This window comes from Providencia sp. UF-224 (assembly GCF_058245955.1).
Genome location: NZ_JBSICC010000014.1, coordinates 1 through 56,699, shown reverse-complemented (window position 1 = coordinate 56,699; position 56,699 = coordinate 1). Strand labels below are relative to the sequence as shown.

General features: G+C 42.3%; 58 protein-coding genes and 1 pseudogene. 36 read left to right on the top strand and 23 right to left on the bottom strand.

The window, feature by feature from the left end; all coding sequences use genetic code 11:
• Positions 1-197 precede the first annotated feature (197 nt).
• The 7 genes from dppA (at position 198) to AC4IFO_RS14290 (ending at position 8,447) form a co-directional block, all read left to right on the top strand.
• A complete protein-coding gene (gene dppA / locus AC4IFO_RS14320; protein ID WP_219245412.1) occupies positions 198-1,805 on the top strand; it encodes a dipeptide ABC transporter periplasmic-binding protein DppA in 1,608 nt (535 codons plus the stop codon).
• A 167-nt stretch (positions 1,806-1,972) separates the two neighbouring features.
• Complete coding sequence (gene dppB / locus AC4IFO_RS14315) at positions 1,973-2,992, top strand: dipeptide ABC transporter permease DppB (protein WP_219245413.1); 1,020 nt, start codon at positions 1,973-1,975, stop codon at positions 2,990-2,992.
• Between the two features lie 10 nt (positions 2,993-3,002).
• Positions 3,003-3,905: a dipeptide ABC transporter permease DppC gene (dppC, locus tag AC4IFO_RS14310; RefSeq protein ID WP_219245414.1), complete on the top strand. Its 903-nt coding sequence runs from the start codon at positions 3,003-3,005 to the stop codon at positions 3,903-3,905.
• Between the two features lie 12 nt (positions 3,906-3,917).
• On the top strand, positions 3,918-4,898 hold the full coding sequence (gene dppD / locus AC4IFO_RS14305; protein ID WP_490735312.1) for a dipeptide ABC transporter ATP-binding protein: 981 nt from the start codon (positions 3,918-3,920) through the stop codon (positions 4,896-4,898).
• The gene (gene dppF / locus AC4IFO_RS14300) at positions 4,895-5,899 is read left to right on the top strand and encodes a dipeptide ABC transporter ATP-binding subunit DppF (protein WP_490735310.1); all 1,005 of its coding nucleotides are present in this window, start codon (positions 4,895-4,897) and stop codon (positions 5,897-5,899) included. Before dppD ends, dppF begins: the two co-directional genes overlap by 4 nt.
• Positions 5,900-6,094: 195 nt before the next feature.
• Positions 6,095-6,793, top strand: coding sequence for a HAMP domain-containing protein (locus AC4IFO_RS14295; RefSeq protein WP_490735307.1), 699 nt, complete (start codon positions 6,095-6,097; stop codon positions 6,791-6,793).
• Positions 6,794-6,962: 169 nt separating this feature from the next.
• Entirely contained in the window at positions 6,963-8,447 is a 1,485-nt protein-coding gene (locus tag AC4IFO_RS14290; RefSeq protein ID WP_490735305.1) for a M16 family metallopeptidase, read from the top strand.
• Between the two features lie 52 nt (positions 8,448-8,499).
• Here the strand turns inward: AC4IFO_RS14290 and AC4IFO_RS14285 are convergent, their stop codons facing one another.
• Positions 8,500-9,501, bottom strand: a complete 1,002-nt coding sequence (locus AC4IFO_RS14285; RefSeq protein WP_490735303.1) for a serine hydrolase domain-containing protein — start codon at positions 9,499-9,501, stop codon at positions 8,500-8,502.
• A gap of 40 nt (positions 9,502-9,541) precedes the next feature.
• Complete coding sequence (locus tag AC4IFO_RS14280) at positions 9,542-10,423, bottom strand: LysR family transcriptional regulator (protein ID WP_490735301.1); 882 nt, start codon at positions 10,421-10,423, stop codon at positions 9,542-9,544.
• Between the two features lie 85 nt (positions 10,424-10,508).
• On the opposite strand from AC4IFO_RS14280, the gene AC4IFO_RS14275 reads away from it, so the two are divergent.
• A complete protein-coding gene (locus AC4IFO_RS14275; protein ID WP_490735299.1) occupies positions 10,509-11,570 on the top strand; it encodes an NAD(P)H-dependent flavin oxidoreductase in 1,062 nt (353 codons plus the stop codon).
• Between the two features lie 43 nt (positions 11,571-11,613).
• Here the strand turns inward: AC4IFO_RS14275 and yhjD are convergent, their stop codons facing one another.
• Positions 11,614-12,603, bottom strand: coding sequence for an inner membrane protein YhjD (gene yhjD, locus AC4IFO_RS14270; RefSeq protein WP_490735297.1), 990 nt, complete (start codon positions 12,601-12,603; stop codon positions 11,614-11,616).
• Between the two features lie 172 nt (positions 12,604-12,775).
• On the bottom strand, positions 12,776-13,180 hold the full coding sequence (locus AC4IFO_RS14265; protein WP_490735295.1) for a DUF1090 family protein: 405 nt from the start codon (positions 13,178-13,180) through the stop codon (positions 12,776-12,778).
• A gap of 234 nt (positions 13,181-13,414) precedes the next feature.
• On the opposite strand from AC4IFO_RS14265, the gene AC4IFO_RS14260 reads away from it, so the two are divergent.
• Complete coding sequence (locus tag AC4IFO_RS14260; RefSeq protein ID WP_206084834.1) at positions 13,415-14,257, top strand: 23S rRNA (adenine(2030)-N(6))-methyltransferase RlmJ; 843 nt, start codon at positions 13,415-13,417, stop codon at positions 14,255-14,257.
• A 138-nt stretch (positions 14,258-14,395) separates the two neighbouring features.
• Positions 14,396-15,748, top strand: coding sequence for a glutathione-disulfide reductase (gene gorA, locus AC4IFO_RS14255; RefSeq protein WP_490735292.1), 1,353 nt, complete (start codon positions 14,396-14,398; stop codon positions 15,746-15,748).
• A 55-nt stretch (positions 15,749-15,803) separates the two neighbouring features.
• Here the strand turns inward: gorA and AC4IFO_RS14250 are convergent, their stop codons facing one another.
• The 4 genes from AC4IFO_RS14250 to mobA form a co-directional block, all read right to left on the bottom strand.
• A complete protein-coding gene (locus tag AC4IFO_RS14250; RefSeq protein ID WP_490735290.1) occupies positions 15,804-16,403 on the bottom strand; it encodes a glutathione S-transferase family protein in 600 nt (199 codons plus the stop codon).
• A gap of 49 nt (positions 16,404-16,452) precedes the next feature.
• Complete coding sequence (locus AC4IFO_RS14245; protein WP_490735288.1) at positions 16,453-17,151, bottom strand: helix-turn-helix transcriptional regulator; 699 nt, start codon at positions 17,149-17,151, stop codon at positions 16,453-16,455.
• A 65-nt stretch (positions 17,152-17,216) separates the two neighbouring features.
• Positions 17,217-17,735, bottom strand: coding sequence for a molybdopterin-guanine dinucleotide biosynthesis protein MobB (mobB, locus tag AC4IFO_RS14240; RefSeq protein ID WP_490735286.1), 519 nt, complete (start codon positions 17,733-17,735; stop codon positions 17,217-17,219).
• A 2-nt stretch (positions 17,736-17,737) separates the two neighbouring features.
• Positions 17,738-18,325, bottom strand: coding sequence for a molybdenum cofactor guanylyltransferase MobA (mobA, locus tag AC4IFO_RS14235; RefSeq protein ID WP_490735284.1), 588 nt, complete (start codon positions 18,323-18,325; stop codon positions 17,738-17,740).
• Positions 18,326-18,540: 215 nt separating this feature from the next.
• Between mobA and AC4IFO_RS14230 the strand changes: the two genes are divergently transcribed.
• The 5 genes from AC4IFO_RS14230 (at position 18,541) to spfP (ending at position 24,055) form a co-directional block, all read left to right on the top strand.
• Positions 18,541-18,810 (top strand): YihD family protein, encoded by a 270-nt coding sequence (locus tag AC4IFO_RS14230; RefSeq protein WP_353244004.1) that lies wholly within the window; start codon positions 18,541-18,543, stop codon positions 18,808-18,810.
• Between the two features lie 3 nt (positions 18,811-18,813).
• Entirely contained in the window at positions 18,814-19,809 is a 996-nt protein-coding gene (locus tag AC4IFO_RS14225) for a serine/threonine protein kinase (RefSeq protein WP_490735281.1), read from the top strand.
• Positions 19,810-19,842: 33 nt separating this feature from the next.
• Positions 19,843-20,463 carry a thiol:disulfide interchange protein DsbA gene (gene dsbA / locus AC4IFO_RS14220; protein ID WP_206084827.1) on the top strand — a complete coding sequence of 207 codons (621 nt, stop codon included), beginning with the start codon at positions 19,843-19,845 and terminating at the stop codon, positions 20,461-20,463.
• Between the two features lie 418 nt (positions 20,464-20,881).
• Positions 20,882-23,674 carry a DNA polymerase I gene (polA, locus tag AC4IFO_RS14215; RefSeq protein ID WP_490735278.1) on the top strand — a complete coding sequence of 931 codons (2,793 nt, stop codon included), beginning with the start codon at positions 20,882-20,884 and terminating at the stop codon, positions 23,672-23,674.
• A 333-nt stretch (positions 23,675-24,007) separates the two neighbouring features.
• On the top strand, positions 24,008-24,055 hold the full coding sequence (gene spfP, locus AC4IFO_RS14210) for a small protein SpfP (protein WP_438361642.1): 48 nt from the start codon (positions 24,008-24,010) through the stop codon (positions 24,053-24,055).
• A gap of 112 nt (positions 24,056-24,167) precedes the next feature.
• Here spfP and yihA read toward each other — a convergent pair whose 3' ends face one another.
• Entirely contained in the window at positions 24,168-24,779 is a 612-nt protein-coding gene (yihA, locus tag AC4IFO_RS14205; RefSeq protein ID WP_219245435.1) for a ribosome biogenesis GTP-binding protein YihA/YsxC, read from the bottom strand.
• Between the two features lie 312 nt (positions 24,780-25,091).
• Between yihA and ppiA the strand changes: the two genes are divergently transcribed.
• Positions 25,092-25,664: a peptidylprolyl isomerase A gene (gene ppiA, locus AC4IFO_RS14200; RefSeq protein ID WP_490735275.1), complete on the top strand. Its 573-nt coding sequence runs from the start codon at positions 25,092-25,094 to the stop codon at positions 25,662-25,664.
• A 40-nt stretch (positions 25,665-25,704) separates the two neighbouring features.
• On the opposite strand, the gene AC4IFO_RS14195 is transcribed toward ppiA, so the two are convergent.
• Together AC4IFO_RS14195 and AC4IFO_RS14190 are read right to left on the bottom strand one after the other, a co-directional pair.
• Positions 25,705-26,022 (bottom strand): type II toxin-antitoxin system RelE family toxin, encoded by a 318-nt coding sequence (locus AC4IFO_RS14195; protein WP_490735273.1) that lies wholly within the window; start codon positions 26,020-26,022, stop codon positions 25,705-25,707.
• A 2-nt stretch (positions 26,023-26,024) separates the two neighbouring features.
• Positions 26,025-26,276, bottom strand: coding sequence for a type II toxin-antitoxin system Phd/YefM family antitoxin (locus AC4IFO_RS14190; RefSeq protein ID WP_490735271.1), 252 nt, complete (start codon positions 26,274-26,276; stop codon positions 26,025-26,027).
• Positions 26,277-26,655: 379 nt separating this feature from the next.
• Between AC4IFO_RS14190 and AC4IFO_RS14185 the strand changes: the two genes are divergently transcribed.
• Both AC4IFO_RS14185 and AC4IFO_RS14180 read left to right on the top strand, forming a co-directional pair.
• Entirely contained in the window at positions 26,656-27,231 is a 576-nt protein-coding gene (locus tag AC4IFO_RS14185; RefSeq protein WP_004265957.1) for an aminodeoxychorismate synthase component II, read from the top strand.
• Positions 27,232-27,360: 129 nt separating this feature from the next.
• Positions 27,361-28,575 (top strand): aspartate aminotransferase family protein, encoded by a 1,215-nt coding sequence (locus AC4IFO_RS14180; RefSeq protein WP_490735268.1) that lies wholly within the window; start codon positions 27,361-27,363, stop codon positions 28,573-28,575.
• 60 nt (positions 28,576-28,635) lie between these two features.
• Here AC4IFO_RS14180 and AC4IFO_RS14175 read toward each other — a convergent pair whose 3' ends face one another.
• From AC4IFO_RS14175 to crp, 3 genes are all read right to left on the bottom strand, one after another.
• Positions 28,636-29,997, bottom strand: coding sequence for a hypothetical protein (locus AC4IFO_RS14175; protein WP_490735266.1), 1,362 nt, complete (start codon positions 29,995-29,997; stop codon positions 28,636-28,638).
• A 184-nt stretch (positions 29,998-30,181) separates the two neighbouring features.
• Positions 30,182-31,156 (bottom strand): hypothetical protein, encoded by a 975-nt coding sequence (locus AC4IFO_RS14170; RefSeq protein WP_490735264.1) that lies wholly within the window; start codon positions 31,154-31,156, stop codon positions 30,182-30,184.
• Between the two features lie 187 nt (positions 31,157-31,343).
• Positions 31,344-31,976 (bottom strand): cAMP-activated global transcriptional regulator CRP, encoded by a 633-nt coding sequence (crp, locus tag AC4IFO_RS14165; RefSeq protein ID WP_004262556.1) that lies wholly within the window; start codon positions 31,974-31,976, stop codon positions 31,344-31,346.
• Between the two features lie 354 nt (positions 31,977-32,330).
• Between crp and AC4IFO_RS14160 the strand changes: the two genes are divergently transcribed.
• Positions 32,331-32,732 (top strand): OsmC family protein, encoded by a 402-nt coding sequence (locus AC4IFO_RS14160; protein ID WP_206084820.1) that lies wholly within the window; start codon positions 32,331-32,333, stop codon positions 32,730-32,732.
• A gap of 90 nt (positions 32,733-32,822) precedes the next feature.
• Here AC4IFO_RS14160 and AC4IFO_RS14155 read toward each other — a convergent pair whose 3' ends face one another.
• The 3 genes from AC4IFO_RS14155 to AC4IFO_RS14145 are packed head-to-tail and all read right to left on the bottom strand — an operon-like array spanning position 32,823 to position 34,937.
• On the bottom strand, positions 32,823-33,689 hold the full coding sequence (locus AC4IFO_RS14155) for a phosphoribulokinase (protein WP_219245441.1): 867 nt from the start codon (positions 33,687-33,689) through the stop codon (positions 32,823-32,825).
• 58 nt (positions 33,690-33,747) lie between these two features.
• Positions 33,748-33,957 (bottom strand): YheU family protein, encoded by a 210-nt coding sequence (locus tag AC4IFO_RS14150; RefSeq protein WP_490735262.1) that lies wholly within the window; start codon positions 33,955-33,957, stop codon positions 33,748-33,750.
• Positions 33,954-34,937, bottom strand: coding sequence for a hydrolase (locus AC4IFO_RS14145; protein WP_490735260.1), 984 nt, complete (start codon positions 34,935-34,937; stop codon positions 33,954-33,956). Before AC4IFO_RS14145 ends, AC4IFO_RS14150 begins: the two co-directional genes overlap by 4 nt.
• Positions 34,938-35,038: 101 nt before the next feature.
• Between AC4IFO_RS14145 and AC4IFO_RS14140 the strand changes: the two genes are divergently transcribed.
• Both AC4IFO_RS14140 and AC4IFO_RS14135 read left to right on the top strand, forming a co-directional pair.
• Positions 35,039-35,644 (top strand): LysE family translocator, encoded by a 606-nt coding sequence (locus tag AC4IFO_RS14140; protein ID WP_490735258.1) that lies wholly within the window; start codon positions 35,039-35,041, stop codon positions 35,642-35,644.
• 74 nt (positions 35,645-35,718) lie between these two features.
• Positions 35,719-36,723 (top strand): type II toxin-antitoxin system PemK/MazF family toxin, encoded by a 1,005-nt coding sequence (locus AC4IFO_RS14135; RefSeq protein WP_490735256.1) that lies wholly within the window; start codon positions 35,719-35,721, stop codon positions 36,721-36,723.
• 137 nt (positions 36,724-36,860) lie between these two features.
• Here the strand turns inward: AC4IFO_RS14135 and murP are convergent, their stop codons facing one another.
• Together murP and murQ are read right to left on the bottom strand one after the other, a co-directional pair.
• Positions 36,861-38,330 carry a PTS N-acetylmuramic acid transporter subunit IIBC gene (gene murP, locus AC4IFO_RS14130; RefSeq protein WP_490735254.1) on the bottom strand — a complete coding sequence of 490 codons (1,470 nt, stop codon included), beginning with the start codon at positions 38,328-38,330 and terminating at the stop codon, positions 36,861-36,863.
• A 27-nt stretch (positions 38,331-38,357) separates the two neighbouring features.
• Complete coding sequence (gene murQ / locus AC4IFO_RS14125; RefSeq protein WP_490735252.1) at positions 38,358-39,269, bottom strand: N-acetylmuramic acid 6-phosphate etherase; 912 nt, start codon at positions 39,267-39,269, stop codon at positions 38,358-38,360.
• A 254-nt stretch (positions 39,270-39,523) separates the two neighbouring features.
• Between murQ and AC4IFO_RS14120 the strand changes: the two genes are divergently transcribed.
• On the top strand, positions 39,524-40,384 hold the full coding sequence (locus tag AC4IFO_RS14120; RefSeq protein ID WP_490735250.1) for a MurR/RpiR family transcriptional regulator: 861 nt from the start codon (positions 39,524-39,526) through the stop codon (positions 40,382-40,384).
• Positions 40,385-40,488: 104 nt separating this feature from the next.
• Positions 40,489-42,756 (top strand): arginine decarboxylase, encoded by a 2,268-nt coding sequence (adiA, locus tag AC4IFO_RS14115; protein ID WP_353244021.1) that lies wholly within the window; start codon positions 40,489-40,491, stop codon positions 42,754-42,756.
• A 39-nt stretch (positions 42,757-42,795) separates the two neighbouring features.
• Here the strand turns inward: adiA and AC4IFO_RS14110 are convergent, their stop codons facing one another.
• The 3 genes from AC4IFO_RS14110 to AC4IFO_RS14100 form a co-directional block, all read right to left on the bottom strand.
• On the bottom strand, positions 42,796-43,125 hold the full coding sequence (locus AC4IFO_RS14110; protein ID WP_490735247.1) for a HigA family addiction module antitoxin: 330 nt from the start codon (positions 43,123-43,125) through the stop codon (positions 42,796-42,798).
• Positions 43,126-43,223: 98 nt separating this feature from the next.
• Positions 43,224-43,532, bottom strand: a complete 309-nt coding sequence (locus AC4IFO_RS14105; RefSeq protein WP_353244023.1) for a type II toxin-antitoxin system RelE/ParE family toxin — start codon at positions 43,530-43,532, stop codon at positions 43,224-43,226.
• A gap of 178 nt (positions 43,533-43,710) precedes the next feature.
• Positions 43,711-45,645, bottom strand: coding sequence for an ABC transporter ATP-binding protein (locus AC4IFO_RS14100; protein ID WP_490735245.1), 1,935 nt, complete (start codon positions 45,643-45,645; stop codon positions 43,711-43,713).
• Positions 45,646-45,796: 151 nt separating this feature from the next.
• Here AC4IFO_RS14100 and kefG point away from each other — a divergent pair, with 151 nt between their 5' ends.
• The 4 genes from kefG (at position 45,797) to slyD (ending at position 49,065) form a co-directional block, all read left to right on the top strand.
• Complete coding sequence (gene kefG / locus AC4IFO_RS14095; RefSeq protein WP_219245452.1) at positions 45,797-46,351, top strand: glutathione-regulated potassium-efflux system ancillary protein KefG; 555 nt, start codon at positions 45,797-45,799, stop codon at positions 46,349-46,351.
• On the top strand, positions 46,351-48,159 hold the full coding sequence (kefB, locus tag AC4IFO_RS14090; protein ID WP_490735243.1) for a glutathione-regulated potassium-efflux system protein KefB: 1,809 nt from the start codon (positions 46,351-46,353) through the stop codon (positions 48,157-48,159). Before kefG ends, kefB begins: the two co-directional genes overlap by 1 nt.
• 9 nt (positions 48,160-48,168) lie before the next feature.
• Positions 48,169-48,372, top strand: coding sequence for a YheV family putative zinc ribbon protein (locus AC4IFO_RS14085; protein WP_206084808.1), 204 nt, complete (start codon positions 48,169-48,171; stop codon positions 48,370-48,372).
• Between the two features lie 87 nt (positions 48,373-48,459).
• Positions 48,460-49,065 carry a peptidylprolyl isomerase gene (gene slyD / locus AC4IFO_RS14080; protein WP_206084807.1) on the top strand — a complete coding sequence of 202 codons (606 nt, stop codon included), beginning with the start codon at positions 48,460-48,462 and terminating at the stop codon, positions 49,063-49,065.
• Between the two features lie 64 nt (positions 49,066-49,129).
• Here slyD and AC4IFO_RS14075 read toward each other — a convergent pair whose 3' ends face one another.
• Complete coding sequence (locus AC4IFO_RS14075; protein WP_206084806.1) at positions 49,130-49,351, bottom strand: SlyX family protein; 222 nt, start codon at positions 49,349-49,351, stop codon at positions 49,130-49,132.
• A 257-nt stretch (positions 49,352-49,608) separates the two neighbouring features.
• Between AC4IFO_RS14075 and fkpA the strand changes: the two genes are divergently transcribed.
• From fkpA to AC4IFO_RS14030, 9 genes and pseudogenes are all read left to right on the top strand, one after another.
• Positions 49,609-50,352 carry an FKBP-type peptidyl-prolyl cis-trans isomerase gene (gene fkpA / locus AC4IFO_RS14070; protein ID WP_219245455.1) on the top strand — a complete coding sequence of 248 codons (744 nt, stop codon included), beginning with the start codon at positions 49,609-49,611 and terminating at the stop codon, positions 50,350-50,352.
• A gap of 1,073 nt (positions 50,353-51,425) precedes the next feature.
• Positions 51,426-52,130 (top strand): helix-turn-helix transcriptional regulator, encoded by a 705-nt coding sequence (locus AC4IFO_RS14065; protein ID WP_206084803.1) that lies wholly within the window; start codon positions 51,426-51,428, stop codon positions 52,128-52,130.
• Complete coding sequence (gene tusD, locus AC4IFO_RS14060) at positions 52,127-52,531, top strand: sulfurtransferase complex subunit TusD (protein ID WP_490735240.1); 405 nt, start codon at positions 52,127-52,129, stop codon at positions 52,529-52,531. Before AC4IFO_RS14065 ends, tusD begins: the two co-directional genes overlap by 4 nt.
• 16 nt (positions 52,532-52,547) lie before the next feature.
• Entirely contained in the window at positions 52,548-52,907 is a 360-nt protein-coding gene (tusC, locus tag AC4IFO_RS14055; RefSeq protein ID WP_490735238.1) for a sulfurtransferase complex subunit TusC, read from the top strand.
• A 57-nt stretch (positions 52,908-52,964) separates the two neighbouring features.
• A complete protein-coding gene (gene tusB, locus AC4IFO_RS14050) occupies positions 52,965-53,252 on the top strand; it encodes a sulfurtransferase complex subunit TusB (protein WP_490735236.1) in 288 nt (95 codons plus the stop codon).
• Between the two features lie 136 nt (positions 53,253-53,388).
• Positions 53,389-53,763: a 30S ribosomal protein S12 gene (gene rpsL, locus AC4IFO_RS14045; RefSeq protein WP_004265905.1), complete on the top strand. Its 375-nt coding sequence runs from the start codon at positions 53,389-53,391 to the stop codon at positions 53,761-53,763.
• Positions 53,764-53,860: 97 nt separating this feature from the next.
• Positions 53,861-54,331: a 30S ribosomal protein S7 gene (rpsG, locus tag AC4IFO_RS14040; RefSeq protein ID WP_219245461.1), complete on the top strand. Its 471-nt coding sequence runs from the start codon at positions 53,861-53,863 to the stop codon at positions 54,329-54,331.
• Between the two features lie 85 nt (positions 54,332-54,416).
• A complete protein-coding gene (gene fusA / locus AC4IFO_RS14035) occupies positions 54,417-56,543 on the top strand; it encodes an elongation factor G (RefSeq protein WP_490735233.1) in 2,127 nt (708 codons plus the stop codon).
• Positions 56,544-56,621: 78 nt separating this feature from the next.
• A pseudogene (locus tag AC4IFO_RS14030) lies at positions 56,622-56,699 on the top strand (GTP-binding protein); the annotation flags it as partial.

Below are 56,699 nucleotides of genomic sequence, written 5' to 3'. Positions count from 1 at the left end.
AGCCTAAGTTAGCATGCTAATTGTTTCTAATATGTTACGAGATTTGTATGTTCTACGTCAATGTGACTATTGACGAAGTGGGTGACAGTTGATTAATTGCTCAATGAATAACAAAAAATACAGATACTACTTCTGTCATTTTAATGACGGGGTTAGTCATCGAGCAAAAACAACATGAACACCACAGGAGCATACAGATGCGCTCTATTAAAAAAACAGGTCTACTTTCCGTAGGATTAACGCTCGCAGCATTAGCGGTGTCGGCATCAGTACAAGCTAAAACATTAGTATACTGTTCAGAAGGTTCGCCAGAAGGCTTTAACCCTCAATTATTTACGTCGGGCACAACATACGATGCAAGCTCAATTCCACTGTATAACCGTTTAGTCGAGTTTAAATTAGGCACTACTGAGATTGAGCCAGGCTTAGCTGAAAGCTGGGAAGTGAGTGATGACGGTAAAGTGTATACCTTCCATCTGCGCAAAGGCGTGAAATGGCACTCAAACAAAGAATTTAAACCAACCCGCGACCTTAATGCGGATGACGTAATTTACACTTTCATGCGTCAAAAAGATGCAAACCACCCATACCATAAAGTGTCTGGCGGTAGCTATGAATACTTCATGGGGATGGACATGGATAAAATTATCGACAAAGTTGAGAAAGTCGATGATAACACTGTGAAAATTACACTGACTCGCCCAGAATCACCATTCTTAGCGGATATGGCAATGGACTTCGCTTCCATCCTGTCTGCGGAATATGCTGACCAAATGTTGAAAGCGGGTACACCAGAAAAAGTTGACTTAAACCCTATCGGTACAGGTCCTTTTGTTCTGCAACAGTACCAAAAAGACTCCCGTATTCTGTACAAAGCTAATGACCAATATTGGGGAACTAAGCCAAAACTTGAGCGTTTAGTGTTCTCAATCACGCCTGATGCGTCTGTGCGTTATGCGAAGCTGCAAAAAAATGAATGCCAAGTTATGCCGTATCCAAACCCAGCTGACTTAGAGCGCATGAAACAAGATAAAGACATTACCTTGTTAGAGCAGCCTGGTCTGAACGTGGGTTACCTCTCTTATAACGTAGAGAAAAAACCACTGGATAACCAAAAAGTTCGCCAAGCACTGTCAATGGCAGTGAATAAAGATGCAATCATCGAAGCGGTTTACCAAGGCGCAGGCCAAAAAGCGAAAAACCTGATCCCACCAACCATGTGGGGCTACAACGATGCAGTGAAGGATTACGAATATAATCCTGAAAAAGCCAAAGCATTGTTAGCAGAAGCAGGCTTCCCGAATGGTTTTGAAATTGACCTGTGGGCGATGCCAGTTCAACGCCCATATAACCCAAATGCACGTCGCATGGCAGAAATGATCCAAGCAGACTGGTCAAAAATTGGTGTGAAATCAAAAGTTGTTAGCTATGAGTGGGGTGAATACCTCAAGCGTGCTAAAGACGGTGAGCCACAAACGGTCATGATGGGTTGGACGGGTGATAATGGGGACCCAGACAACTTCTTTGCCACATTATTTAGCTGCGCTGCGAAAAAACAAGGCTCTAACTACTCCAAGTGGTGTAACGAAAGCTTTGAAAACCTGATCCAGCCTGCTCGTATGACGGCAGATCATAACAAACGTGTTGAACTGTACAAACAAGCACAAGTCGTCATGCATGATCAAGCGCCAGCGCTGATCATTGCTCACTCAACCGTGTTTGAACCAGTGCGTAAAGAAGTGAAAGGCTATGTGGTTGATCCACTAGGTAAACACCACTTCGAAAACGTCGACATCGAGAAGTAATCGCATCTAATCTGTCTATGCCCTTCGTTGCTGGTTTGGAACGAAGGGCGTTTTCTTCTTTAAAGAAGCAGAGAAGTTCAGTTGTTTGTGAGCACCCGGAAAAGAAATTTTCTGAGTAGCCAAACGGACTAAGAGCCGTCAACGGCATTATTAAAGAGATTCAGGATATGCTGCAATTTATCCTCCGACGATTGGGGCTTGTGATCCCCACGTTTATCGGTATTACATTACTCACATTTGCTTTTGTTCACATGATCCCGGGCGATCCCGTTATGATCATGGCGGGCGAAAGAGGGTTATCCCCTGAGAGACACGCCTATTTAATGGCTGAATTAGGGCTCGATCAGCCACTTTGGAAACAATATCTACATTATATCAACGGCATATTTCATGGCGATTTAGGGATTTCCCTGAAAAGTCGTATTGGTGTTTGGGAAGAATTTGTCCCACGCTTTTTAGCGACCGTTGAATTAGCCACCTGCGCCATGATTTTTGCGATTTCGGTGGGGATCCCTGTCGGGGTATTAGCCGCAGTTAAGCGCGGGTCGATTTTTGATCACACCGCCATTGGCCTTTCCTTAACGGGTTACTCAATGCCAATCTTCTGGTGGGGGATCATGCTCATCATGTTAGTGTCGGTACAGCTTGACCTAACGCCTGTTGCAGGGCGGGTGAGTGACACGGTATTCCTTGATGATTCTCAGCCACTCACGGGTTTTATGCTTATTGATACCCTAATTTGGGGTGAGAGCGGCGATTTTATCGATGCGTTAGAACACCTTATCTTGCCATCCATTGTACTGGGGACGATCCCATTAGCGGTGATTGTGCGAATGACGCGTTCGTCAATGCTGGAAGTATTAGGTGAAGACTACATCCGTACTGCGAGAGCAAAAGGTTTAGGTCGTGCGCGCGTTATCTTGATTCACGCACTGCGTAACGCCTTGTTGCCGGTCGTCACGGTCATTGGCTTACAGGTTGGGGTTATGTTAGCGGGTGCAATTTTGACCGAAACTATATTCTCATGGCCAGGTCTGGGACGTTGGTTAATCGAAGGGCTGCAACGCCGTGATTACCCTGTAGTTCAAGGTGGTGTGTTGCTTGTCGCCACATTGATTATCTTCGTTAACTTAGTGGTCGACGTGCTGTACGGCATTGTAAACCCAAGAATTCGTCATAAGAAATAAGGAGCGCTAAATGTCTCAATCTACTGAGCCAACCGTTGTCAGCGCCCCGCAGCCGATGACGCCGTTACAAGAATTTTGGCACTATTTTAAACGCAACAAAGGGGCCGTTGCTGGGATGTTTTATATCGTCCTGATGGTGCTAATCGCAATTTTTGCAGGAGTTCTTGCTCCTCACGCCCCAGATGAACAATTCCGCGACTTTTTACTTGCGCCACCAGTTTGGCAAGAGGGCGGAACGTGGCAATTTATTTTAGGCACCGATGACGTTGGGCGTGATTTATTATCCCGCTTGATGTATGGCGCACGTTTATCCCTGTTAGTAGGCTGTCTTGTGGTCGTGCTTTCGCTGATCATGGGGGTAACAATTGGTGTAATTGCAGGTTATTTCGGTGGTGTCGTTGATGCGCTGATCATGCGTGTTGTCGATATCATGTTGGCGTTGCCAAGCCTGCTATTAGCCTTAGTGCTGGTGGCCATTTTTGGCCCATCCATTGTGAATGCATCTATTGCACTGACATTCGTGGCATTGCCTCACTATATCCGTTTGACGCGAGCGGCGGTGTTGGTTGAAGTGAACCGCGATTACGTGACGGCTTCGCGTGTTGCGGGTGCAGGGGCTATTCGCCAGATGTTTGTCAATATTTTACCTAACTGCTTAGCGCCTCTGATTGTTCAGGCATCGTTAGGGTTTTCGAATGCTATTTTAGATATGGCTGCTTTGGGTTTCCTCGGCATGGGGGCTCAGCCTCCAACGCCAGAGTGGGGAACAATGCTGTCTGATGTGTTGCAGTTTGCACAGAGCGCATGGTGGGTTGTGACGTTCCCGGGATTAGCAATTTTATTAACTGTATTAGCGTTTAACCTGATGGGCGATGGTTTACGTGATGCATTTGATCCAAAACTCAAGCAGTGATGAGGTAATCTAATGGCACTGTTAAATGTAGAACAACTTTCGGTACATTTCGGCGACGAAAAAGCACCGTTTCGCGCTGTTGACCGCATCAGCTATAGTGTTGAAAAAGGCCAAGTCGTCGGTATCGTCGGTGAATCAGGTTCAGGAAAATCGGTGAGTTCCTTAGCTATTATGGGGTTAATTGACTATCCCGGAAAAGTGATGGCGGACTCATTAAAGTTCGATGGTCGCGATTTATTGTCTATCCCTGAAAAAGAGCGTCGGCAAATTGTCGGTGCCGATGTCGCGATGATTTTCCAAGACCCGATGACCAGTTTGAACCCGTGCTTTACGGTGGGTTATCAAATTATGGAAGCGCTTAAGGTCCACCAAGGTGGCAACAGAGGTACCCGTAAGCAGCGTGCGATTGACCTCCTTGATATGGTGGGCATTCCTGATCCCGAGTCGCGTTTGGATGTATACCCGCACCAGCTATCAGGTGGGATGAGCCAACGGGTAATGATTGCGATGGCGATTGCATGCCGCCCTAAATTGTTGATTGCGGATGAGCCGACAACTGCGCTGGATGTGACTATTCAGGCACAAATTATTGAATTATTGTTGGAATTACAGCAACAAGAAAATATGGCTCTCGTACTTATCACCCATGACCTCGCGTTAGTTGCGGAAGCGGCTCACCACATTATCGTGATGTATGCAGGGCAAGTGGTTGAATCAGCAAAAGCGAGTGATATTTTTAAACACCCTCGTCACCCTTATACGCAAGCGCTATTACGTGCGCTCCCTGAATTTGCGATGAATAAATCACGTTTAGCTTCACTCCCCGGCGTGGTTCCCGGCAAATATGACAGGCCAACAGGTTGCTTGCTCAATCCCCGTTGCCCGTACGCTACAGAGAAATGCCGCCAAGAAGAGCCAATGTTACAGACCGTTGGTGATCGCCAAGTTAAATGCCATATGCCGCTGGATGATATGGGGAGGCCAACACTATGAGTGACAAACATGCAGCGCCACTGCTAAAAGCCGTGGACTTGAAAAAGTACTATTCCGTTAAAAAAGGTGTGTTTGGTGCAGAAAAAACACTAAAAGCACTGGATGGTGTTTCATTTGAACTTGAAAGGGGCAAAACATTAGCCGTTGTGGGTGAGTCGGGTTGTGGCAAATCCACATTAGGTCGCTTGCTGACGATGATTGAGCAACCTTCAGATGGCGAGTTGTATTACCAAGACCAAAACCTGTTAGTTAAAGATAAAGCAGCTGAAAAGCTACGCCGCCAAAAAATTCAAATTGTTTTCCAAAACCCGTATGGGTCTTTGAATCCACGTAAAAAAGTGGGACAAATTTTGGAAGAGCCATTAGTGATTAATACATCGCTTTCGAAAGAAGAGCGGAAAGAAAAAGTATTATCGATGATGGCTAAAGTCGGTTTGAAAACAGAACATTATAGCCGTTATCCACATATGTTCTCCGGCGGTCAGCGCCAACGTATAGCAATCGCACGTGGCTTGATGCTTGACCCTGATATTGTGGTCGCTGATGAACCTGTCTCTGCGCTGGATGTTTCTGTGCGTGCGCAAGTATTAAACCTAATGATGGACTTGCAACAGGACTTAGGTTTGTCTTATGTGTTTATTTCCCATGACTTATCGGTGGTAGAGCACATTGCGGATGAGGTCATGGTGATGTATTTGGGGCGTTGCGTTGAAAAAGGGACGAAAGAGCAGATTTTTAACAATCCCCTGCATCCTTATACACAAGCGTTACTTTCCGCAACGCCAAGGTTGAACCCTGATTCACGCCGTGAACGCATTAAATTAACGGGGGAATTACCAAGCCCGTTGAACCCGCCGCCAGGCTGTGCTTTTGCTGCACGCTGCCATCGTGCATTTGGTCAATGTACACAATTTCAGCCTACACTGAAAGAGTATGATCAACAGCTTGTCGCGTGTTTTGCTGTTGATGAGGACGAAAAACAAACAGTTGTTGTAAGTTAACCTTTTGAATGGCAGAAAGTCTTTCTTTCTGCCATTTTATTTGTGGAGTTAGTGTTTAATTCTCTTCAGACTATCGCTTATCCTAAATATCCAATCTTTCTTTTTAAATTGCTCTTTTGCAGATAAAATCAAGTATACTGACAGATGTTTTTCGTTCTTATTAAAAAGCGGCTTGATTAGGAAGGTTGTGGCCAAATGAACACGCGAGTCCAACGCTCACTAACATTAAAAAGTATGGTTGCATTTTTTGCGATTACATTACTCTCACTTGCGCTTTTTTTAGCTATTCAATTCAGCTACTTACTAGAACAGCGTAAGCAGGATTACTTAGGTCAGCTCAGTAATGCTGTTGTACAAATTCAAAAACCATTAACAGATTCTCTGCTAAGCTCAGATCTTAACGAAGCGAAAAGGTTGCTTGTGAGCTTAAAAACCTCCGGCATTATGGGTAAAGCGATTGTCACGGTTGATAACGCAACTGTTATGAATTTAAGTTTTGCGACGCCGAAGCCGATACCTGAATGGGCAGAGTATATTGTGGGTATTCCTGTGGAAATGACAGTGCCATTATATGCCTATGGTAATGTTGCGCTACAGGCTAAGCCTCAAGGCTATTTAACGTTACAGGTTGATTCAAACCGTGTTTATCGGTTTGCATTAAATACCCTTGCTCTTATGACGACCACCTATTTGTTGTTGGTGCTCATTATTGCAATTGGGATGACATGGTGCGTCAGCAGGATGATTGTGAGGCCATTGCGTAAAATAGCCATTGAATTACAGACGAACGAATCCGTTAATCAGGTGGCGGTATCTCACTACCATCACGATGATGAGCTCGGTTTATTGGCAAAAGGTTATAATCGTCAAAGAAAACAACAAAATTCAGACTAAGCCATGAACATGCTCTCAGCTTTATGGTCTAATATCGTTAGAGTGGTGACAATGACAGATTGGATAAAGCCATACGGTATCGTTTAACCCAGTAAGTTCACGTTTTTCGTTAATTTATTCGTCGTAATTTGCGGTTAAATATAAAGATATAAAACACATAGGGGTTTACATGCAGGGCTTGAAAGTTCGGTATATTATCAGTGTTGTATTACTGTCAGTGGCGCAATTCGCGCAAGCTGAACCGTTGCAACCCGATCCAGCATGGCAGCAAGGAAAGCTAGAAAATGGCTTTAGCTGGCAATTATTACAAACACCACAGCGTCCGAATGACCGTATTCAGCTCAGGTTAGCCATCAAAACAGGTTCATTATCCGAAAAAGCGAGCGAAAAAGGCTATAGCTATTTAATCCCTAAAATGGCGTTGTTTCACCAAACAGAAGCATTTCCAGCCGCTACTTTACAAGAATTTTGGCGTCAGGCAACTGACCCTGATATGCCTATTCCCCCTGCCGTGGTCTCTTATGACTACACGATTTACAGCTTAAGTTTACCAAACAACCGCCCTGATTTAATTAAACAGGCGCTGAGTTGGCTGTCGACGTCAGTGGCAGGTGCAACATACACTGAAACTGCGTTGCACAATGGGCTAGAAGCACAAAATGTGCCTGTTGCAACGCTGCCATTAAATGCAAATGATCCAGTTTGGCGTGCGCGTTTGAAAGGATCTGCTATGATGGGCTATGACCCAGGCCAGAAGCCAAATGGAAATGTTGATCTTGCCGGTGTGAATGATTTTTACCAAAAATGGTATACCCCAGATGTGATGACGCTATATGTAGCAGGGCACGTGGATTCACGGATGCTATCCGATACAATCTCACAAACGTTCTCAGGGCTGCAAGGCAGACGTTCAGAACCGGTTTCTGTCGCGGTGTTATCTACCGTTAAACCGCAGTCTATTGATATCCTGCAAGACCAACCTGCGCAAGATACGCTGTCCTTAATTTGGGATATCGATTGGTTACCAATTAATGATTCAAACGTTTTATTACGTTACTGGGCAAGTGATTTAGCGCGTGAAGCGGTTTACCGTACATTGCAAAAATCATTTAACCAAAAATTCAATCAAGATGAGGTCGTTCCGGGTTTAGATTGCCGAGTGCAATACCAAAAGGCCACGTGTACGCTGACAGTAACGGCAGCACCAGAAAAGATGGCAGCAGTTACAGACCTTGTGGCTAGCGAGCTTGCTGCGATTAATCAAAATGGAATCGCCCCTGAATTGTTTGATGAGATGATCAAAGAAAAACAGGTGCAGTTGTCCCAGTTATTTGCCGCGTATGCACGCACCAGTACTGACGTGTTGATTAGCCAACGTTTGATTTCCCAGCAAAATGGCGTTGTGGATATCGCACCAGAGCAATATCAACGCTTAAGACAGGCTTTCTTAGCAGCACAAAGCCTTGACCAAGTGAATATGGAAGCGCGACGTTTGTTGTCCCAAGAGGCCGCTTTTGTTCTCGCACAGCCTAAAGATAAGCAAACCATGGATGCAGAGCAAATTCGCCAGAAATTCAATAAAGTCCTTTGGCCGCAAATCCCTGCAACGCCAGAGTCAACTGAGGTTGCACCTGCAACACCAGCAGCTCAATAATCGACAAAAAGATAGCCTGTGTAAATGCATAGGCTATCTTGTTTCCCGCCAATTATTGTTCAGTGAATAGCGTTTCGATCACGCTAGTCAATGTGGCTCTTGAGTCTTTATCATCCACAAAGCCAGCAGCGCTGGTTTTAGTTGCTGGTGAATAGTAGGCGACAGATCCCCAAAAACCTAAATGTGAATAAAGGGTGATACCGTTAACTTCACTTACCATAATGCCCAAGCGATAGCTCTCGGCACCTTCATGGGAGCCTACGCTTAGCATGGTTTCAAGTGTTTTAGGTGATGCAAAAATTTTTCCTTCAAATAAGGCCTCTAAAAATTGAGCCATTTGTTTTGAGGACATAATCAACCCGCCACCACCATAAACATCCATAGAGGCGTGAATATGTGTCCCTTCGAACTTACCGAGGTATTGTTTTGCCCGTGGCGCTGCACTTTGCGGTGGTTGTTCTAAATATTCCCAGTAAGCACTTTCTAGGCCGATTTTATCAAATTTGAGCAACTCCCTAACAGCTTGCCCAAGGGATTGACCCGTTATTCGCTCAATAATATCGCCGAGTAAAATGTACCCAGTATCTGAATAAATAAAGGACTCAGAAGGGGGGATGAAAGGGAATTGTTTGCGCGCATACATCTCAACCTGCTCAAGGCGGCTCCATTGGTAATCTGGGCGCTTAATCACCTCTTTGAGGTAATCCGCATCCGCGTGGTCAAGTAACCCACTACTGTGGTTGAGCAAATGGCGAACGGTAATTTGCTGGGTATCATATTTTGTGCTCAGCAATACGTTATATTGTGGGTCAATCAGATTGGAGATTGCCTCATCAATATTAATTTTGCCCATTTCAGCTAAACGCAAAATTGCCGCAGCGGTAAAGGTTTTGCTGTTACTGGCAATGCGTAATGGCGTATCGACAGTAAGCGGGGCGTTATCCAGTGATGCACCTCTGGCGCAAAACGTACCAACACTATTTTTCAGTTGATTATGGTAATAGAGAACCACCCCGCAGGATAAGCTTTCCAGTTGTTGGGCTACGTTTGTCATCAAAAGTCCTCATCAGACGGTCAATTGGGAATTTCCCATCTTACCCATTATGCAAAGATGTGATGCACGCTTTAAATGCGCTAAATGCGGGGACATGGTAATTTTCACGATAAATCAACAGTGTGTCACACGTCGTGATTGGAATACGGCCTAATTGTAATGATGAAATTGGCATTGATTCGATGAGCTGTTTCGGTAACAGCGCGACACAACTTCCTGCCGTGACACAAGCAATCATGGCATGGTATGAATTCATTTCTTGAATATTCCAATCCAAGTTTGCGGGGATCCCCAGCCACTGCTCGGCAATGTTGCGATAGCTGCATCCTTGGGTAAATGCGGCGAGTGAACGTGTCTTAATATCCGCATTATTGCTCGCACTTTGGTCATGTTCAGGAAGCAGTAATTGCAGTTCTTCCTGCCAAATAACCTCTGTTTTGATACCCATTTGTGAAAACTGGCTAGGCTCATAGAGCGAAGCTGGTAGGGCAACAAAAGCGCAATCCAGTTTCCCTGTATGCACTTGGTCAAGGAGTGATAGAGAAGACCCTGTACGTAATAATAATCGTGTGTTTGGATTTTGTTGATGGAATTGTGCTAGCGGTAAAGGCAACCGACAAGCGGCTGTGCTTTCCATACTCCCAATACGCAATTGCCCCCCATCTTGGCCGCCACTGATCACATGGCGAGCCTCTTCTTCTAAAGCCAGCAACCGCTGCGCATAATCGAGAAATTGCCTACCTGGTTCAGAAAGTTCCAAGCGCTTATTTTGGCGAATAAAAAGAGACTCACCCAAATCCGCTTCTAACTGTTGGATGCGAGTGGTGATATTTGATGGGACGCGCCCTAAGCGAGTTGCCGCACGGGTAATACTGAGTTCGGCGGCAACAGTGCAAAATATTTTTAGCGATTCAGAGTTCATTTTCTTTTTATGTGAATGTTGTGCTATGTTTCTTCTTTAAATAAGAATATAAAGTGTACCCTGACATTGAGATAAAGGAAAGATAATGAATAACTCAAATGCATTTCTACAGCGATTAGGTTTACGCTATCCAATCATTCAAGCACCGATGGCGGTTGTCTCAACTCCCGCATTGGCTGCTGCGGTTTCAGAGGCGGGTGGTTTAGGTTCACTGGCGCTAGGGGCAAGTTCTGTTGAGCAAGCTCGCCAACTTATTGCACAAACCCAAGCATTAACGGATAACGCTTTCAATGTGAATGTATTTTGCCATCTAACGCCAAAGCGCAGTCAGACGAATGAGCAAGCGTGGGTGGATTATCTATCGCCACAATTCTCCCAATTTAATGCTCAGCCACCTGAACAATTGGGGGAAATCTACCTCTCTTTCCTTGATAACCCCGAGATGTTGGCATTGTTTCTTGAGATGAAACCCCCTGTAGTCAGCTTTCACTTTAATGTGCCATCGGTTGAGGTAATTAATCAGCTAAAAGCGCAGGGGATTTACACCATGGCGGCGGCAACGAATCTGCAAGAAGCTCAGGCGATTGAAAAGGCAGGGATTGATGCGATAGTTGCACAGGGGATTGAAGCGGGCGGGCACCGTGGGATGTTTGATGTACAGGCAGATGATGATGAACTGACGACGCAAGCGTTGGTGAAATTATTGGTACAACATACCCATCTACCTATTATCGCCACGGGCGGTATTATGAATGGCCAAGATGTCAAAGCCGCATTAGACAATGGCGCAGCAGCCGCACAGCTTGGCACCGCATTTTTGTTATGCCCTGAATCTGCAACCAATGCGGGGTATCGTGCCAATTTAAAACAGCAAACCGCAGATAACACGACATTGACGGCGGCAATTTCAGGGCGTCCCGCTCGGGGAATTGTTAACTCGTTTATTAAAACAGGGGCACAGTATGACCTGAGCAAATTGCCAGATTATCCAATCGCCTATGATGTGGGTAAGCAGCTTAATGCCGCCGCAACAAAAGCAGGGAGTGACGAATATGCGGCTCATTGGGCAGGGCAAAATGTCGCGAAGATACGTGAAATGCCAGCCGCTGAACTTGTCGAGACACTGGCTAAAGAATTAGAAGAATAATTTGGTTCAGGGAAATCAGGGGGAAATCCCCCTGAATAAATGGTTAAAGTGTGGCTTCTTGCTGTGAACCTTTAGGTTCGTCTGTCGCAATCCACGCCGCGCAAAATAAGGTTAAGCGAGCAAAGAAGTAGAAGAATGCCATCAGACCCAGTACTGATCCAAATGCAGCGCCGGACGGTGATGACGCCAAATTAGGTAAAATCCATGTCATTACCGATTTAATAATTTCAAAGCCAATTGCGGCTAATAGTGTACCTTTGAATAAGGAACGGCGGCGGTGTTGCATGCGCGGTAGGATCCAAAATATCCATAAAAACAACAGGAAGTTCGCTGTGATGGAAATGCCTAAACCAATTAGCGTCCACGCCGGTTTTAGCCACTCAATGCCATCTAAACCCAGCGTGCTGACGATGGTGGCTTGGGCTGAACCAGCAACGGATGTCAGCGTAATGGTGACAATCAACGCAATTAAGAGGCCAATTAAAGCAAAAAAATCGCGAATGTAGCGGAAAACGATATTTTCTTGCTCATCTTCATTTCGTTCCCAAACAGGCCTTGATTGCGCCAAAATGGCTAATCGCAAGTTATTAACCCAGTTCACTCCAGAATACACGGCTAATGCTAAACCGGTTAAACCGACGGTTGTCCGCTGGCGAATTGCGGTATCAATGGTTCTTTCCAACGTATTGGCAAGGGTAGGGTCGGTAATATTGGCTGAAATGCCCCGTACCAATTTCTCAAGGAGCTCGGGATTGCTGGCTAACACGAAACCCGCAGCCGCAAAGGAGAACATCAATACAGGAATTAATGAGAGAAAAGAGAAGTAAGTAATAGCGGCGCCAAACTGGTTCCCCATGCGGTCAGTAAAGCGCTGCGCGGTACGAATTAAGTGCGCAATAAAAGGGATCGCGGTAATAAAATTCACCACACGCATTGAGAAAGTGAGGGCTTTTTTACTGCCATCGAGGCTTTTTGTCAGTGTCGCTTTCAGTTTGTTGGTTTCTTTTTGTTCGTCTTCCTGCATATCTGACATTGATGTCCCTCTTATTTTTACTGCTAAATTGGTGCAGTATTTCGAGCAATTTGCTGTTTATTAACGATAACCTGCCATTACTATAGCGTAAATTTGGGGATAACTTTACTCCAACGCCTATTTTTCAATGAAAACAGGCATTGAAGTGCGGTTAATAATGAAATGAGAAAGACTAAAGAGCGTCTTTGTAGGTTTGTAATTCTGCTTGTGCTTGTTTCAGTTCTTCTTGCGCTTCGGCTAATTTACGCTCACGTTTTTCGATTTTACTGCGGTCGTTGCCTTTGATTTTTTCTTCTTGTAATTCCGCTTCGCGTTCTTGGACTTTTTCAGTTTTCTCAGCAACCTCTTTTTGGCTATCACGGTATAAAGACTCCGGTGTGCAATAACGATTTACGTTATTTAACGCCTGTTCTAAACCATTAACACGATATTGGTTGCCATGTTGTTTGGCGTATTTAATTTGTTCTTCGATATTTTGTTTTTTTATTTCGCAGCCATTTTGGCTTTTAGCCGCCATTGCTGAAGTGCTAGTAAAAAAAACAGTAGAAATTGCGGTGATGATGAGTAACTTTTTCATTTTTTTTCCCTTAAATGTGTCAAAATTTGTGTTTAGGATAGCGTTTTATCGCAATTAGGTCATGTGGAATTTACTGATTTCATGACTGTGACAATTATGAGCAAATTTCGCTATAATGGCGCACAAGAATCAATACGGCCTATTTTTTATTCAAAAAGGCGCTCTTTTACGCATTTATTTAATAGTAACCACAATGGTGGTTAGTGTTGAATTTCCTCAGGAAATAAACGTTACATGTTAAGTTATCGTCATAGCTTTCACGCAGGCAACCATGCTGATGTGTTAAAACACACAGTACAGAGCTTGATCATCGAATCTCTGAAAGAGAAAGAAAAACCGTTTTTATATTTAGATACGCACTCAGGAGCGGGTCGTTATCAATTAACGGGTGAACATGCAGAAAAAACTGGTGAATACCTCGACGGAATTGCACGTATTTGGGAGCAGCCGGATTTACCTGAAGAATTACTGCCGTATATGAATATCGTGCGTCGCCTTAATGACGGCGGGCGTTTACGTTATTATCCGGGTTCGCCGTTATTAGCCAAATTTTTATTACGCGAACACGATAAACTGGTATTAACCGAATTACACACCAGCGACTATCCTTTATTACGTGGTGAGTTTTTGAAAGATAGGCGTGCGCAAGTTTCACGGGAAGATGGCTATCAACAGTTGAAATCCAAATTACCTCCGCACAGCCGTCGTGGTTTTGCTTTGATGGATCCGCCCTATGAGATGAAATCAGATTATGAAGCGGTCGTGAAAGCGGTTGCGGAAGGGTATAAACGCTTCGCAACGGGTACTTATGCGATTTGGTACCCAGTGGTATTGCGCCAGCAAATTAAGCGCATGGTCAACCAATTAGAAGCGACAGGCATTCGTAAAATTCTACAAATTGAGTTAGCGGTGCGTCCTGACAGTGACCAACGTGGTATGACGGCATCAGGAATGATTGTGATCAATCCGCCTTGGAAACTCGAGCAGCAAATGAAAAATGTGCTGCCATGGTTGCACAAAACACTGGTTCCAGAAGGAACAGGGCATACCTTAGTTGAGTGGATTGTGCCTGAGTAATTCACCTAATTAATAGGTCATACCAATTGAAATAACTGGTATGGCCTATCGTAAATCGCTATTTATCTCATGACAATGGATAGCGATCTGCGAGAAAATGAACAAATAAGTCATTCAATAAATGGGAATAACCAAATTATGAGCAAACATTACGACTATATTGCAATTGGTGGCGGAAGCGGTGGTATTGCATCGATGAACCGTGCGGCGATGTATGGACAAAAATGTGCCTTAATTGAGGCGAAAGCATTAGGCGGAACATGCGTTAACGTCGGCTGTGTACCGAAAAAAGTGATGTGGCATGCGGCGCAGATTTCAGAAGCCATTCGCAACTATGGCCCTGATTATGGTTTCGACACAACCATCAACCGTTTTGATTGGAAAACCTTAATTGAGAGTCGTACTGCTTATATTGATCGTATTCACCAATCCTATGACCGCGTATTAGGGAATAATAAAGTGGATGTGATCAGCGGTTTTGCTCGTTTTGTCGATGCGCATACTGTTGAAGTGAATGGCGAAACTTATACTGCTGATCATATTTTGATTGCAACAGGTGGCCGCCCTGTGATCCCAGAGATTCCAGGGGCAGAGCATGGCATGACGTCTGATGGCTTCTTCGAGTTGGCGGATTTACCAAAACGCGTGGCGGTGGTTGGCGCAGGTTATATTGCGGTTGAGCTGGCGGGTGTGTTAAACGGTTTAGGGGCTGAGGCACATTTATTTGTTCGCAAGCATGCACCACTGCGTTCATTCGACCCACTGATTGTCGAAACGCTGGTGGAAGTGATGAACACCGAAGGGCCAAAACTGCACACTGAGTCGGTGCCAAAAGAAGTGGTGAAAAATGCGGATGGTTCATTAACGTTGAAATTAGAAAATGGCCATGAACAAATTGTTGATGCCTTAATCTGGGCTATTGGTCGTGAGCCAATGACAGATAACCTGAATCTTGAAGTAACGGGTGTTGCATTAAACGAGAAAGGCTACATCAAGGTTGATAAATACCAAAACACCAACGTTGCAGGTGTTTACGCAGTGGGTGATAACACAGGTGCTGTGGAATTAACGCCAGTTGCAGTCGCTGCTGGTCGTCGTTTATCTGAGCGCTTATTTAATAACAAGCCAGATGAGCACTTAGATTACAGCAACATCCCAACCGTTGTATTCTCTCATCCACCCATTGGCACTGTCGGTTTAACCGAGCCAGAAGCGGTTGAAAAATACGGTGCGAATAACGTGAAAAGCTATAAATCATCGTTTACAGCGATGTATACCGCGGTCACCTCTCATCGCCAGCCTTGCCGCATGAAGCTTGTTTGTGTCGGTGAAGATGAAAAAATTGTCGGGATTCATGGTATTGGTTTCGGTATGGATGAAATTCTTCAAGGTTTTGCGGTCGCATTAAAAATGGGCGCAACCAAGAAAGACTTCGATAATACTGTAGCAATCCACCCAACAGCAGCGGAAGAGTTTGTGACGATGCGTTAAGTTTGGGTATCGAGAATTGAAGGCTAAGCTCTGATGAGCTTAGCTTTTTTTGACATTATTTTTCCAGCAGCTCTGCAATTGCAGGAATAGTGGATAAACTTTTCATGTAAGTTTTCATTGCTGGAGTGGCTTCCATAATTTGGTATCTGACTAAAAACATCACAAATGCACCGACATACACATCCACAGCCGTAAATTGCTCACCACAAATAAACGGTTTAGCGCTGTTTAAACCGACTTCTAAGCAAGCCATTGTGCGTTCAACAGAACCAAAACCAGATGATTTTTGCTGTTCTTCGTTTAATTGAATGTCTAAATTACTGATGGTAAAGGCAGATTCAATTGGGCCCGCCGTAAAAAAGAACCAGCGATAATAATCACCACGCTTTGGGTCATTCAATGCAGGTGCTAAGCCTTTTTCAATAAACTTGTCTGCTAAATAAGTACAAATCGCCGCAGTTTCTGTCACAACGGTATCACCATCAACTAGCGCAGGTACTTTTGCCATTGGGTTAATTGCGAGGTATTCAGCAGTATGCATGTCTGCACCATAACCTAACTCAATGCGTTTGTAAGGCACATCTAAGATTTTTAATAATAAATCGACAGTATTGCCGCGTGACATTGAATTAGTAAACAGGACGAGTTCGCTCATGGTTATTCCCTTATATGAAGTTGAGTGCTTACTATAAGAGAGGGCAGTGTCAGAAATTGTCAGGAGACACACATAGCACTTCTTTTTGCCAGCGTGTTAATAAATATTCCTTTGGATACGGTAGTTTATCAGAAAGTGCAAAGTACGATTGAATCCGATCCAAGCGAAAATGACGGTAGCTTTCTCGTAATTCACACCACGCCGCTAAGACTTGGGAGTCCTTCATATAGCCAATCGCAATCGGCCAAATGATTCGTTCGGTTGGTTGGTTTTGCGCATCAAGGTAAGTCATTTTGGCTTTACACTCTTTTCGCAAACTTGAGCGTAAATCCTTAGCAACCTTATCATTGATATCATAATAATGTGTTGTAGGCGCAAATAAGGTATTTTGATTGAGGATTTTCTGGGCATTCCCGGCTACTACAGCATTGATTTTGCTGATCGCCCGTATTGCAGAGTTTTTTAGCTCACTATCCGCATTACTTTTTACCCAACGTAACCCTAAAATTAAGGCTTCCAATTCATTTTCGTCAAAGGCAAGCGGCGGTAATAACAACCCTGTTTTTAATTGGTAACCGATGCCCGCTTCCCCAACAATTTCAGCCCCTTGGTCGCGCAAAGACTCAATATCCCGATAGATGGAACGGACACTCACCTCAAGTTGTGAAGCCAGCGTTTCTGCCTTAATCGGATAACGGTTTTCTTTGAGAATTTGTAATAAGGTTAGTAAGCGTTGGGTACGAGTCATAAATTTTTGCTTATTTTTTAATTTAGCAGCGCCTATTTGAGTCGCAAATAGGCGCTGTGTAGGGGTTATTTACTTTTTTGCCACCAAGAGACAATGTAATCTGCCACTTGTTCTGGGTTATTGATATCGAGCTGCGGGACTTGCGTATCAATAATTTCATTGCTGGCGACAGCGACCACATAGTTATCGATCAGGCCATTCAGTGGCTTTCCAACCTCGGAGCGAAATAAAGCAATTTTATCGATCGTCTCATGTTTAAACCCTTCAACGAGGATCAGATCTAAAGACGCGGGATCAAAACGGCTCGCTAAATAATATAGGTCCATCTCTTTGACTTCGGGTGTTTCTGTCATTAGCGCCCAGCGTTTTTCACTGGCGACTAGTGTTTGGTCAGCGCCTGCTTTGCGTAATTCAAAGCTGTCCTTGCCTGGTTTATCCACTTCCATATCATGGTGAGTGTGTTTGATTAAACCGACTCTTACGTTACGTTGTCTAAGTAACGGTATGACTTTTTTTAATAAGGTGGTTTTACCGGTACCACTGTAGGCGGTAATTCCGAGTAGGGGTAGAGTATTTTGCTTCATGGCTATTTTTGTTGTAACTCCCAGTTACGGCTATCTTCTGGTGTATTCAAATTAGCGAATGACCCAGTTTCTGACGAGAATATGATGCCTTTTGCATTGATTTCCTGCATAAAGAGCATCAGTTTGCGATCACCTCTGGCGAGATAATCATCAAGTTGTGACCGAAGGCTGCGGTGTAATAGGGCGAAAGTTGGGTGCTCGCGTTCTGCATCTTGCGCATAACAGGCTAAATGCTGCCCCTTTTCCATGAACATTTTTTCCGCTAAATTCAAGGGGAACGAAGGCACATCACAAGGCACGAATAACAGCCAATCGCTTTTTGCATGGTGAAGTGCGGCCTGCATCCCCGCTAAAGGGCCTGAAAAATCCGTATTTAAATCTGTAATAACTGTCAATTGGCTTTGACAATATTCATCTTGATTGCGGTTGGCATTAATCATCACTTGGTTAACTTGGGGGGATAAGCGCGCAAGGATATATTGGTATAAAGGTTTACCTAACAAAGGAACTAAGCCTTTATCTTGCCCACCCATACGTGTTCCCCGGCCACCTGCTAGTATGACCCCTGTAATTGACTGTCGAAATGACATATTCAATATCCTTGAATATCTTCAAGAAAATGTTTCAACTTACCTGTAAACACTTTCGCGTATAGTAATTGCTAAAATTTATTCTATTTTGCTATAAAATCAATGAATATTCGTACGTATTGGCGCTAAACTTTACGTAGATTGACAACAGTTCGCTTTTTCTCTTGTATGATTATTGATAACTTGTATCGAATATTCGTGATAAAGGAATAAACATGAAATGCCATCGCTTAAATGAAGTCATTGAGCTTCTGCACCCTGTTTGGAAAGATAACTCAGATTTAAACCTTGTTGAATTATTGCAGAAACTTGCTGATGAAGCGGGCTTTAAAGGCAGCTTATCTGAATTAACGGATGATGTATTGATTTATCATCTGAAAATGCGTGGCACAGACAGTAACGATGCAATCCCCGGCCTGAAAAAAGATTATGAAGATGATTTTAAAACAGCGATTTTGCGTGCTCGTGGGATCATAAAAGACTAAATCATGGATGAAATAGAACATTCGAATTTCCATTTTAGTGGAATTTCACCGGATTTGATTTTAGACGCGCTCATGGAAGCGGGGATTTACCTAGAATCAGGGCTGACAGAACTCAATAGTTACGAAAACCGTGTTTTCCAGTTCCAAGACGAAAATCGCCAACGTTATGTGGTGAAGTTTTATCGGCCTGAGCGTTGGAATCGCTCGCAAATTCAAGAAGAACATGATTTTACATTAGAGTTACATGATGAAGGGTTGCCCGTTGCTGCCCCTCTTGAGTTTGCTGGGCAAACGGTATTGGAGTTTGGTGGCTTTATGTTTGCTGTTTTTCCGAGTATCGGTGGGCGGCAATATGAAACAGATAACTTATTTCAGCTTGAAAGTGTCGGGCATTTATTAGGGCGCATTCACCAAATTGGGCAACGCAAAAACTTTGCATTTCGTCCGACAATGGGTGTGGATGAATATCTTGATAAGCCGCGCGATATTATTGTATCAAGCTCGTTGTTGAAAGAACGCGACAAAGAGCCATTTATTGAATCGTTAGATAAGCTGATTGCGCAGGTCAAACTGCAATGGCCAACAACGTTATCCACCTTGCGACTGCAGGGGGATTGCCATCCGGGCAATATCTTGTGGCGTGATGAGGCGTGGATGGTGGATTTCGATGATGCGCGAAATGGCCCTGCGATTCAGGATTTATGGATGCTGCTTAATGGTTCACGCCAAGAGCAAGTCATTCAATTAGATACGCTATTAGAAACTTATAATGAGTTTTCTGATTTTGATGTAAAACAGCTAAAGCTGATTGAACCGCTTAGGGCGATGCGCATGGTTCACTATCTCGGGTGGATTATTCGTCGTTGGCAAGACCCCGCGTTTCCTCGGGCGTTTTCGTGGCTACAAGCTGATGATTTTTGGCAAAAGCAATCCATTGAGTTTGCGCAGCAAATTGAACGGTTGCAGGATGCTCCTTTGCAATTAACCCCGCAGTTTTAACATTTAAGTCTTTGTTTTTGGAGAATGTAGTCTATGAAAAAAATTATGTTGGCTTTGCTTGGTATTGCCATGTCTTTTGGTGCCGCAGCGGCAAATTACACGGAAGGTAAAGAGTATACCGATGTTAAACCTGTGCAAAACCTGCCACAAGTTTTAGAGTTTTTCTCTTTTTACTGCCCGCACTGTTACCAGTTTGAAAGTGTGTATAAAGTGCCACAAACGGTAGAAGCAAATTTACCGGAAGGCGTAAAAATGGAACGTTATCACGTTGATTTCTTAGGGCCTTTAGGTGCAGATTTAACTCAAGCATGGGCAGTTGCTATCGTACTGAAAGCGGAAGATAAAGTGACGCCAATTCTGTTTGAAGGCATCCAAAAAACGCAAACTATCAATAGCAAAGCCGATATCCGTAATGCTTTCATCAAAGCGGGTATCTCTGGTGATGAGTATGATGCAGCGCTAAATAGCTTCGTGGTTAAATCTGTCGTGGCAAAACAGCAAAATGCGGCTCAAGATTTAAAACTACGCGGCGTGCCAGCATTATTTGTTGACGGCAAATACCAAGTCCGTAACAACGGTATTTCTGCTGATAAAGCAGAAGACTATGGCAAAGAGTTTTCCAATGTGGTGAATTTCTTAGTGAATAAAAAGTAAGTCTTCTTGATGGTGGCAAATCTTGCCACCATCAGGTTATTTCTCTTTGTGACTGAATCAATATCCACAATTCGACTACTCCCTTCATCTTGTGTTAAATCAAAATATTTCTTAGCTAACTCATTGATTTTAAATTCTTGTTTTTATATGCAAACAACCTCTTTCTTATTGAATTCAATCAATAACATAAATATATACACATGGTTATCCACAGGATATTCCCTTGCGTAGCGTGATTAATCATGATGTGAATAATCACTCCCTTGGCTTGTATTGGTGATCATTTGTTTGAAATTAGTCTCGATTTCAACAGAATTTCGGTGAAGGCTTGACGTAATGTAAAACTTGGGATGTATCCGAAGCCACATTATGGCATCCTATGGCTCTTCATTCCCGATTAACAAGATGATGACAGACTATGGCTCAGATTGCAGAAAACCCCCTTATTTTGGTTGATGGTTCTTCCTACCTATACCGTGCTTATCATGCATTCCCTCCACTGACAAACAGTGCAGGCGAGCCTACAGGTGCCATGTATGGCGTGCTCAACATGCTGCGTAGCCTAGTGTTACAATATAAGCCTAGCCATGTCGCGGTTGTCTTCGATGCGAAGGGAAAAACGTTTCGTGATGAATTATTCGAAAGTTATAAATCTCACCGTCCACCGATGCCGGATGATTTACGGGCACAAATAGCACCATTGCATGAAATGGTTGAGGCGATGGGGTTACCATTGCTAGTCGTTTCAGGGGTAGAGGCTGATGATGTTATCGGGACTTTAGCTCGTGAGGCTAGCCGTAAAGGTATGCCTGTTCTGATCAGCACAGGTGATAAAGATATGGCGCAATTGGTTGAGCCAAATATCACACTAATCAATACCATGAACAATACCATCTTAGGCCCTGATGAGGTCAAAGATAAGTACGGAGTTCCTCCTGAACTGATTATTGATTTCCTCGCATTGATGGGTGACTCGTCAGATAACATTCCGGGTGTCCCCGGTGTTGGTGAAAAAACGGCATTAGCGCTGTTACAAGGTATTGGTAGCTTAGAAGCCATTTACAACGACCTTGATGCTATCGCCCCATTAGGTTTTAGAGGCTCAAAAACCCTAGCCCCTAAAATGGCGGAAAACCGTGAGCTTGCCTTTTTATCTTACCAACTTGCGACGATCAAAACCGATGTTGAGTTAGATAAAAAATGTGAGGAATTAAAAGTCACTGAGATTGATGCAGATAAGCTTCACCAGTTATTTAGCCGCTATGAATTTAAACGTTGGTTAGCGGATGTTGAAAACGGCTCTTGGATGGATGGCAAAGGTTCCAGCACTAAAGCTGCTCCGACGCCTGCAACGGCAACAGTGAAAGCCGCAGTGCCTGCAACGCCAACACTCAGTGCTGAAAACTACCAAACTATTTTAGAAAAAGCCGATTTAGACCGCTGGGTTGAAAAACTGAGCACAGCCTCTTTATTTGCTTTTGATACCGAAACTGACAGTTTAGATACGCAAGAAGCGCGTTTGGTTGGTATGTCCTTTGCTATTGAAGCAGGGCATGCCGCCTATTTACCTTTAGGTCATGATTACCTTGATGCGCCTGTTCAGTTACCTCTGGATGAGGTTCTTCAGGTAATGAAACCGATCCTTGAGAATGAAAAAATCCTCAAAATTGGTCAAAACCTAAAATATGACGCCGAAGTTTTAGAGAACTATGATATTGAACTCAAAGGCATTGGTTATGACACCATGCTGGAGTCTTATGTGCTAAATAGCGTGGCAGGCATGGGGCGCCATGATATGGATAGCCTTGCAGACCGCCACCTTAACCATAAAACGGTCAGTTTCGAAGAGATTGCGGGTAAAGGTAAAAAACAGCTGACATTTAACCAAATCGCGTTAGAAGAAGCGGCAAATTATGCAGCGGAAGACGCTGATGTCACCTTGCTGTTGCATCAAGCGCTTTATCCGCAGGTAGAAGCTGAGCCAAAACTGAAGCACATTTTTGAAAATATCGAAATGCCACTGGTGCCGGTGTTAGTCCGTATGGAGCGCAAAGGGGTATTAATTAATGCAGCGACATTGGCAGCACAATCCAAAGTGATCACGGCGCGGTTAGCTGAATTAGAAAAAGAAGCGTTTGAGCTGGCAGGTGAAGAGTTCAACCTTGCATCACCAAAACAGTTGCAGACAATCTTATTTGAAAAATTGCAATTACCCGTGATTAAGAAAACACCAAGTGGTGCGGCCTCAACGAATGAAGAAGTGCTGGAAGAGTTGGCACTTAACCATGCACTGCCTAAATTGCTTTTAGAGCACAGAAGCTTAGCCAAATTGAAATCGACCTACACGGATAAGCTACCACTGATGATTAGCCCGCGTACTGGCCGTGTTCATACTTCGTATCATCAAGCAGTAACCGCAACGGGGCGTCTATCTTCACGGGATCCAAACTTACAAAATATCCCAGTGAGAACAGAAGAAGGGCGCCGAATTCGCCAAGCGTTTGTGGCGCGTGACGGTTATAAGGTTATGGCGGCGGACTATTCGCAAATCGAATTACGCATTATGGCGCATTTATCACAGGATAAAGGCTTACTCACCGCGTTCGCAGAAGGGAAAGATATCCACAAAGCAACGGCGGCCGAGGTATTTGGTGTTCCTCTTGATGAAGTCACGAGCGATCAACGCCGTAGTGCAAAAGCGATTAACTTTGGTTTGATTTACGGTATGAGTGCATTTGGTTTAGCGCGCCAGTTAGGCATCCCTCGTGGTGAAGCGCAGCGTTATATGGATTTATATTTCGAACGTTATCCAGGTGTTTTACGTTACATGGAAAATACACGTGTGCAGGCATCTGAACAGGGTTATGTTGAGACGCTAGAAGGGCGTAGATTGTATTTAGCGGATATTAAATCCAGCAATGGTATGCGCCGTAAGGCGGCAGAGCGTGAAGCGATCAATGCCCCAATGCAAGGTACTGCTGCGGATATCATCAAAAAAGCGATGATCGCTGTTGATAACTGGCTGCAAACGGAAAAGCCAGAAGCAGATATGTTAATGCAAGTACACGATGAATTGGTTTTTGAGGTCAAAGAGTCTGAGTTAGAGCGCGTTCAAGCACAGGTTCAAGCCTTGATGGAGCAAAGCTTAAAGTTGGATGTACCACTTAAAGTGGAAGTCGGTATTGGTGATAACTGGGATGAAGCCCACTAACCATTGATTGCATGATTTAATGAAGCGCCTAATGAAATTTTATTAGGCGCTTTTTTTATGAATACGTTTCGGGTAATTATGCGTCTGGTATTATTGACTGTAAATTGAACATAACTCCTCGATAATTCACTGAATTTAACTTGAAAAATAAAAAAATAAACGACATTTTTATGCGACTTGGCTCTCATAAATATGTAATAAAAATACGATTTTTTATCTTTATTTTAATATATAGGTAGCTGAATCGATATAAGCTTTGAAAAAAAACTACAAAAAGACTTTTTTTCGAACGAAAAATAAAGTACATTAATAGGCGTAGGGTACAGAGGTAAGATGTTCTATCTTTCAGACCTTTTACTTCACGTAATCGGATTTAGCTGAATATTAGCTGCTCCAGTCAAAGTTTTTGACTGGAGCATTTTTTTATCTAAAATTCAGTGAATTAGACTTAAGGCAGGAAAGTGAGCCATCGGTGACTCACTTGTTCGGCAGGTTAAGCGGGTGTGTTATACCAACTATCTAGCTTAATTCGCAGTTTATCAACGCCGATTTTTTTCAGCGCAGAGAAATACTCAACTTCAATATCTCCCTCTAATGGTGCCAGTGCTTCACGCACTTCTGCCAGCTGTTTCTTTCTTGCTCCTGAAGCCAGCTTATCGGCTTTTGTTAGCAACACTAAAACGGGTACACTCATCGCAACAGACCATTCAATCATCTGCATATCGAGATCTTTTAATGGGTGACGGATGTCCATTAAAACGACGAGGCCTTTAATGCACTCTCTTTTTTGCAAGTATTCGCCAAGTGCTTGTTGCCATTTGCGTTTCATTTCTTCAGGAACTTCGGCATAACCATAACCTGGAAGGTCAACAAGGCGCACACCTTCTTCAACTTCAAATAGGTTGATTAGCTGCGTTCTTCCCGGTGTTTTACTGGTGCGTGCTAAGCTTTTTTGCTGTGTTAATGCATTTAATGCACTGGATTTACCCGCATTTGAGCGGCCAGCAAAAGCCACTTCAATACCCGTATCTTTGGGAAGATGACGGATATCAGGTGCACTGATGACAAATTTTGCCATCTGGTAGTTATGATTTTTAATTGCCATTGGTCTTTCTCCCTGAGTTAGCCTCATAAGGCTGGGGGATTATAGCTTTGCTTAGCCTCTCCCGACAACTCGAAATATCATTCGCGCTCGTGTAATCCAATTAAGAATGGATTAGGGAGAGTAGAAAAAGTCGTCAGTGAAGATATAACCACAATTAGCGAAGCTTTTTATTAAAGTTGGTCTACAATTTAACGCATTTGGTGATTTTCATGCTTTTGGCGTAAATATAGGTAAATCTTTAGCAATCTGGGCAGCTTCACTCTAGAATTGCCTAATTGCAGTAGTAATGCGTCATAACGAAAGGGATCTTACATGTTAAAACGAATTTTTGTGCCACTTTTGGCCGTTTGCGCAATGAGCGCCTCATCTTTTGCATTATCCGCGGGTGAAACCTATATCAAGTTAGTCACGTCAGCGGGTAATATCGAATTAGAATTGAACAGTAAGAAAGCGCCAGTGACGGCAGAAAACTTTGTTCAATACGTTAATGAAGGTTATTACAACGGAACAACATTTCACCGTGTGATCCCCGGTTTCATGATCCAAGGTGGCGGTTTCGATAAAGATTTACAGCAAAAACAAACGCGTGCGCCAATCAAAAATGAAGCGGATAATGGTTTGCGTAACTTACGTGGCACCATTTCCATGGCTCGTACAGCAAATAAAGACAGCGCAACCAGCCAGTTCTTTATTAACGTTGCGGATAACGCCTTCTTAGATCATGGCCAGCGTGACTTTGGTTACGCCGTGTTTGGTAAAGTGGTGAAAGGGATGGATGTTGCAGATAAAATCTCTAAAGTGAAAACGGAGAATGTCGGCCCATACCAAAATGTCCCTGTAGAGCCTATCACTATCATTTCTGCTGAAGTGATTAAAAAGCCTTAATGCAGTTTGGTGGGTAAGCGGATACGTTTACCCACTTTTGCTAGTCAATAAGTCGTTTTTTAAGTTCGTTATAGATTTCATCACGCCTATCTACCGCAATAACGGTTACGGTGACATTAATATTACCGGAATCATCACTTTTCACTGTATAAGCAAGACGATACGCATCATTCTTGAGCTTAATTTTATAGCAATTATGCTGTAGTGAAAGCCGATTCTTTGGCAATGTTAGTGATTCATAAGACTCCATTCTCTTTTTTAAAATCTTTTTAAATTTTTCTTTTATTGTTGAATTGAGTGAATCCCATTCCTTCTTCGCAGTAATTTTGAACTTTAATTGTACTTTGAAACGAGCCATGATTAGATTTCATCCAAGCTAACGCCTAACTCTGGCTCATCCATTCGGAGAGTTACTTTTTCAAGTAATAATTTATCACTGAGTTGTTCTACCATCAGCTCGAATAATGCAGGAGGAACACAGTAGAATGCGGGTTTGTTGTGGCTAAGTATAGCGATAGGCTCCCCTTCCGATTCTTTCATCGCCGCTGCAGGATTTTTTTTGAATTCGCTTATTGAAGCGGTTCTCTTTGCATGAATAGCTTCTGTATACATATTAAACCTCATAATTAGCTCTATTTTTAGTGTTAATTTTAGCTCTAATTTAATTTTTGTCTATTAAATCAACGAAAAGTTTGTCTGAATTTTGTCGTTTTAGTAAATACTTTTACTTCCTTGTATTTAAAGTAATTCTTAATCTCATCATGAAATTGTTATGAGAGTGTAAATATAATTCCATGATTTTTATATGGAAATTTTTATGGGTAAAAAGCATTCCTTGACGTAAATAGGCTATTTTCCTGCTAAGGCTGTGCTATCATAGCCGCCCTTTGTCATTTTTCGTGGTGTTTTAATCATCGTTCTGATTGCTAATATCCGAAAAGTATGCATGGGATATAACATATAATGATAAAAATCAGTCGGATAGGCTACTATGCTTCTACTTATTGATAATTACGATTCATTTACTTACAACCTTTACCAGTACTTTTGTGAGTTAGGGGCTGAGGTTGTTGTAAAACGTAATGACGAAATTACCATCGAAGAAATTGAACAGCTTTCGCCTACGCATCTGGTGATTTCACCCGGGCCATGTACACCAGATGAAGCAGGGATCTCCCTTGAGGCGATAAAATATTTTGCGGGCAAACTGCCCATTTTAGGGATTTGCCTTGGTCATCAAGCCATAGGCCAAGCTTTCGGCGCATCTGTCGTTAAAGCCCGTGAAGTGATGCACGGCAAAACATCCGCAATTCATCATAACCATCAAGGCGTGTTCAAAGGTTTGAACCGGCCACTGACGGTGACTCGCTATCACTCTCTGGTTATTGCCGCAGAGACACTTCCTGTTTCTTTTGATGTATCAGCTTGGTCACTAAATAACGGTGATGTTGATGAAATCATGGGGATACGGCACAAAACCTTGCCAATCGAAGGCGTTCAGTTTCACCCTGAAAGCATTCTGAGTGAACAAGGTCATGAGTTATTGAATAATTTCCTAAAGTATTAGTTTGGTAATATTGTTCATAATAAATTAATTATGCATATTTCACCCTTACCTATTGCTCTTTTGTGATTTTTTATTCATATTTGATGCTTATATTTTCACTTAAGCATCAAGTTAGAGCAGGTGAGGGGTATGACAGAACAACAATCAGTAAATCGGCAGACTTTTGACCAAGTCATGTTGCCTATATTTTCGCCAGCAGAATTTATTCCAGTCAAGGGCGAAGGAAGCCGTGTTTGGGATCAGCAAGGCAAAGAATACATTGATTTTGCAGGCGGAATTGCGGTTTTAGCCTTGGGTCATTGCCACCCAAGTTTGGTCGCGGCCGTTCGTGAACAGAGTGAGAAGCTTTGGCACGTCAGTAATATCTTTACCAATGAACAAGCGCTTAAACTCGCGCAAAAAATCACCCAAGCAACATTTGCCGATCGCGCGTTTTTTGTGAACTCAGGTTCCGAAGCCAATGAGGCGGCTTTTAAACTAGCACGTCGTTATGCCATCACAAAATACAGCCCTTATAAAACCAAAATTATTGCCTTCAAGCAGGGGTTTCACGGGCGCACATTATTTACCGTTTCGGTCGGTGGACAAGCTAAATATGCAGATGGCTTCGGGCCAAAGCCTGCGGACATTATCCATGTGCCTTTTAACGACCTTGATGCGGTTAAAGCAGTGATAGATGAGAATACCTGTGCGGTTGTTTTAGAGCCCGTACAAGGCGAAGGGGGTGTCACTGCGGCTACGTCAGAATTTCTGCAAGGTGTTCGTAAACTGTGTGATGAAAATAACGCCTTATTAATTTTCGATGAAGTGCAAAGTGGAATGGGGCGTACAGGCAAGCTATTTTCATATATGCACTATGGTGTGACACCCGATATTTTAACTACGGCAAAAGCATTGGGCGGTGGTTTTCCAATTAGTGCAATGATCACCACAGAAGAAATCGCGAAAACCATGGAAGTTGGTTCTCATGGTACAACGTATGGCGGTAACCCATTAGCTTGCGCGGTAGGTAATGCGGCATTTGATATTATTAATACTGAAGAAGTGTTAAAAGGTGTCGAAAAACGTCGCGAGCTATTCGTTGCTCATTTAAATAAGCTGAACGATAAATATGGCATTTTCTCCGAGATCAGAGGAATGGGGTTATTAATCGGCGCGGAGTTAGATGGCAAACTATTAAACCGTTCGAAAGATGTTTTGCAAGCCAGTGCTGTAGAAGGCTTAATGATGTTAAATGCAGGCACTAATGTACTGCGTTTTACGCCTTCACTGATTATTTCTGAAGAAGAAATCAACAGCGGTATGGCGAAATTAGAGGCGGCGATCGGGAAGTTGCTGAAATAATTGAAAGATAAGTTGCAGAATGATTTCTGCAACTTATTAAAAAATTGTTTTTTATAACGACTATTGAGCTGGTAATGGCATTTTTTTCATCTTAGCTTGGTCCTCTAACCGTGCTTGTAATTGCTCTTCTGAGCTATTACTGGGTATTCCAGCAGCTAGGCATTGATCTTTATGTTCATGTGAATATTTATTTACTTTTTTATTCTTGGCTAAAGGGTATTTATTTTTTAGTTTCTCTTTTTTTTGAGTTGTTTTTTTCTCATTAACCTTAGTGTCTGGTGTAAGGTTATTAGCCTCATTATCGGAACTGTAACCAGAAGATAATGAAGTGAGACTAATAGAGGTCATCATTTTCTCTTTATTAGCAAGTATTTCCCTTAGTGCTTTAATTTCATGATCTTTTATATCATTTTTAAGCTTTAATTCATGGAACATGCTTGTTGAATTAATTTTGTTTTTAACTAACTCATCTATTAGATTATATAATGAATTATTTTCAAATATTAAATTATCAATATTTTCATTGTTTTTTGTGTTTTCTACTTCCGATTTTTTTTCAAATACATCATCAAAATCAAAGTTGTGAGATTCATCATGGTATATAGGCGTATTGTCTTCATCGTAAGTAACTAAAAATTCGCTCATTATTGGTTTTTTTATAGCTAAAATGTTTTTTTCTAGAGCACTTTTATCCAATGTAATATTGTGAATTTTATTTTTTATGTCTTTTAGTTCACCAGTTAGTAAATTTTTTACTGTCGTTTGCATGTTAATTAAACTTTCCAATTTTTCATTCTTTTCTTCCATGTTAATCTCTTTTGATACTTCTTCTTCTAATGAAGAAAGGTATTTACTTTCTTTTTTTAAGTGTGAAATTCCTCTTATTTTTGACTCATATCTTATGGATGATTTCAGATCATCAATTTCGTTTTTTAGCTCTTCTTGTTTATTTGTTAATTTTTCATTTCTGTCTAATAAATCTTGGTAATGTTTAAGGTAGCCTATTGTTTCATTTTGCTTTTCGATGATTTCATCTGTAGCGGGATTTTCACTAAAAAAACTATTCTTATCTAACAAGTTATTAATGGATTTTTCTATTTTATTTGTTAAATCTTTGATGAATTGTGGGATCTTAAAAGATTTTTCTATTAGCTTATTTTCGAGGGTGGATATTGTTTTTTTGTTTGAGTTTAATGTATGGAATAAATTTAATTCTTTTTCCTGTGATTCATTTTCTGTTAGGTTTATGTGAAACTTTGATTCCACCTCTTTTTTGTTAAAACGAAAAGATGAGAATGGGTTATTTACTTTTATATTTTTAATTTTTTGTATAATAGTGGGTGTTTCTCTTGTAGCTCCAGTTGATGAAATTTCTTTGTATAGTGAGCTAGTTGTGGTATTGTTCTGGGGATTAGTTTTCATAGTCATATCCTATATTAATACTAAAAAGTAATTTATTAATTAAATATTCATGCTTAATATTGAAATTATTAACCTATTCAATATGTTGGTTTTATCTTATGACATTGTTATGTTGATAAGATGTAATTAATCATTGCCTTAATGATGGTTTTAAATGAAAAAAGAAAACACTTTATTGAATGATTTATTTTTTTAATTCGTTCAATAAATTATCATTAATGTGAATTTGATTTTGTATTTCAACGATGTTATTCATAAGTGCATTCATTTCCATGGTTAGTCTTTTTTCTTTTTTAATGCTATTGCTTATTTTTATTAAGTCAGAGTTTTTAATTGAAGTGACATTCCTATTTAAGTGAGGTTTTCGTTCTTTATGGTCTAATGGCGTAGATTTGTTAGATAGTTTGTAATGTTGCTTGATATATTGTGTTCTTAATGCGGATGTTTTTGTTTGTAATATATTCCCCTTAAAATCAAAAGTGCTTTTAGGTAGAGGGGTTGATTTAGAATGCTCTTGAATATTGTCAGCAACTCTATAGTGTACATATGTAATTTTTTTTTGAGAAAAAGGCGTTGTTTTTTGTTTAACTTGCTCTAATGGGGAATTAACATTAATAATTTCTTTTGTGTTTCTTTGAATTATTAAGGGGATTTTAGTACCGTTTTTATTTTCTAGTTGCTTAGGTGGATGATAGTTTTTTATGATTTCATCCTTTATTTCTGGAGTGTTGATATTAACCCCTGGAATTTTAACGTACCGATATAAAAAATTGGCATATCCATGCATTTCTTCATCAGCGCGATTGAAATTTTCAAAAATTGTCTGATTTTCTTTTATTAGCGAATTGGCATCTTGCTCATTATAAAAAGTAGATGCATAAAACTTATATAATCGACCTTTCAGTTGATTAACTTTATACTTAAATTCGTCAGAGTGTAATAATTTAGTATCCTTTATACTTTCTGAATCACTTTCATAAGCTGAGTCAATGCTTTCTAGGCTACAAGCATGTGATGGTTTAGATTGCCGCTGAGTGGATAATGGTTCTTTTCTCGATGAAGCAGTAACAGTAAAGATTTTCTTTATAAAATCATCGGAATTACTAATGTTTTTAAAAATATCGGAATGACCTGACAAATTGCTAAGTGTAATTTTCATAAATATAACCCTACTTAATATTATAATTATTATTTTATAGAGAGCTAAATAGAGAAAATATAAAGAAACGACACTCATTAAAAAATGATATATAAAATAATCGTATTTTGGGAAAATAGCGTTATATCGATGATACAACGCTATTTGAAAGTGTGCGCCCCACCAAGGGAGTGAGGCGAAAGGTTAATTATCGTGTACCGTAAACAACAATGGTTTTACCATGCGCAGAGATTAAGTTTTGATCTTCCAGCATTTTCAAAATACGGCCGACAGTTTCACGGGAACAACCAACGATTTGGCCAATTTCCTGACGGGTGATTTTGATTTGCATCCCGTCTGGATGCGTCATGGCATCAGGTTGTTTGGCTAGATTCAGTAATGTTTGTGCAATACGGCCAGTTACGTCTAAGAAGGCGAGGTTGCCCACTTTTTCTGACGTGGTTTGCAGGCGGCTTGCCATTTGCGCAGAGAGGCGCATTAAGATATCAGGGTTAACCTGAATCAATTGACGGAATTTTTTGTAAGAAATTTCAGCAACTTCGCAGGCGATTTTTGCTCTAACCCACGCAGTACGTTCTTGCCCTTCTTCAAATAATCCAAGCTCACCAATGAAATCCCCCTGATTCAGGTAGGAGAGGATCATTTCTTTGCCTTCTTCATCTTTGATTAAAACAGCCACTGAACCTTTAACGATGTAGTAAAGGGTTTCTGCTTTCTCACCCTGATGGATCAGTGTGCTCTTGGATGGATACTTATGAATATGGCAGTGTGACAAAAACCATTCAAGAGTAGGGTCTGTTTGTGGCTTGCCGAGAACCATTAGCGTTATCCTCTGTATGTTATTGCAGCCATCCGGAAAGCGTACCAGAAAGGCTGGCTTTAAAGTCACTAGCTTAGCATATTAATTTGTCTTATATACCCTAAATAACAGGAAGAGCAACATTGCATCAATCGCTTTTCATGGTTAGGGTAAACAAACTGATATCAACACTATAATATAATCAAATACAACGTTGAGTTTTGATCTTAATCCTATCAACTAAGTATTGTTTGTAGCATATCCAATACAGAAAGTCTTCCCTGTATCGCTTCAGCAGAATAAAGCTGATATAACATTCATTATATCTATGGAACAATGTAGCCTTTAAATCGATTTCATTTCAAGGGGAATAAAATGGAAGCAAGAGTTAAATGGGTAGAAGGACTCTCTTTTTTAGGTGAGTCAGCGTCAGGCCACCAAGTGATGATGGACGGTAACGCAGGCGATAAAGCACCAAGCCCAATGGAGATGGTATTAATGGCTGCGGGTGGCTGTAGCGCAATTGACGTGGTATCCATCTTACAAAAAGGCCGTAATGATATTACCGACTGTGAAGTGAAATTAACCTCTCAGCGCCGTGAAGAGGCGCCACGTTATTTCGTTAAAATCCATCTGCATTTTATTGTAACAGGGAATGAATTAACGGATAAAGCCGTTGAACGTGCCGTTCAACTTTCGGCTGAAAAATATTGTTCGGTCGCGTTGATGTTGGAAAAAACTGTCGAAGTGACCCATAGCTTTGAAATAAAAAATTAAAAATAAATTTAATTATTATTAATATATTTGAATTTAAAGATGCTTATCTTAATTATTGGTAAGCATCTTGTTTAATAATTAAAAAATAATTTAGCTATGTTTCTGGCTAATGAGTTTTTCGACTATTGGCGTCATAATTAATTCCATCGCGAGACCTAATTTCCCGCCAGGCACGACAATAGTATTCATCGCAGAGATAAAAGAGCCTGATATCATTGATAGCAGGTAGGGAAAATCGATCTGCTCAAGCCCGCGAAAACGAATAACAATAAAACTTTCATCCTGTGAAGGAATAGCTTTCGCTGAAAACGGGTTTGAGGTATCGACAGTAGGTACGCGTTGGAAGTTAATATGGGTACGGGAAAATTGTGGCGTGATGTAGTTAATGTAATCCCCCATCGAACGTACCACTGAATCCATTACCGCTTCTCGGGAGTGCCCGCGCTCAGTGGTGTCACGGATAAGCTTTTGTATCCACTCTAAGTTCACGATAGGCACAACACCGACAAGTAAATCAACATGTTGCGCAACATTGTGCTCAGGTGTCACTATCCCACCGTGTAAGCCTTCATAAAACAGCACATCCGTTTTTTCTGGCAACGATTCCCAAGGGGTGAATGTACCCGGTTGTAAACCATAAGGCACGGCTTCGTCGTAGGTGTGTAGGTATTTTCGTGATTTTCCACAGCCCGTTTTGGCGTAATCCACCAGTGTTTGCTCAAGTAGCGCAAAGTCATTGGCTTCTGGGCCAAAATAACTAATATGGCGGCCTTGTTCTCTGGCTTTACGGATTGCCATATCCATTTCAGGACGCGTATAGCGATGAAAGCTGTCACCTTCTAGCGTAGCAGATTGGATATTTAATTGATGGAATATTTTACGGAATGCTTGGCTAGTTGAGGTCGTGCCAGCACCGCTTGAACCAGTGATGGCAATAATCGGGTGTTTTTTGGACATAGCGGACTCCCTGTGTTGCGCTTATGGCCACTATTTCAGAAACAGCGAACGAAGCGGGTTAGCGGGCTTTAGGCATGAAATTAACGGATTCATGCAATTCTGACCAGACTAGCACAATTTCGCCAGAAACTAACTGCCGTTTCACATCGTTCACTTTATCTTGCAGGCTTTTTTCTTGGGCGCCGTAGTCGGTGCCCTCGCGTAACACATAGCTTTCAATCAGATTATCCAGTGTTTCAGGCGCAAGCTCTCGCCAAGGAATAATCATTCTTTTTCCTTATTTAAATAAGGAGTTAGCCATTGTGGAATCCGGGTTTCTAGCCACATTTGAGGCTTTCTTAATGTCCCACTCACAAAGCCCACGTGGCCACCGTGTTCAGTCATTTGATATTCCACGTTTTTAGGTAAATGGGATAAATCAGGAACGACTTCAGGTGCCATAAAAGGATCATCTTTGGCATGAATGATTAACGTTGGTTTCGTAATATAGGCAAGCTTAGGGAGGGCGCTACATTTCTGATAATAATCTGTTGCATCATCAAAGCCATGAATACGAGCGGTGATAACATCATCAAATTCACGAATACGTTTCAGTTGTTTTAGCTGTAACAAATTTAATGGCAAGGAACCGGGGTAGCGAACCAGTTTACGAGTCGCATTACGCTTTAAGCCATTGAGTAGATAGCGTTGATAAAATTGGGAAATCCCTTTTTCCATACGCAATGAACAGGCTTCCAACATTAATGGGGCGGAGACCACAACGCCTGCATCTACATCGGCATTTTGACCGCTTTCAGCGAGATAACACGCTAACATATTGCCACCAAGGGAATAACCGACAGCGGCTGTTGGTGCATCACCAAAAGTTTGTTTTAGCCAGCGTAAGAAATAACGAGCATCATTGGTTTCACCTGAGTGATAGATACGCTGTTGGCGATTGGGCTCGCCGCTGCAACCACGAAAATGCATAATCACACCTAACCAGCCTTGGTTTTGTGCACTTTCTAGCATACCGTGAGCATAGGGGCTTTTAAAATTGCCTTCTAAGCCATGAAAAATGACTAAACGCGGCTTGTGTGCAGCGAGCTCAGGTTTTTCGCTCCAAGCAAGATCGATAAAATCGCCATCAGGCAATTCAAGTCTCTGCCAAAGAGGTTTAATTTTCGGTGTCCTGCGAAAAATTCTTGGCAACAACGTTTGGAGGTGTGGATTCTTAGCCCAACTTATCGGACGAAAGTTTTCTGACATAGCCTTATTTTATTTTATGGGGACTCTTGTGAGTCACATAACATACTGTTATTTTTTTGTGATGCAAGTAAACAAATTTGAGTTTGAGGATTAAAGTATAAATGACACTGGGGCTGATTTTTTCACTTTTTACATTTCTATTCATTGCAGCAGTCACACCCGGCCCTAACAATATGTTGCTGACTTCAAGTGCAGCAAACTATGGTTTTCGCCGTACTATCACATTATGCCTAGGGATCATGCTAGGTATGCAGTCCATACTTTACCTCTCTGCATTTGGGATTGCTGCGCTTTTACTGCTATATCCTGCTATTCATATCGTTTTAAAGATTGCAGGGAGTATTTACCTTTTATGGCTTGCGTGGAAAACCGCAACAGCAAATTATGCACCACTTAAGGAAAATAGCGAAGTGGCAAAAAGCGTGACTTGGTATCAGGGCGGTTTATTGCAGTTTTTAAACCCAAAAGCATGGATGATGGGTTTAGGGGCTGTTGGCGGGTTTAGCCTGCCCGGCGAGTTATTCACTCAGTCAATTATCATGATGAGTATTGCTTTTGTGGTTGTGAATTTGGTGGCTGGGCTAATTTGGATGGGGTTTGGTTCGCTAATTAGCTTGTTTCTTCGTAGCCGCCGTGCATGGTTTATTTTTAACTGGACAATGGGATTACTGACCGCACTGTGCGTACCATTGATTTGGTTGGAGTAATAGATTTATTAACTAAAACAATCTTGTTTTTCAGTTGATTGTTAGGTGGTTATGTAATTGAACAGGGAAGTTATATGGTAACTGTTTCTATTCAGTATTATAAATTTGATAAATTGAATCCAAGTAACGAATATCTTCTTGGTAGTGAGTATACTAAGAATATTGATGAAATTCTTGTTCCTTTAAATGAAAAACATTCTCCTTTTTTTATTACGAAAGCATTTACTGGTCAAGTTTGTAAGAGATGGAAAGTTGAATTTGTTCTCGGAATATCAAAAAATGTTTGGGGGATCTGGCTGACCGAAAAGAATGTTCAGCAAGACATTTATTTGTCACAAACAATGCAAAAAAGAAAGATTCGCCATGCGGGTGGAATAGTCAAAAAAGGCACAATTGTTATTGTTGAATATGGTCATATTTATCTTACGCTGAATTTTCATGCAGGACTATCTGATAGCTCACTATACCCTTGCCAACATCAATCCGGTGAGATGCATAAACGACGCCCAGCTATAGTTGTTCGAGCAGACAAGCGAGGTGTAACTGTTATCCCAATCACTTCGCAAACACCATCTAGTGACTTGCATAATAAGGCTATTTTTCAACTTGAATTAGACTCAGTACGCTATATTAGCGAGTTTGAAAGTGATAAAACGAGCTATGCGCTTTGCGAAATGCTACAAACCGTTTCACCTAGCAGAATTTTACCACCTAATGCTAAGGATTTGAAAAGTAAGGCTCTACAATTTCGAAGGGACGAATCTTATAAGCGTAAATTAAGCAAGAATGATTTTGATGCACTTGAAGCAGGGCTACTTACTGCTATCGGCTTTGGTTCACTAAGAGAAAAGAAAATATCTTTAATGGCGGAATTGAATACGGTTAATACAGAAATTAAAGAGCAAAAAAATCAAAATGGTACTCTTCAGAAGGAACTCATTGAATTAAAAGCCAAGCTAGAGGATATGCAGAAAAGAGATGACATATTTAAGCAACTTTATCTACCTTTTGCTAAGGAAAAGTCCATGGCAGGTATTGAGTCTGAAATAGCGGAATATATGCAACTTGACAAAACGTAGGCTTTATGTTGGAATTTAATTAGGTAGGGATAAAGAGACGGCGCTCTCCTTATGACGCTGAAAGATGCTGGCCGACGAACACAAAATAGTAAGCAAAAAAAGCAGCCCTCAGGCTGCTTTTTTTGCTTAGAGCGAGATTAACTTAAATCGACGCCTTTACTGCCAAACAGGTAAGTAAAGAGGAAACCACAGATATACGAAACTAGTATGCCACCTGCGTATACCGCCATCCCCGCGAGAACGCCTTGTCCAGACGTCATTAAGGGGATAGCAATTAACCCTGATGGGCCAAACACGGTATTTAAACCGACAGGTAAACCCATCCATGCTACCGCACCGATAAAGAACCCCCCTGCGGCGCCACCTAAACATGCAGTGACAAAGGGTTTTACACGGGGAAGTGTGACACCGTAAATCAGTGGCTCACCAATACCTAAGAAACCAGGGAATAGAGCACCACCAATTTGCCCACGAGTTACTGAGCCTTTTTTCGCTTTCACATATAAAGCAAGCGCTGCACCGACTTGGCCTGCACCCGCCATTGCAAGTATCGGGAACAGAGAGTTAAACCCTTGAGCATCCACTAAGGCAACGTAAACAGGGATAAACCCTTGGTGAACCCCAAACATTACTGCGATCAAGAACAGCCCTGCTAAAACTGCGGTTCCAATTGGGTTGCCGTTTAAGTGCATAAATAACCAAGACATTCCGTCGAACAGCCAAACACCAATCGGCATGATAAAGATAAAGGTTGCTGCACCAACAATTAGGAGAGTAATAGTTGAGGTTAGAATAATATCAAGGCTGGATGGAATAATTTTACGAACTTGTTTTTCTACCCACGCACCAAAAATACAGGCGATTAAAATCCCAATAATGTTGCCACGAGGGTCGATGTGCCAACCAAAGAAGTTCGACATCCCGGAATAGAAGCCTTTTGTTGCCTCTGGGTCGTAACCTAAAATAAATAAGGCCGCAATAATTGCACCGTTAACCCCGCTTCCTCCAAAGGCTTTTTGGGCGTTGTAGCCAATTAATAGCCCCATAAAGGTAAATAAGCCTTTACCGAATATGGCGAGGTAGGCAATGGCGCTTTTTAGCCAGCCCAACTGCTGGGAATCAGGTGGAAACAAGTTTTCATTGGCGACTAACAGGCCAAGTAATGATGCGATCCCCATCAATAGACCTGCCCCAATAAACCCTGGAATTAATGGGGTAAAGATAGTGGCAAATTTTGAGAGAAAACGGTGCACTGCGCTGGTTTGTTTCTTTTTCAGCTGCTGCTTATTGGCAGAGGCAATTTCGTTGAGGTCTTGGGTTTGATGAGGCTGTTCATCGTGCTCATCTTCTTCATCCTCTAATATTTTGTTCATTAAGTCCGCAGCGGTTTGGGCTTTACCCGGGCCAAGAACAATTTGTAGCTGTTCGTCACTTTCAATAACGCCAAGCACGCCTGCGATTTGCTTGAGTGCGGCTTTATCGACGAGTTGTTCATTGTTGAGTGTCAGTCGTAAGCGAGTCATGCAGTTGCCCGCTAATTTTATATTGCGACGACCCCCAACCTGTTGCAGGATCTGCTGCATCATTTCTATTGTTATTTTAGCCATACTATTTTTCTCATTAAAATCCGCGGATTAGGCGGAGGATGCCATATTGAGTGCTGTACGAATAAAACCGTTATTGTTTGAGAGCAGTTGACGAGCATCATCGGCATTCAGGCCCGATAACACCATCAAAATAGCCGTCTTACAGTGTCTGTCACATTGTTGAAGTGCATTTTCAGCGGTGGTTCGGTCGCAGTCAGTTGCCTCCATAACAATTTTAGTTTGCCTTTCAATTAATTTGGCATTCGTGGCTTCAACATCCACCATCAAGTTGCCAAATACCTTACCGATGCGGATCATCGCACCTGTGGTGATCATATTCAGAACTAATTTTTGAGCTGTGCCTGCTTTCATTCGAGAAGAACCCGTGACCACTTCTGCGCCAACGACAGGGGTGATGGCGATATCTGCCGCATTGGCGATGGGGCTATTTGGATTGCAGCTAATGGCTGCGGTGGTAGCGCCAACAGAGTTTGCATAGGCTAAAGCGCCTAGTACATATGGGGTACGCCCACTTGCAGCGATGCCAACCAGCACATCATTTTCATTAAATTGAATATTTTTTAGGTCTTGTTCGCCTAACTCAGGCTTATCTTCCGCATTTTCGACGGCGCGAAAAATAGCTTGGTGACCACCTGCAATAAGGCCGATGACTTGTTCATGAGGCGTCCCATAAGTTGGTGGGCACTCACTGGCATCAAGTATGCCTAGACGCCCTGATGTACCTGCGCCTGAGTAAACCAACCGGCCGCCTTTTAGAAATGCGTCTGCGACTTTATCAACCAGCTGCGCAATTTCAGGGAGCACTTTTTCGACCGCTAAAGGGACTTGTTTGTCTTCGTTGTTAATCACTTGCAGCATTTGCAAGGTGGATAATTGGTCGATATGTGTGCTTGCGGCATTACGGCTTTCCGTTACCATTTTGCTTAAATCGATAGTCATAAAAATTGCTCCTAAATCAGATATTGTGCTAATACTAAGGAATTATTTATTCCTTTGGTGTGATTGAGATCACGTCGATATCTATTCTAATTTGCGAATATAAAGGAATATTTTGTAAAAAATATCAGGCTAAAAGATAGCTTTGCATTGAATTTATTTAGTTATTTCTCACGTATCGATTAAGCGTAAAAGGAATAATTTATTATTCTTTTTTTTTGACAGCTTGAAATGAGTACCTGTTTGGGGAGATCACCATGACATTACTGGACGTGATTACATATTCATTACCGCGATTAGCGGAAAATCAACGTAAAATTGCGCAATTTATCCTCGAAAATCCAGAACATATCCTGAGTTTGTCTTCATCGGAGCTGGCTGAAAGGCTAAATGTTAGCCAGTCTGCTATTGTGAAGTTCAGCCAAAAAGTGGGGGTTAAGGGGTATCCAGCCCTAAAATTGGCACTGAGTGAAATTATTGGTCGTCAGAAACTGCATGAAGGGGCAACTCATACGACATTACATAATCGCATTGCACCGAATGATAATTTAATGGTGGTGGCACAAAAACTGTCGATGGAGAAAAACCATTCGATTACTGAGACCACAAAGCACATTGATTTCAAACAGTTTGAACGAGTTGTGGAACTAATCGAGAAATCGCAGCGGGTGCAGATAGTCGGTATTGGCGGCTCAGGGTTAACGGCGAAGGACTTAAGCTACAAGCTGCAAAAAATTGGGATCACCACATTGGTGGAGTTTGACCATCATGTGCAAATTGCAGCAGCTTTAACGTTAAATTCCAATGATGTACAGATTGTGATCTCATTTACGGGCAAGCGGAAAGATATGCTAAGTGCAGCGAATATTGCGCGTAAGCAGGGCGCATCGGTTATTGCTATCACGCGTGACCGGCATTCACCGCTGGCGCAACTCTCTGATTACGTACTTGAAAGTATTGCGGAAGAAGATGAATGGCGTAGTTCTTCTATTTCATCCCGAACGGCACAAAACACCATAACCGACCTCATTTTTATGGCATTGCTACAAAAACGCGAGGCCAAGGCTAAGTCCTTAGTTATGAATGCAAGAATGGCAATTAATAATTTGGATGAATAGCCTTTTGTCTTATAGCTCATCGATAACTTTGCAATAAATACATATTTGCGTTAAGACTAAAGTCATAAGTATTTAAATTTAAAATATTCAAAGGGGAATTATTGATGAGAGCACTCATTGTTTATACTGAGTTAACTGACGAAGATTCCGTTATTAGCCACGCAGTTGCAAGGCTTGCGAGCGAATTGAACGATGAACATGTTGAAACCGTGATTATTCGTGATTTTGAAGATGGCATGGCATACATCCGTTCAAACACCAGTATTGATTGCTTGTTATACGGTCGTGACATGTCAGACAAGCAAGAACAAACCCAAGCTCATCAGTTAATTACCCAGCTTCACCGTCGACAAGAAGATGTACCTGTTTTCTTACTGAGTGATCGTGAAGAAGCACTGACCGCCTTTGACCGTAAAATGATGGAGCAAGTCGATGAGTTTGCTTGGATTTTAGAAGATTCAGCCGACTTTATTGCAGGGCGCGTCCTCGCAGCAATTATTCGTTATCGTGCGCAGTTGCTGCCGCCATTAATGAAAAGCTTAATTAAATACAGTGATATCCACGAATATTCATGGGCTGCACCGGGGCACCAAGGCGGCGTTGGGTTTACCAAAACACCTGCGGGGCGAATTTACCACGATTTCTTTGGTGAGAATTTATTCCGCACAGATATCGGCATTGAGCGAGTCGCGGTGGGGTCGTTACTTGACCACACAGGGGCATTTGGCGAATGTGAAAAAAATGCGGCACGCATCTTCGGTGCTGACCAATCTTACTCCGTGGTTGTCGGGACATCGGGTTCTAACCGAACGATTATGCAAGCCTGTATGACCGATGAAGACGTTGTGGTCATCGACCGAAATTGCCATAAATCGATTGAACAAGGGTTGATCCTGACAGGTGCTAAGCCTGTGTACATGACTCCAAGTCGCAATCGTTATGGGATTATTGGTCCCATTTATCCGAAAGAGATGACGCCTGAAGCCATTGCAGAAAAAATCGCTAAAAACCCACTAACATCGGATAAAATCGGTAAACGTCCAGCTTACAGTGTTGTCACGAACTGTACCTATGATGGCGTGTGCTACCATGCACGCAAAGTTCAAGATTTACTGGATAAATCATTGGATAGAATTCATTTTGATGAGGCATGGTACGGCTATGCGCGTTTTAATCCCATTTATCATGACCATTTTGCCATGCGAGATGAACCGAGAAATGGCGATGAACCGACTATCTTTGCCACTCATTCCACGCATAAATTGTTAAATGCGTTATCTCAAGCATCATTTATTCATATCAGAAATGGCCGTAATTCGATTGATTTCAATCGTTTTAATCAGGCTTACCATATGCATGCCACCACCTCGCCGCTGTACGCGATATGCGCCTCAAATGATATCGCGGCAGATATGATGGATGGGAATAGTGGGCGTTCACTCACCGATGAAGTGATTCGTGAATCTATCGATTTCCGCCAATCACTGGGTTACTTGTATAAAGAATTTCTCAATGATGACGAATGGTTCTTTAAGCCATGGAATCAGGAAATGGTGAAAGACCCTGCAACAGGAAAGCGTTATGCCTTTGAAGATGCCCCTGTTGAGCTGCTGATGAAAGAGCAGAGCTGCTGGGTAATGAACCCAGAGGATAAATGGCACGGTTTTAAAGATATCCCTGAAAATTGGGCGATGCTTGACCCGATTAAAGTCAGTATTTTGTCACCGGGAATGGGGGATAATGGCAAGTTGCTGGATACCGGTGTGCCCGCAGCGTTGGTCACAGCATGGCTAAACCATTATGGTATTGTGCCAACGCGGACAACTGATTTCCAGATTATGTTTTTGTTTTCTATGGGGATCACCAAAGGGAAATGGGGGACGTTGGTCAATGCACTGCTTTCCTTTAAACGCCATTATGACAATAACACGGGGTTGAAGAAGGTGTTGCCAGAAGTGGTGGAAAGCGCTCCCGAAATATATGGGCATATGGGGTTACGAGACTTAGGCGATAAAATGTTCGCTTATCTGCAAAAAAATAACCCTGGTGGGCAATTGAACCAAGCCTATGAACAACTGCCTGAAGTGATGATGAGCCCACGAGATGCGTACCAAGAAATTGTCGCTAACCGTGTGGAAGCCGTTCCGCTCGATAAACTTGCAGGGCGTATTGCCGCCAATTCGATTATTCCGTATCCACCGGGTATCCCGATGTTGCTATCAGGGGAAAGCTTTGGGGATAAAAATAGCCCACATATCGGTTATTTACACAGCCTGCAAGCGTGGGATAGTGAGTTCCCCGGCTTCGAACATGAAACCGAAGGAACCGAAATTATTGATGGACAGTATTATGTGATGTGTGTGACGAATTAATACTAAAAATCCCCTCATTTCATCATGAGGGGAGCTAAATCAAGCAATTTCTTTCGCTTTTTCATTTAGAAAATCTTTATAAAACATTATGTTATTTATTTCTGCCTGTAGTCGAGGATCACTTCTTACTTCCCAAACATCAACAGCTTGTTGAAGATTTAACCAATAGTCTTTGCTGGTATTAAAAGCTTTTGCGAGTTTGAAGGCCATATCGATAGATAGTTTTCGATTATTATTCACTAATGCGCTAATGGTATTTCTATGAACGCCGAGTAGCTCAGAAAGCTCGTTAATTTTCATACCTGTGGGTATGAGATATTCATAAAGTAACACGTCACCAACACTTGCGGGTTTTCGCATCGCTTGCATGGTTTTCTCCTTGTCATCTTTTTCGAACTAAATTAATTATTTTTAGGTATGGTAAGCTCGCAGGTGCTAGAACCTAGCTACCATTCACTCAATCGGTGTTAGACGTCTTTATGAGGATCTAGGTATAGATCTTTGATACCATTTTCCCATTTAAAAATTAAACGATATTGGTTATTGACTCTTATTGAGTAGTAGCTTTCCAACGGTGAGTTTAATTTTTTCAGCCTATTACCTGGTGGGCTTTTTACATCATTTAAAATAATGGCTGCATTCAACATATCCAATTTTCGAGCAAGTACAGCTTGAATGTTTGAAGGTATCGCCTTATGAACCGTGCCGTATTGATAGAATAAACCTAAGTATTTTTCTCTAAACTGTAATTTGCAGTCATCCTCACTCTGTTGCATTTTCACTCCTTGAAAAATGGCAAAGATGTGGCATTGTAGCAATATGTTTTCAATTGCACAACTGCACTGTGCATTTGTGCAATTAAGGGCGATAGATAATCAAAATTAGGGTAAATAAAAAGCGCTTATCTGTTCAAGAAATAAGCGCTTTTTTGCATGTTAATTAGTGGAAGAAGAACTAGCCAGCCTCAAACTCGCTGGTCATCACTTCCAGCTTTTCTTGCAGTTCCATCCATTCCATTTCAACGTCTTCAAGGGCTGATTTTTGCTCCGTTTGTTTTTTCAAACACTCGGTTAGCTCCGCTTTTTTATCTTGCTCATAAATTGCGGCATCAGAAAGCTTAGTTTCTAACTCGCTCAGGGATGTTGAGTGTTTTTCCATCTGCTTTTCCAGCTCCGTGATTTTTTTACGGATTGGTTGAGTCAGTTGGCGGAACTCCGCTTCGCGACGTTTTTGATCTTTTCTATCTTGTGCAGTGACGGTTGTCGCCGCTGAGGGTTTGTCTTTCTCTTGCTGGTCACGCACTTGCTGTAATTCGAGCTTGTTTTGCTCTGCAAGCCATTGCTGGTAATCTTCTAAATCGCCATCAAATTGCTCTACCGCACCGCCGTGAACTAAGTACAGCTCATCAGTGGTGGTACGCAGTAAGTGCCTATCATGGGAAACGACAACCAATGCACCTTCGAATGCCATCAAAGCCTCGGTGAGGGCTTGGCGCATGTCCAAATCCAAGTGGTTAGTTGGCTCATCAAGTAACAACAGGTTCGGGCGTTGCCAGACAATTAGCGCTAACACCAAACGTGCTTTTTCTCCGCCAGAGAAACGACCGCTTGGGTCTGTCACTTGGTCACCTTTAAAGCCAAAGCCACCTAAATAGTCACGCAGTTGTTGCTCCGTTTGTTCAGGGGCAAGGCGTGCAAGGTGCTGCAATGGGGACTCTTCTGGGTGCAGGTATTCCAATTGGTGCTGGGCGAAATAACCTAACTTGATGCCTTTGGCGAGGGAAATCTCCCCCTGTAGCGGTGGCAAATCGCCTGCTAACATCTTAATTAACGTAGATTTACCTGCGCCATTACGCCCCAGTAACCCAATACGTGAACCCGGAACCAAATTCAACTTAATCGATTGTAAAATGACTTTTTCACCGTAACCCGCGCTCACTTTTTCCATCTTTAATAATGGGTTTGGCAGACTTTCAGGCTTACGGAATGAAAAATGGAATGGGTTATCCACGTGTGCAGGTGCCACCATTTCCATTTTTTCCAACATCTTAATACGGCTTTGTGCTTGTTTTGCTTTGGTAGCTTGCACTCTAAAGCGGTCAATATAGCTTTGTAAGTGTGCCGCTTTAGCCTGTTGGCTTTCATACAGCGATTGTTGCTGAGCCAGCTTCGTTGCACGCTGGCGTTCAAACGAAGAGTAGTTGCCCGTGTATTCGAACATCGTTTCCTGTTCAATATGCAACACTTTATCAATAATTGGGTCGAGGAAATCCCTATCATGGGAAATCAAAATTAACGTGCCTTGGTAGCTTTTCAGCCATTTTTCCAGCCATATCACCGCATCTAAATCAAGGTGGTTGGTGGGCTCATCAAGTAACAGTAAATCAGAGCGGCAAAGTAGAGCTTGTGCGAGGTTCAAACGCATACGCCATCCACCGGAAAACGATTTTACCGGGGAATCTAATTGCGCTTGGCTGAAACCTAAACCATGAAGCAAACTGGATGCACGCGAACGGATTGTCCATGCATCGATAGCATCTAATTGCCCATGGACGACAGCAATGGCGTGACCATCATTTTTTTCATTGGCTTGGGCCAGTTTTTGCTCAAGGGCACGAAACTCACGGTCACCGTCAATGACATATTCGAGTGCTGGCACATCTAATGCAGGGGTTTCTTGGTTGACCCATGCCATAGACCAGTTGCTTGGAAACGTTGCCGAGCCTGCTTCAGCCTGTAATTCGCCTTTTAACAGCGCAAGCAGCGTCGATTTACCGCAGCCGTTTTTACCCACTAAACCAACTTTTTGGCCGGGGTTAATCGTCGCCGTGGCATTGTCCAAAAGAACACGAACGCCTCGACGAATTTGGAGTGAAGAGAAAACAATCATAGCAACCGTCTATTAAAAATATGTTAAATTACCAACGTATATACGTTCGAATAATAATACGAATACTGCAATATTTAGGGCGTAAACTCTATTTAGCAGGCAGCATGGTAACGGAAAATGTTCCGTCTGACACGCCTTTGAGGAGGGAAAGATGTCAAATACACCAAAAGTGCTGGTGGTCTATGCCCACCCAGACCCTGATGAATCTATCGCCAACAAGGCATTGCTTGATGCGGTGCGCGATTTTGAGCATGTCACGGTGCATGATCTCTACGCCACATATCCCGATTATTTTATTGATGTGACCGCGGAGCAAAAGCTGCTGTGCTTGTATGATGTGATTGTTTTTCAGCATCCCCTCTATACTTATAGTTGCCCTGCATTATTGAAAGAGTGGTTTGACCGCGTATTAACGCGTCGTTTCGCCACGGATATGGGGTATCAAAAATTAAAAGGCAAATATTGGCGCTCAGTGATTACAACCGGTGAGCCTATCCATGCCTACCAACACGATGGGTACAACCGTTATCCGTTAACAGAAATACTTCGTCCATTTGAATTGACCGCATTGATGTGTGATATGCAATGGTTGGAGCCGACCATAATTTATGCGGCACGTCGGCAGCCTAAAGCCCATTTTCAACAGCTGATTGATGACTACCGTCAATGGATACAACAACCGCTAAGTGCGGGAGGGCTTTCCTAATGTCTGATATGGGGCTATTTGAATCCGTCATTATTTTTCTTTGTGCGGGTGTCATCATGGTACCTATTGCTCAGAAAATTCGTTTGGGCGCGGTACTTGGGTATCTATTGGCAGGGATTATGATTGGGCCGTTTGTCCTTGGCTTTATCCATAATGTTGATGATATTTTGCACTTCTCTGAAATGGGCGTCGTGTTCCTTATGTTCTTAATTGGCTTAGAGTTAAAACCTTCTAAGTTATGGGAGCTACGGCGTTCGATTTTTGGCGTTGGCACCGTTCAAGTGGTGGTCACTGCGGCAATCATGGCATCACTGCTGTTTTTAGCCAAATTTTCGTGGCAAGCCGCCATTGTTGGGGGGCTAGGGATGGCGATGTCATCGACGGCGATGGCACTCCAACTGATGAATGAAAAGGGCATGTCCAATAAAGAAAGCGGTCAGCTCGGTTTTTCCGTTTTGTTATTCCAAGATATGGCTGTGATCCCGATTATGGCATTAATCCCCTTATTGGCAGGGGACACGGCAACCAGTGATTGGCAAAAAATAGGCTTAAAAGTTGTTGCTTTTGTCGGGTTGTGGGTGGTGGGGCGCTACTTATTGCGCCCGATATTTAGGTTAGCGGCAAAATCGGGTGTGCATGAAATTTTTACCGCCGCCGCACTCTTAGTGGTATTAGGTTCTGCGTTGATTATGGAAAGCCTCGGTTTTTCGATGGCGTTAGGTACCTTTATGGCGGGGGTAATGTTGGCGGAAACAGAATTCCGTCATGAACTGGAAATCAACATTGAGCCATTTAAGGGCTTGCTATTGGGGCTATTTTTTATCTCCGTGGGTATGTCGCTCAACTTACAAGTGTTGTGGACCTATTTACCTCAGGTATTGATTGCGGTAGTGGTTTTAGTGGCAGTTAAAGCCTTGGTGCTGTACTTGCTTGGTTTTGCTGCTCGATTACGTAATGGTGCGCGAGCTCAATTTTCAGGGGTTTTAAGCCAAGGTGGTGAATTTGCTTTTGTCATTTATGCCACAGCTTTTGGGGCGAGTGTGATTGATGAGCGCCAAATGGATCTTTTGCTGGTGGTGGTCACACTTTCAATGATGACAACGCCACTTGTGATGCAGCTGATAGATGCCTATTTGAACTACCGTTATAATCAGCAGCCCGCATCCAGTGAAAAACCCTTTGTGGAAGACAACGATCCGCATGTCATTTTGGTTGGGTTTGGACGCATGGGGCAAGTGGTTGGGCGTTTATTAATGGCGAATAAAGTCAAAATCACGGTGCTTGAGCAAGATGTGACTGCGATTGGCACAATGCGCCGCTATGGCTATACCGTATATTACGGCGATGCGCGGGAGCTGCAATTACTGCGCTCAGCAGGGGCAGATAAAGCCAAAGCCATCGTGATAACCAGTGATGTGCCAGAGGAAGTGATGGAAATTGTGCAAATTTGCCAAGAAAATTTCCCTAACTTGCATATTATTGCTCGAGCAAAAGGCCGTCTGGAAGCACATGAATTGTTGCACAGTGGTGTGACTGATTTTAGCCGTGAAACATTTTCTAGCGCCCTTGAACTGGGTAGTAAGGCATTAATTAGTACCGGTATGCATCCACACAAAGCTTATCGGGCAAAACAGCATTTCCGTCGTTTAGATATGCGCATGTTACGGGATGTTTATCCCGAAAGTGAAAACAGCGATAGCGGGCAAATTTCACGTGTGAAAGAAGCGCGTCGTGAGCTCAATGAGCTATTTGAAAAAGAGATGCAAAGAGAACACCGGCAGCCACATAGCTGGAACAATGAACAATAAGGGTAAGAAATGGCTTCAACACGTAAGCGTTTTATTGCAGGCGCGACCTGCCCGAAATGCCAATCACAAGATACGCTGATGATGTGGCGTGAAGATAAAATTGATGTGGTAGAGTGCGTTAATTGTGGTGACCAACAGCGTCAAGCAGGGGAAGTTGCCACTGAACATGTGAGGCAAAAAGAGCAGGTCATTGGTATTTTTACACCTGAATAAGAGAAATTTGTCAATTCTCAATACATCATCATTGTTTTTCGGTACAATTGGCAAAAAATTTTCCCCTTACGGGTAGTAGGAGATGTCATGAAAGTAGCAAAAGACTTGGTGGTAAGCTTGGCTTATCAAGTAAGAACAGAAGACGGTGTTTTAGTTGATGAGTCCCCGGCAAGCGCGCCACTGGACTATTTGCACGGCCGTGGTTCTTTAATTTCTGGTCTGGAAAAAGCATTAGAAGGTCGTTCTGTTGGTGAAAACTTCGATGTTGAAGTGGCGTCTGACGATGCATACGGCCAATACGATGACAACTTAGTTCAGCGCGTTCCTAAAGACGTCTTTATGGGTGTTGATGAGCTGGAAGTTGGCATGCGTTTCTTAGCTGACACTGACATGGGCCCTGTTCCTGTTGAAATCACAGGGATTGAAGGCGATGAAGTTATCGTTGATGGTAACCACATGTTAGCAGGTCAAAATCTGAAATTTAATGTTGAAGTCATGGGCATCCGTGAAGCAACAGAAGAAGAAATCGCACATGGCCACGTTCATGGCGCAGATGGTCACGACCATGACCATGACCACGAAGGTGGTTGCTGTGGCGGTGGCGGTCATAGCCACGGTTCAGAAGGCGGTTGCTGTGGTGGTGGCGAAGGTCACGGCCATGGTCACAAACAAGGCGGTTGTGGCTGCCACTAATACGTCGTATTAGTGTTTGTTACAGAATGAAAAAGGAAGCGAAAGCTTCCTTTTTTTGTCGCTATCAATAATGCGGTGGTGGTGTTTCTTCTTCTGGTCGCGCTAAATGGGAATCTTGCGACGATTTCAACCTTTCCGTCACGATGCGTAAATGTTCCTGCATCCGCGTCAACTGCATTTGCTGGTCAGTAATCACTTGATTTAGCTGTTCGATAGCTAATTCTTGGAAAGCCACTTTGCTTTCTAAAAGTTCTAAACGTTGTTCAAATGAATGAGATGAGTCCATTTTCGACTCTCCTTAGGCGTTTTCATCATAATCAAACCATCATAATAACCGAACATTACAAATCAACAGATAAGTTTTAGTTAAACATATAGGCGATGAAACCTCTTTTTGTTAATGTTGTCTGAAGAAATGATTATACTGTTTCTATACAAATAAATAATGAGCACCCAAAGCATTAGGGTCATTATCATAAAATGAATGGTAAACATTGGGTTTACTGTTCAAATAGGTTCGCATTAAAATCATCGGAGATTAGGATGAAATCACTGTTTAAGGCAAGTCTTCTGGCAACAACGTTGGCACTTACTTTCACTGCTCCGCAAGTTATGGCAGCGGAAGCCAAAGCACAAAGTAGCGCATTTAAAAATGCGGAAGAGCGTAATGCTTATGCACTGGGCGCTTCTTTAGGTCGCTACATGCAAAATTCTTTAGAAGAACAAAAAACCATTGGCATTAACTTGGATAACGCACAATTATTGGCGGGTGTTCAAGATGCATTCAATGGTAAAAGCAAAATGACCGATGCAGAAGTTGAAGAAACACTGCGTCAGTTCGAAGGGCAAGTGAAAGCAGCCGCCGACAAAAAAATGAAAGATGAATCCGCCAATAATGAGAAAAAAGGCGCTGAATTCCGTGAAAAATACGCTAAAGAAAAAGGCGTAGTGAAAACCAAATCTGGCTTACTGTACAAAATTGAAAAAGACGGTACAGGCGCTAAACCTAAAGCAGATGAAACCGTTGTCGTTCATTACAAAGGCTCTCTGATTGATGGTACTGAATTCGATAGCTCTTACTCACGTAACGAGCCGCTGACTATCCCATTAAACTCAGTCATTAAAGGCTGGACTGAAGGTTTAGTAAACCTGAAAAAAGGCGGTAAAATGCAGTTAGTGATCCCAGCTGATTTAGCCTATGGCGAAAATGGCGTTCCGGGTATCCCAGCTAACTCAACTTTAGTTTTTGATGTTGAATTATTAGATATCAAACCAGCGGCTAAATAAAATAAATTTTAGTTGTCATCAAGCCCGAGGCATTTGTCTTGGGCTTTTTTATACAAATAAGAAAATTAAGCTATACATGGTTATCGATTAAACCACACTAAAAATTAAGATGCTTTTGTTTTTGCCATGAAAGCTCCTTATTTAAAAATAAAGAAAATGCAGTGGATAATACGGTTAAAAATATAAATGTTTTAGGTGAATTTCTAATGATATGGAAAGGTGTAAAGTGTGAAATATCAACATTTGATAAATAGAAAATAAAAAGGTTAATCACATCAACGATTAATGTTAATGAAATGGCTAACACAAAAATACGTTTAAATATGGATTTAATATGTAATGAATAATTTAGCACAGAGGTAAGTAGCAGTGACCGCATTAGCATAATCAGTAAGGTAAATACGATTGAATAGATAGTCCGCTCATCAACCTCTATTGTGACAACACCAGTGATGAGCAGTAATAAGTCGTATATTTCACTAAATGAAACTATTAGGAAGTAAATAATTAGCATGTAGATTTTTCGTTTAATCAAAATAAACCTCATTAATTAATTTGGCATGTAGATAGAATTACATCATTATTAAGTTTGAATAATTGAATATAATATCTTGATACTATTCTGGCCAAATAAAAGGGTAAGAAATTATAATTTTATTGTTTTAATTATGATTTCGATTTAAATGTATTATTAATGAAAACTCATTGCAGTGAATGAACTGTATATATTTAACAGCAGTAAGTTGGTTTTTTTTCGTTATAAATTATGCGAAATCAAGGCTTATGATCCAGTTTTAGATAAGTCACTGCCTGGCGTTGCAACAGAGTCTAACCGTGGTGAATTTTCGGCAAAAAAATCCCCAAATTGTTTAAAACTTGTGATAAAACAGACTGTCTTGCATTCATTCGCTTGACGGCGACGTCTTGGAGTTTTAACTTCAGAAGACTCTATTTTATTATTTATCATCACAATTGTTGATTATACGCGGTGCAATAAAGGCAAATTAGTCGAATAATGAATGCCTTATTAGTCAACTGGATGAAATGTTTACATTAGAAGGATGATGTTGAAAATGTCAGATTCTTTACAGTCACACGACCTCAGCGATATTAATATACTGGATAACCAGCCTTTTGCTGAAACCGACCACGAAATCTTAAAATCATATGAAGCGGCGGTTGATGGCTTAGCAATGCTAATTGGTGGGCACTGTGAAATTGTTCTTCACTCATTGGAAGACCTGAATTGTTCTGCGGTGAGGATTGCAAACGGTCAGCACACAGGGCGTAAAATTGGCTCCCCAATTACTGACCTTGCGCTGCGTATGCTGCACGATATGGCAGATGAAGAATCTAGCGTCTCTAAAGCCTACTTTACTAAAGCGAAAAGCGGCGACTTAATGAAATCAGTGACGATTGCGATCCGCAACCGTAAGCAGCGTGTCATTGGTTTACTGTGCATCAATATGAATTTAGATGTACCTTTCTCCGAAATTATTCAATCATTTGTTCCAGAAACAAAACAAGAAGTGACTTCAGATGTGAACTTTGCTTCGTCTGTTGATGACTTAGTGGCTCAAACATTAGAATACACCATTGAAGAAGTGGGCGCTGATCGTAACGTATCGAATAATGCGAAGAATAAACAAGTCGTTCTGAACCTCTACGAAAAAGGTATTTTTGATATCAAAGATGCGATTAACCAAGTAGCAGACCGCTTAAATATCTCAAAACACACCGTTTATTTATACATTCGTCAGTTTAAGAGTGGTGAATGAGTCACGCTAATCCATTAACGTACTGCATCTTGGTGACGGGCCCTGCGTATGGGACACAACAAGCTGCAAGTGCGTATCAATTTGCCCAAGCCCTTCTTGCAGAAGGGCACACGTTAAAAACCGTGTTTTTTTATCGTGAAGGCGTTCTGAACGCAAACTTACTCACATCCCCCGCAACGGACGAATTCAATTTGCTCGCGGCTTGGCAGCAATTGGCAAAAGAGGCGGGTTGTGAAATGCACATTTGTGTTTCTGCGGCGCTACGACGTGGTGTGGTTGATCAAGAACAGGCTCAAAACTTATCATTACCCGTTAATAATTTAGCTGATGGATTTATTATGAGTGGGTTAGGTAGCTTAGCTGAAGCGATGATGACAACAGATAGAACCCTTCAATTTTAGGAAAGTAAGGTATCGCGTGAAAAAAATCGCCTTCGTTTTTACAACAATGCCACATGGAAATGCAAGCGGGCGTGAAGGGTTGGATGCCTTACTGGCAACGTCTGCGTTAACGGATGAAATTGAGGTGTTTTTTATTGCTGATGGTGTCTTCCAACTGTTAGCAAACCAACAACCTAAAGCTATTCTTGCACGGGACTATATTGCAACATTTAAAATATTGCCGTTATATGACATTGAAAATATTTATCTTTGTCAGGAATCACTTCGAGAGCGCGGATTATCAGAAATAAACGAGTTTGTACTTACTCCTAAAACTCTCAGCGCACGTGAAATTCAGCTAAAATTAGCCGATTGTGATGTGGTATTGAAATTTTAACCAATTGTTCATATTTTAAGCTTGGGTTGCGTTTTGATCTATAGTAGGATCGTTTCTATGCTTTATACATTAGCAACATCTCCGTTTAACTGTGATTTTCCGGCCATACTTCGCCTAATTACAGATAAAGACGCGGTTTTATTGATGCAAGATGGCGTGGCTACTGCAATATCGCAGTCACCTTACCTTGATGCATTGCAAAAAACGGGGGCACAATTATATGCCTTGGATGTCGATATTAATGCTCGAGGGTTGCAAAATACCCTATCACCCGCCGTTTCTGTGATCACATATCAAGGTTTTGTGAAGCTAACAGAAGTCCAAAAGCAACATTTTGCCCTATAAAGGCACTAAAAGTTGTATATTTCTTGACACCTGACTCAGTCGGCAATAAAATTTCGCGTCCTCGTGTATCGTCATGTTGGCGAACGAGGTCAAAATCCGTGTTTACGAAGCAAAAAAACCAGGAGCTTTTTTAATAATGGCAACTATTAATCAGCTGGTACGCAAATCTCGTAGCTCGAAAGTTGTTAAAAGCAACGTTCCAGCACTGGAAGCTTGCCCGCAAAAACGTGGCGTATGTACTCGTGTATATACTACCACTCCTAAAAAACCAAACTCAGCATTACGTAAAGTATGCCGTGTTCGTTTAACGAATGGTTTCGAAGTATCTTCCTACATCGGTGGTGAAGGCCACAACTTGCAGGAACACTCCGTAATCCTTATCCGTGGCGGTCGTGTTAAAGACTTGCCAGGTGTGCGTTATCACACCGTTCGCGGCGCACTGGACTGTTCTGGTGTTAAAGACCGTAAGCAAGCTCGTTCTAAATACGGCGCGAAAAAACCTAAGGCTTAATGGATTACCGTTAAGTAAGGCCAAACATTTTAATCTTAATGTCAAAATACTCTCGTAGAGTTTTGGACAAACCTGAATTAACAACGGAGTCATATCCATGCCACGTCGTCGCGTAATAGGTCAACGTAAAATTCTTCCAGATCCTAAGTTCGGATCAGAATTACTGGCCAAGTTTGTAAATATCCTGATGGTAGACGGGAAAAAATCTACTGCTGAAGCAATCGTATATACTGCGCTTGAAACTCTGGCTCAGCGTTCTGGTAAAACTGAACTTGATGCATTCGAATTAGCACTGGATAACGTGCGTCCGACTGTGGAAGTTAAATCCCGCCGTGTTGGTGGTTCAACTTACCAAGTTCCAGTTGAAGTTCGCCCGGTTCGTCGTAATGCCCTGGCAATGCGTTGGATCGTTGATGCTGCTCGTAAACGCGGTGATAAATCTATGGCACTTCGCCTAGCAAATGAATTATCAGACGCTGCTGAGAACAAAGGTTCATCCGTTAAGAAACGTGAAGACGTTCACCGTATGGCAGAAGCTAACAAGGCGTTCGCACACTACCGTTGGTAATTTCTTACCAATCTTAGTGATGTATCTCAGGGTAGCTTTTGCTGCCCTTTATATGAAGAATTGAACGCCCACGAGAGAGGAAAAAATGGCCCGTCAAACGCCCATCGCGCGCTACCGTAATATCGGTATCAGCGCACACATCGACGCAGGTAAAACCACTACTTCTGAACGTATTCTGTTCTATACTGGTGTAAACCATAAAATCGGTGAAACCCACGAAGGTTCAGCAACAATGGACTGGATGGAGCAGGAGCAAGAGCGTGGTATTACTATCACGTCTGCTGCGACTACTGCATTCTGGTCTGGTATGGCAAAACAATATGAGCCACACCGTATCAACATCATCGACACCCCGGGACACGTTGACTTCACAATCGAAGTAGAACGTTCTATGCGTGTTCTTGATGGCGCAGTAATGGTTTACTGTGCAGTTGGTGGTGTTCAGCCACAGTCTGAAACTGTATGGCGTCAGGCTAACAAATATAAAGTTCCACGTATCGCGTTCGTTAACAAAATGGACCGTATGGGTGCGAACTTCTTACGTGTTGTTGAGCAATTAAAAACACGTTTAGCGGCTAACGCAGTTCCACTGCAATTACCAGTCGGCGCAGAAGAGTCGTTCACTGGTGTTGTTGACTTGCTGAAAATGAAAGCAATCAAGTGGAGCGATGAAGACCAGGGCGTTACCTTCGAATACGAAGATATCCCTGCGAACATGCAAGAAGCAGCTGAAGAGTGGCACAACAACCTGATCGAAACCGCAGCAGAAGCATCAGAAGAACTGATGGAAAAATATCTGGGCGGTGAAGAACTGACTGAAGCAGAAGTTAAAGCTGCATTACGTCAACGTGTTCTTGCAAGCGAAATTATCCTGGTTACCTGTGGTTCTGCATTTAAGAACAAAGGTGTTCAGGCGATGCTGGATGCAGTTGTTGATTACTTACCTGCGCCAACAGATGTACCTGCAATCAATGGTATTCTGGACGATGGTAAAGACACGCCTGCTGAGCGTCACGCAAGTGATGATGAGCCATTCTCATCATTAGCATTTAAAATTGCAACCGACCCATTCGTTGGTAACTTAACGTTCTTCCGTGTTTACTCTGGTGTTGTTAACTCAGGTGACACAGTTCTGAACGCAGTGAAATCGAAAAAAGAACGTTTTGGCCGTATCGTTCAGATGCACGCTAACAAACGTGAAGAGATCAAAGAAGTTCGCGCTGGTGACATCGCGGCGGCTATCGGTCTGAAAGACGTAACTACAGGTGATACTTTATGTGCAGTTGATGCACCAATCATCCTGGAGCGTATGGAATTCCCAGAGCCAGTAATCTCTGTTGCAATCGAACCAAAAACGAAAGCTGACCAAGAAAAAATGGGTATCGCATTAGGCCGTCTGGCTCAAGAAGACCCATCATTCCGCGTATCAAGTGATGAAGAGACTAATCAGACTATCATCGCTGGTATGGGTGAATTGCACTTGGACGTTCTGGTTGACCGTATGCGTCGTGAATTTAAAGTTGAAGCGAACGTTGGTAAACCTCAAGTTGCTTACCGTGAAGCAATCACTGCTAAAGTGACTGACATCGAAGGTAAACACGCGAAACAGTCTGGTGGTCGCGGTCAGTATGGTCATGTCCTTATCGATATGTTCCCACTGAACAAAAACGATAAAGACGGCCTGCCAATGGACTACGAATTTGTCAACGAAATCAAAGGTGGTGTAATTCCAACTGAATACATCCCTGCGGTTGACAAAGGTATCCAAGAGCAGCTGAAATCTGGCCCATTAGCTGGCTACCCTGTTGTTAACATGGGTGTTCGTCTGCATTTCGGTTCTTACCATGATGTTGACTCCTCTGAACTGGCGTTTAAACTTGCGGCTTCAATCGCGTTTAAAGATGGCTTCAAAAAAGCTAAACCTGTTCTGCTTGAGCCAATCATGAAAGTCGAAGTGGAAACACCAGAAGACTACATGGGTGATGTTATTGGTGACCTGAACCGTCGTCGTGGTATGATTGAAGGTATGGATGACCTGCCTACTGGTAAAGTCGTTCGTGCACAAGTACCATTGTCAGAAATGTTCGGTTATGCTACTGACCTGCGTTCTCAGACACAAGGTCGTGCTTCATACTCTATGGAGTTCCTGAAGTACAATGAAGCACCAAACAACGTTGCACAAGCTGTTATCGAAGCTCGTAACGCTAAATAATCGATTTTACATCGGTTAACTACTTTAATTTAAGTTCCTTCTTTATCGTGAAGAGGGAACTCCATAAGGAATAGAGTCGTGTCTAAAGAAAAATTTGAACGTTCAAAACCGCACGTTAACGTTGGTACTATCGGCCACGTTGACCACGGTAAAACT

What these genes read in the sequence shown, in the direction of transcription:
- dppA (WP_219245412.1), top strand. Translation starts at nt 198, where the DNA reads ATGCGCTCTATTAAAAAAACAGGTCTACTTTCCGTAGGATTAACGCTC.
- dppB (WP_219245413.1), top strand. Translation starts at nt 1,973, where the DNA reads ATGCTGCAATTTATCCTCCGACGATTGGGGCTTGTGATCCCCACGTTT.
- dppC (WP_219245414.1), top strand. Translation starts at nt 3,003, where the DNA reads ATGTCTCAATCTACTGAGCCAACCGTTGTCAGCGCCCCGCAGCCGATG.
- dppD (WP_490735312.1), top strand. Translation starts at nt 3,918, where the DNA reads ATGGCACTGTTAAATGTAGAACAACTTTCGGTACATTTCGGCGACGAA.
- dppF (WP_490735310.1), top strand. Translation starts at nt 4,895, where the DNA reads ATGAGTGACAAACATGCAGCGCCACTGCTAAAAGCCGTGGACTTGAAA.
- AC4IFO_RS14295 (WP_490735307.1), top strand. Translation starts at nt 6,095, where the DNA reads ATGAACACGCGAGTCCAACGCTCACTAACATTAAAAAGTATGGTTGCA.
- AC4IFO_RS14290 (WP_490735305.1), top strand. Translation starts at nt 6,963, where the DNA reads ATGCAGGGCTTGAAAGTTCGGTATATTATCAGTGTTGTATTACTGTCA.
- AC4IFO_RS14285 (WP_490735303.1), bottom strand. Translation starts at nt 9,501, where the DNA reads ATGACAAACGTAGCCCAACAACTGGAAAGCTTATCCTGCGGGGTGGTT.
- AC4IFO_RS14280 (WP_490735301.1), bottom strand. Translation starts at nt 10,423, where the DNA reads ATGAACTCTGAATCGCTAAAAATATTTTGCACTGTTGCCGCCGAACTC.
- AC4IFO_RS14275 (WP_490735299.1), top strand. Translation starts at nt 10,509, where the DNA reads ATGAATAACTCAAATGCATTTCTACAGCGATTAGGTTTACGCTATCCA.
- yhjD (WP_490735297.1), bottom strand. Translation starts at nt 12,603, where the DNA reads ATGTCAGATATGCAGGAAGACGAACAAAAAGAAACCAACAAACTGAAA.
- AC4IFO_RS14265 (WP_490735295.1), bottom strand. Translation starts at nt 13,180, where the DNA reads ATGAAAAAGTTACTCATCATCACCGCAATTTCTACTGTTTTTTTTACT.
- AC4IFO_RS14260 (WP_206084834.1), top strand. Translation starts at nt 13,415, where the DNA reads ATGTTAAGTTATCGTCATAGCTTTCACGCAGGCAACCATGCTGATGTG.
- gorA (WP_490735292.1), top strand. Translation starts at nt 14,396, where the DNA reads ATGAGCAAACATTACGACTATATTGCAATTGGTGGCGGAAGCGGTGGT.
- AC4IFO_RS14250 (WP_490735290.1), bottom strand. Translation starts at nt 16,403, where the DNA reads ATGAGCGAACTCGTCCTGTTTACTAATTCAATGTCACGCGGCAATACT.
- AC4IFO_RS14245 (WP_490735288.1), bottom strand. Translation starts at nt 17,151, where the DNA reads ATGACTCGTACCCAACGCTTACTAACCTTATTACAAATTCTCAAAGAA.
- mobB (WP_490735286.1), bottom strand. Translation starts at nt 17,735, where the DNA reads ATGAAGCAAAATACTCTACCCCTACTCGGAATTACCGCCTACAGTGGT.
- mobA (WP_490735284.1), bottom strand. Translation starts at nt 18,325, where the DNA reads ATGTCATTTCGACAGTCAATTACAGGGGTCATACTAGCAGGTGGCCGG.
- AC4IFO_RS14230 (WP_353244004.1), top strand. Translation starts at nt 18,541, where the DNA reads ATGAAATGCCATCGCTTAAATGAAGTCATTGAGCTTCTGCACCCTGTT.
- AC4IFO_RS14225 (WP_490735281.1), top strand. Translation starts at nt 18,814, where the DNA reads ATGGATGAAATAGAACATTCGAATTTCCATTTTAGTGGAATTTCACCG.
- dsbA (WP_206084827.1), top strand. Translation starts at nt 19,843, where the DNA reads ATGAAAAAAATTATGTTGGCTTTGCTTGGTATTGCCATGTCTTTTGGT.
- polA (WP_490735278.1), top strand. Translation starts at nt 20,882, where the DNA reads ATGGCTCAGATTGCAGAAAACCCCCTTATTTTGGTTGATGGTTCTTCC.
- yihA (WP_219245435.1), bottom strand. Translation starts at nt 24,779, where the DNA reads ATGGCAATTAAAAATCATAACTACCAGATGGCAAAATTTGTCATCAGT.
- ppiA (WP_490735275.1), top strand. Translation starts at nt 25,092, where the DNA reads ATGTTAAAACGAATTTTTGTGCCACTTTTGGCCGTTTGCGCAATGAGC.
- AC4IFO_RS14195 (WP_490735273.1), bottom strand. Translation starts at nt 26,022, where the DNA reads ATGGCTCGTTTCAAAGTACAATTAAAGTTCAAAATTACTGCGAAGAAG.
- AC4IFO_RS14190 (WP_490735271.1), bottom strand. Translation starts at nt 26,276, where the DNA reads ATGTATACAGAAGCTATTCATGCAAAGAGAACCGCTTCAATAAGCGAA.
- AC4IFO_RS14185 (WP_004265957.1), top strand. Translation starts at nt 26,656, where the DNA reads ATGCTTCTACTTATTGATAATTACGATTCATTTACTTACAACCTTTAC.
- AC4IFO_RS14180 (WP_490735268.1), top strand. Translation starts at nt 27,361, where the DNA reads ATGACAGAACAACAATCAGTAAATCGGCAGACTTTTGACCAAGTCATG.
- AC4IFO_RS14175 (WP_490735266.1), bottom strand. Translation starts at nt 29,997, where the DNA reads ATGAAAACTAATCCCCAGAACAATACCACAACTAGCTCACTATACAAA.
- AC4IFO_RS14170 (WP_490735264.1), bottom strand. Translation starts at nt 31,156, where the DNA reads ATGAAAATTACACTTAGCAATTTGTCAGGTCATTCCGATATTTTTAAA.
- crp (WP_004262556.1), bottom strand. Translation starts at nt 31,976, where the DNA reads ATGGTTCTCGGCAAGCCACAAACAGACCCTACTCTTGAATGGTTTTTG.
- AC4IFO_RS14160 (WP_206084820.1), top strand. Translation starts at nt 32,331, where the DNA reads ATGGAAGCAAGAGTTAAATGGGTAGAAGGACTCTCTTTTTTAGGTGAG.
- AC4IFO_RS14155 (WP_219245441.1), bottom strand. Translation starts at nt 33,689, where the DNA reads ATGTCCAAAAAACACCCGATTATTGCCATCACTGGTTCAAGCGGTGCT.
- AC4IFO_RS14150 (WP_490735262.1), bottom strand. Translation starts at nt 33,957, where the DNA reads ATGATTATTCCTTGGCGAGAGCTTGCGCCTGAAACACTGGATAATCTG.
- AC4IFO_RS14145 (WP_490735260.1), bottom strand. Translation starts at nt 34,937, where the DNA reads ATGTCAGAAAACTTTCGTCCGATAAGTTGGGCTAAGAATCCACACCTC.
- AC4IFO_RS14140 (WP_490735258.1), top strand. Translation starts at nt 35,039, where the DNA reads ATGACACTGGGGCTGATTTTTTCACTTTTTACATTTCTATTCATTGCA.
- AC4IFO_RS14135 (WP_490735256.1), top strand. Translation starts at nt 35,719, where the DNA reads ATGGTAACTGTTTCTATTCAGTATTATAAATTTGATAAATTGAATCCA.
- murP (WP_490735254.1), bottom strand. Translation starts at nt 38,330, where the DNA reads ATGGCTAAAATAACAATAGAAATGATGCAGCAGATCCTGCAACAGGTT.
- murQ (WP_490735252.1), bottom strand. Translation starts at nt 39,269, where the DNA reads ATGACTATCGATTTAAGCAAAATGGTAACGGAAAGCCGTAATGCCGCA.
- AC4IFO_RS14120 (WP_490735250.1), top strand. Translation starts at nt 39,524, where the DNA reads ATGACATTACTGGACGTGATTACATATTCATTACCGCGATTAGCGGAA.
- adiA (WP_353244021.1), top strand. Translation starts at nt 40,489, where the DNA reads ATGAGAGCACTCATTGTTTATACTGAGTTAACTGACGAAGATTCCGTT.
- AC4IFO_RS14110 (WP_490735247.1), bottom strand. Translation starts at nt 43,125, where the DNA reads ATGCAAGCGATGCGAAAACCCGCAAGTGTTGGTGACGTGTTACTTTAT.
- AC4IFO_RS14105 (WP_353244023.1), bottom strand. Translation starts at nt 43,532, where the DNA reads ATGCAACAGAGTGAGGATGACTGCAAATTACAGTTTAGAGAAAAATAC.
- AC4IFO_RS14100 (WP_490735245.1), bottom strand. Translation starts at nt 45,645, where the DNA reads ATGATTGTTTTCTCTTCACTCCAAATTCGTCGAGGCGTTCGTGTTCTT.
- kefG (WP_219245452.1), top strand. Translation starts at nt 45,797, where the DNA reads ATGTCAAATACACCAAAAGTGCTGGTGGTCTATGCCCACCCAGACCCT.
- kefB (WP_490735243.1), top strand. Translation starts at nt 46,351, where the DNA reads ATGTCTGATATGGGGCTATTTGAATCCGTCATTATTTTTCTTTGTGCG.
- AC4IFO_RS14085 (WP_206084808.1), top strand. Translation starts at nt 48,169, where the DNA reads ATGGCTTCAACACGTAAGCGTTTTATTGCAGGCGCGACCTGCCCGAAA.
- slyD (WP_206084807.1), top strand. Translation starts at nt 48,460, where the DNA reads ATGAAAGTAGCAAAAGACTTGGTGGTAAGCTTGGCTTATCAAGTAAGA.
- AC4IFO_RS14075 (WP_206084806.1), bottom strand. Translation starts at nt 49,351, where the DNA reads ATGGACTCATCTCATTCATTTGAACAACGTTTAGAACTTTTAGAAAGC.
- fkpA (WP_219245455.1), top strand. Translation starts at nt 49,609, where the DNA reads ATGAAATCACTGTTTAAGGCAAGTCTTCTGGCAACAACGTTGGCACTT.
- AC4IFO_RS14065 (WP_206084803.1), top strand. Translation starts at nt 51,426, where the DNA reads ATGTCAGATTCTTTACAGTCACACGACCTCAGCGATATTAATATACTG.
- tusD (WP_490735240.1), top strand. Translation starts at nt 52,127, where the DNA reads ATGAGTCACGCTAATCCATTAACGTACTGCATCTTGGTGACGGGCCCT.
- tusB (WP_490735236.1), top strand. Translation starts at nt 52,965, where the DNA reads ATGCTTTATACATTAGCAACATCTCCGTTTAACTGTGATTTTCCGGCC.
- rpsL (WP_004265905.1), top strand. Translation starts at nt 53,389, where the DNA reads ATGGCAACTATTAATCAGCTGGTACGCAAATCTCGTAGCTCGAAAGTT.
- rpsG (WP_219245461.1), top strand. Translation starts at nt 53,861, where the DNA reads ATGCCACGTCGTCGCGTAATAGGTCAACGTAAAATTCTTCCAGATCCT.
- fusA (WP_490735233.1), top strand. Translation starts at nt 54,417, where the DNA reads ATGGCCCGTCAAACGCCCATCGCGCGCTACCGTAATATCGGTATCAGC.